The following is a 48,362-nucleotide window of genomic DNA, read 5'->3' as shown; positions in this document are numbered from 1 at the left end:
GCCGACACCCTCGTCATGCTGCATGGCTGGCCGGACACCTGGCGGCTGTGGGACGCGCAGATGCCTGCGCTGCTGCCGCACTACCGCTGCGTGCGGCTCACGCTGCCCGGCTTCGGCGCCGGCGAGCCGGCGCGCGCGGTGCCGCTGGCCCGGCTGATCGATGGCCTGCGTGAGGTTGTCGAGACACTGAGCCCGGGCCGGCCGGTGATCCTGATGCTGCACGACTGGGGCTGCCTGTTCGGCTACCAGTTCGTGATGCAGCACCCGGCGCTGGTGGCCCGGCTGATCGGCGTGGACATCGGCGACGCGGCCTCGCCCCGCTTCGTGAACTTCCTCAGCAACAAGCAGAAGGCGATGATCTTCGCCTACCAGGCCTGGCTGGCCCTGGCCTGGCTGATCGGCGGCGATGCGCAGGGCGGCCTGGGCACGCGCATGACGCGCTGGATGGCGCGCCAGCTGCGCTGCCCCACCGACCCGCAGCAGATCCATGCCGGCATGAACTACCCCTACTTCATCACCTGGACCGGCAGGCATGGCTCCTACCGCGGGCTGCAGCCCTTCGAGCCGCCGTGCGCCACGCTGTATGTCTACGGCCGGCGCAAGCTGGTGCCGTTTCACACCCCCGGCTGGGTCGAACGCCTGGCGGCCCGGCCTGGCAGCCAGGTGCTGAAGATGGACACCGGGCACTGGGTTATGGTGGAGCAGCCGCAGCGCTTCAACGAGGCCGTGCTGGCCTGGCTGGGCATGCCGATTGCCACGAACCCGCAGCCCGTGGGCGCGACCTGAAGCCGGAAACCGGCGTGGAGCAACACATGACGCAAGGATTCCAAAGACCCCGGCCGCTGGCCACCGTGCTGGCCTGCAGCATGCTGATGGCGACATCGCTGTGCCGGGCCGGCCCCACCGAGGCGGCGCACTCGGCCGCCAGTGCGGTGGCACCGGTCGTCAAGAAGACCGAAGACGCCGTCAAGCACGGCGTGAAGAAGGCCGCCAGTGCCGTGGAGCACGGCGCCAAGGTGGCGGCCAGCGCCGTCAACCGCGGGGCCAAGAAGATCGGCCTGCCGACCGGGCCGGCGGCGTCCTCCACGGGCCGGGGTGAAACGATGCCGTGAGGCGCTGACCGCTCGAAGCCTTGATCCGTTGACCCCACAGGCCGGGCTGGGCCGTAGAAACCGACATCCCCTTGTCGGAGTTCGATCATGCCCACCCGCCGCCTTGCCCTGACGCTCAGCGTGTCGCTGCTGGCCGCTGCCAGCCTGCCCGGCTGCGCCGCCACCGCATCCTCGGCTGCCGCTGCGGACAGCGTCCGCACGCTCAGGCCCTACCGCAGTGAAGCCGAGCTGCAGCAGGCACTGGGCCAGTGGCGCAGCCAGGCCGAAAAGCTGCAGCTGCAGCGCCGCCGCGACAGGGCGCCGCTGGCGATGCAGGCCGCGCCGGCAGCGCCGCCGGCGCCCGCGGCGGCGGCGGCGGCCAAGAGCGCCGACAGTGCTGGCGCCGCGGCCGAATCCATCACCAATGTGCAGACGGCTGGTGTCGACGAAGGCGGCATCGTCAAGCGCGCCGGCGACTACCTGGTGATCCTGCGTCGCGGCCGGCTGTTCACCGTGCGGGTGGGCGGCGATGCGCTGCAGCCCGCGGCGACGCTGGACGCCTACGCGCCGAATGCCGACCCCGGCGGCGCCTGGTACGACGAACTGTTGATCTCCGGCAACACCGTGGTCGTGGTGGGCTACAGCTATGCACGCGGCGGCACCGAGATCGGCCTGTTCGAGCTGGGCGACGGCGGTGCGCTGGCCTACCGCGCCACGTACCACCTGCGCAGCTTCGACTACTACTCGGCGCGCAACTACGCCAGCCGGCTGATCGGCCGCAAGCTGGTGTTCTACAGCCCGACGATCCTGCAGCCCTGGGGCCCGCAGCCCGCGCAGCTGATGCCCGGTGTGCGGCGCTGGCAGGGTGCCGCGACGCCGGCCGAATTCGAACGCATCCTGCCGGCCACGCGCATCTACCGCACTGACGACGAGTTCGACGCGACGCAGCCGCTGGCCTTGCACACCGTGACCGCCTGCGACCTGGGCGCGGCCGAGATGCGTTGCGAGTCCACCGCGGTGCTGGGGCCGGCCGGGCGTGTGTTCTACGTGTCGCAAGGCTCGGTGTATGTGTGGACCAGCAGCTGGCCGCGCCGGCGCGTGGTTTTGCAGCCGGCCACGCCGCAGGCCGGCGTGCCGCAACCAGCCCAGCCGCAGCCCGGCACGGTGCCGCCGACCGTGCCACCGACCGGGCCACTGGTTGCGGCCGAGCCGGCGCCCGCGCCGCAGTCGCTGTCCGCGGTATTCCGCATTCCGCTCGATGGCACCACGCCCACGGCCTTGAAGACCGCCGGCGTGCCGATCGACCAGCTGTCCTTCCTCGAAGACGGCCGGGGCTTCCTGCACGTGCTGCTGCGAGATTCAGGCTTTGGTGAAGGCATGTGGGGCAGCGATCGCGGCGGCGGTGGCCAGATGGCCTTGCTGCGCGTGCCGCTCAGCGCCTTCGGCGATGGCCGCGGCGCCGCGCAGCGTGAGCACTACCGCGTGCTGCCCGCCGTGGCGGGCTACGGCTTGCAGAACCGCTTCATCGGCGACTGGCTGCTGTGGGGCGGCGCGAACGCTGCGTGGGCCACGCGCTATGCCGACGCCGGCAGCCCGCAGGCGCTGGCCCCCGGCCACGCGGTCGAGCGCATCGAGGCGATGGGTGCCCATGCGGTGCTCGTCGGCAATGCCGGCAAGGACCTGCTGTTCACCAGCCTGCGCCTGGGCCGCAGCGAGGTCGCGCTGGCCGGCAGCCATGTGCAGGCCGGCGCACGCCAGGGCGAGACCCGCACGCACGGCTTCTTCTTCCGCGCCACCGGGGCCGAAGAAGGCTTGCTGGGCCTGCCGGTGCTCGGTGGCCCGGGCACGCGGCGCGGCGCGGTGCTTGCCGGTGCGCAGGGCTCGGCGGCGGTGCTGTTCCTGCGCCAGCGCAACCTGGACTTCCATGCGCTCGGCGAGCTGGGCGCGCGCGCCGCCACGCAGGACGATGGCTGCAAGGCCTCTTGCGTCGACTGGTACGGCAATGCGCGGCCGATCTTCCTGGGCGAGCGCGTGTTTGCGCTGATGGGCTATGAACTGGTGGAGGGCCGGCTCGAAGGCCAGGGCAGCGCACGCGGCGCCGGCGAGCGTCTCGGCGAGCGCATCGACGAGCGCCGCCGCATCAGCTTTGCGCCTCACCTGGCCGCGCGCAATGGACGTTACTCGCCCTTCAACTGACAGCCGCTCAGGCGGCCGGCTTCGGGTACAGGATCATCTGCGTGCAGCGGAACAGCGCCAGGGTCTTGCCGGTGTCGCGGTGCGTCACCACCGCATCCCAGACCTGCGTCGTCTTGCCCTTGTGCACGGCGGTGGCCACGCACTGCACCGTGCCTTCGCGCGCCGTGCCCAGGTGGTTGGATTTCAGCTCGATGGTGGTGAAGCCGCCGGCACCCGGTGGCAGGTTCGCCGAGCATCCATAACCAGCCGAGGTGTCGGCCAGCGTCACCACGCTGCCGGCATGCAGATAGCCGTTCGGCGCCATCAAGGCCTGGCTGACCCTGAACTCCGCATGCACGGCATGCTCGGTGACAGCGGTGATGACGATGCCCAGGTGGCCGGGCAAGTGCCCTGCGCCGCGCTGGTTGAGTTGTTCCGGCGTGATCATGCTGCGTCCTGATGTCGAGTGTGCACAATGGATTCAAACACGGTGCCGGCCAGCACCCGGCACAGCACACCGATGCAGCCCAAACTCGAACCCACGACAGCCGAGAAAGCCGAGGCCGTGCTGGCCTGGCTGCAGCGTGAAGGCAGCCAGGCCGGGCGCGACAGCATGGCGCGCTTCGCCATCCCCTCGGACCATGCGGTCGGCGTCTCGGTGGGCCGCCTGCGCAAGTACGCCAAGCAGCTGAGGACGGACCATGCGTTGGCCGCCGCGTTGTGGGCCAGCGGCGTCCATGAAGCGCGTTTGCTCGCCACCTTCATCGACGACCCGGCGCAAGTGAGCGTGGCGCAGATGGATCGCTGGGTCAGCGACTTCGACAACTGGGCGATCTGCGACACCGCGTGTTTTGCGCTGTTCGACCACGTGCCGCAGGCCTGGGGCCGGCTGGTGCCATGGGCCCGTCGGCGCGACGAGTTCGGCAAACGCGCGGCCTTTGCGCTGCTGTGGTCGCTGAGCGTGCACGACAAACACGCCGGCGACCCGGCCTTCCTGGACGCGCTGCCGCTGATCGAGGCCGCCGCCACCGACGAGCGCCATTTCGTCAAGAAGGCGGTGAACATGGCGCTGCGGGCCGTGGGCAAGCGCAACGATGTGCTGCACACGGCCTGCGCGGCGCTGGCGCAGCGGCTGGCCGCTGCCGACGACGCCACCGCACGCTGGATCGGCAAGCATGCTTTGCAAGAACTGGGCGGTGCTTCGGTGACCCGGCGGCTGGCGGCCAAGCGGGGGCGCTGAACGATTGAAACCAAGGCGCCGGGCGCTGATGTTCTCCTGAATCAATTGAGCGCCAGCATGCGAAGCCTGCATCACCAGGAGCGCGCATGTTCGAACACCTCCCCGCTCAGCGCTTGGCCAGCACGCCGCGCGTCGATGTCCAGCGCCGCCAGGTGCTGGCCGCAGCGCTGTCGGTCGCCTGCTTGCCGACAGCGGCCCGCGCCGCACCGCCGGCCCAGCCCAGCCAATCTGCCAAGCCCGAGGGGCCGATGATCTCGTTTCGCGGCACCGAGTTCCTGCACCGCTGGTCCAAGGGCGGCCAGCACGAGTTCACGCCGCAGCGGGACGCTGACCTGACACGTTGGCGCGACATGATCACGCTGAACCTGCACGAATCGGCGACGCAGGGTGAGCAACTGGCCGGCATCGCCAACCAGGTGCTGGCCAACTACCAGCAGCACGGCAAGATCCTGCAGACGCGCTCGACGCCGCGCACCGCGCAGCGGCCGGCCGAGCACCTGATCGTGGCCGTGCTGGGCACGCCGCAGTTGCTGGAAGCTGCCTTTGCGCGCTGCCTGCTGCACGAGGGCGTGGGGCTGGTCGCCGTGGTGTCGCACCGGGTGTACGGCCAGGCCGTAGGCCCCGAGATGAGTGCCTGGCTCGGTGCCAACGGGCCGCAGGTGGAACAGGCGCTGATGGCCTGGGCCGCGTTGCCCGGCGTGGCCAGCCTGAAGCGCTTGCGGGGTGGTGCATAGGCGCGTAGGCGCAGCGCGCCCGCGCCGCGGGCCGCTCAGCGCTGCTCGTCGCGGCGCCTGAACCCCGCCGTTCGGTAGCGGCTGGGGTTGGCACCTGCCACTTTGCGCATCAGGCGCCGCAGTGCCGTGGCGTCGCCATAGCCCACCTGCTGGGCCACACGCTCGATGCTCATGCGGCTGGACTCGATCAGCATGCGCGCGCGGTTCAGCCGCACGCTCTGCACCAGCGCCATCGTGCTCCTGCCGGTGGCCTCGCGCACGTGGCGCGACAGCGTTCGGCTGGACATCGCGAATTCGTCCGCCAGCGCCTGCACGCTGGGCGGCTGCGGCAGCGCGGCTTCGATGCGCGCCACCAGCCGGGCGATCAGCGCGTTGCCATTGGACAGCATCGCCGGCACGACGAAGTGCGCCTGGGCCTGCCGCCCGTCGATCAGCAGCACGCGCCCGACCGCGTCGGCCAGCGTCACGCCGAAGCGGTCGCGCAGCAGATGCAGCATCAGGTCGGTCTGCGCGAAGGCGGCGCCGGCCGTGCTGACCGGGCCGTCGGCGCAGACCATGCGGTCGGCATCGACGACGCAGCGCGGCTCCAGCCGCCGCAGCTCCGCCGCCAGCCACCAGGACGTGGTGACGCGCCGTCCGGCCAGCAAGCCCGCGGCCTGCAGCAGGAACACGGCGGAGCACGAGGCCGCGACCCGGCCGCCGGCGGCCGCATGCGCCGCGACAGCCTGGATCGCCCGCTGCGCATCGGCGCTAGCGAATCGAGCGGCGATCGCCTGGCCCTGGTCCAGACCCAGCCCCGGCACGATCCAGGTCGATGCATCGGCACGATGGCGCTTCGGCAAGACGCCGGCGTCAACCCGCAGGCCGCTGCTCAGGGGCACCGAGGTGTCGGCGGCCGACAGCACGCGCCAGCTCGGCCGCGCCAGCTTCAGGCGCGGCGCCAGCACCGACGCGGCCTGCAGCACATCCAGCGTGCTCGCCACGCTGCTCGCGTAGGCCCCGGGCAGCACCAGGATCGAAAAATCCGTCATTGACCGAAAACGCCCTAAAGCTGTCTAAAGCGACACTCGCAGTCTAGCGGCACTGTGCGTCCAATGCAGGCTGTGGCCGACGAGCCTGGACGACACCCGAGGGAACGCGATGACACGACGCAGCATGAGAGAGGACGATGCCCTCGAGGACTTCCACCCGCGCGAGATCACGCTCGACGGCGTGAGCAAGCGCGTGCACGTGGCGGGCAGCGGGCCGGCCGTGATCGTGATGAGCGAGATGCCGGGCATCAGCCCGCAGGTCGCGCGCTTCAGCCGCTGGGTGCGTGATGCCGGCTTCAGCGTCTACATGCCCTCGCTGTTCGGCCGCGATGGTGCGGTGCCGGGCGCGGAGGAGGGCGCCGCGGTGTTCAAGCGCGCCTGTGTCAGTGCCGAGTTTCGTGCTTTCGCGGGCCAGGGGGCTGCGGGCGCTTCGAGCCCGGTGACGGTGTGGCTGCGGGCCTTGGCCCGGCTGGCGCATCAGGAGTGCGGTGGTCCCGGCGTCGGCGCCATCGGCATGTGCTGGACCGGCAACTTCGCGCTGTCGATGATGCTGGAGCCGGCGATGCTGGCGCCGGTGCTGGCCCAGCCTTCGCTGCCGCTGGACGATCCGGGTGGTCTGGAGATCTCGCCCGACGACATCCGGGCCGTGCGCCGGCGGCTGGAGCAGGAGGACCTGACGGTGCTGGCGCTGCGCTTCGAAGGCGACAGGATCTGCCGGGCGCAGCGCTTTGCGGCGTATGCCGAAGCCCTGGGTCCACGCTTCGTCGCGCGGGTGCTGCCGGACACGGCTGCGAATGCCGATGTGCCGCCGTTCTTCGCGCAGCATGTGCCTTACCCGCACAGTGTGGTGACGGCGCACCTGATCGATGAGGCGGGGCAGCCGACGGTCGCGGCACGGGACGAGGTTCTGGCGTTCTTTGGGCGGCGGCTTGCCGGGTAAGGATCCCTTCACGCAGACCCTCAATCCACAACGTAGTGGAACACCTTCGAAATGATCTGCCACCGCCCATCCAACAGCACAAGCGTCAACAGATCCGTGAACCGCTTCGGCGCAATCGAGCATTCAACAACGGCCAGCGCAGTGACAGGGCCGACAAACTCGATGCGCAAGATCCGGTCAGCCCGCGGCTCGCCCTTGCTGGCCGGTGAGGGCCGCTGATCCACCCGCGTGAAGTACGCGTCCATGCCCAGCGACAACAAGCTGCCATCGGAAGCGCAAGCGTACAAAGCCGCCGCGTGAAACACCCGCCGCAAACGCTGCGTGTCGCTGTGATGCAGGCCATCGAAGTACAGCTGCAGCACCTCGGCCACGGCATTGAAAGTCTCGGTCATGCGTGCATCGTATCGGGCGGCCGTCGCTGTTTCGTGCGCCGCCGCCGCATGCCCTTGCGCGGCCGAGTGTTGATTTCCCGGTGCGGCATCTGGCTTAGAGTCCGCGTCTTCGACGCTCACGACAACGGCCCAGACGATGCCTTCCTTCATGTCACGCCTGGCGGCCAGGCTGCTGCTGGCGTTCAGCTGCCTGGCGGCGGCCGGTTGCGCCACCGGCGGCGCCTGCGACCCGCGGCTCTCCGCTTCACCGCAGCTGGGTGCTGATTGCCGTTTTCAGAACCTCCCGAACCCGCAGGCCTTGCCGGCGCAGGGCAGCTGGACGATCTGGAGCCGCTTCCTGTTCGCCGACAAGCAGGGCACCGTGCCGGTCGATGCGATTCCGGTGCGCCGGCTCGACCGCGCGGCGCTCGACGCGCTGGACCCCGCGGCCAACCATGTGGTGCGGCTTGGCCATTCGTCGCACCTGCTGAAGCTGCGCGGCCGCTACTGGCTGATCGATCCGGTGTTCAGCGAGCGCGCGTCGCCGGTGCAATGGGCGGGGCCCAAGCGCTTCCACCCGACGCCGCTGGCGCTGCAGGACCTGCCGGCGATCGACGGCCTGATCCTGTCGCACGACCACTACGACCACCTCGACACCGCCACCATCGAAACCCTGCGTGAACGTGTGCAGCGCTACTTCGTGCCGCTGGGCGTGGCGGCGCGGCTGCGCGAGATGGGCGTGCCGGCCGATCGCATCGAGGAGTTCGACTGGTGGCAGCAGGCGCGCCATGGCGAGATCGAACTCACCGCCACGCCGGCCCAGCATTTCTCCGGTCGCACGCTGTGGGACCGCAACCGCACGCTGTGGGCCTCGTGGGTTATCCGCAGCGGCGGCGAGCGCATCTTCTACAGCGGCGATTCGGGTTACTTCGGCGGCTTTGCGCAGATCGGCGAGCGTTTCGGCGGCTTCGACATCGCGCTGATGGAAAACGGCGCCTACGACAGCTACTGGCCCAGCGTGCACATGTCGCCCGAAGAGACCGTGAAGGCCTTCCGCGACCTGCGCGCGAAGCTGCTGTACCTGGTGCACAACAGCACCTTCGACCTGGCCTTCCACACCTGGCAGGACCCGCTGAACCGCGTGGCCGCGCTGGCCGAGCAGCAGGGCCTGCCGCTGGCCACGCCCGAGATCGGCGAGGTGCTGACGCTGGGCCGACCGCGGCAGAACACGCTGTGGTGGAAGGGCTTGCGTTGAGTGAATTGATCCCGTTCCGTAGTCTTCCGTGATGCAGGAGAACGACCCGGCGCCGCCTGGGATTCCCTTGGCCGGATTCATGACGCTGAATGTGCTCGTGGGCTCGTCGCACGGCATTTCGCGCGTGGCGCTGCCGCTGTTCGCGGCCTCGCTGCACGCGCAGTCGTGGCAGATCGGGCTGGTCGGCGGGCTGCAGTTCGGCGGGCTGCTGCTGCTGTCCATGCCCACCGGCGCGCTGATCGATCGGCACGGCAGCCTGCTGCTGTTCCGCATCGGCGTGCTGGCGGCGGCGCTGATCTTTGCCTTCGGGCTCACCGCGGCCAGCGCGCCGTGGCAGCTGATCCTGTGCGTGACCGGGCTGGCGCTGGTCATCCCGCTGCGGCTGGTGACCACCAACACCGAGTTCCTGCACCTGCTGCCGTCGCTGCATCCAGCCAAGGCCGGCTGGAACCGCGCGGCCAATACGCTGGGCATGTACTTCATCGGGCCCAGCCTGGGCGCGCTGCTGATCGCCGCGCTGGGCTACCCGTCGACCTTCGTGATGCTGGCCGTGGCCTATCTCGGCATGTTCGTGATCGGCAGCCGCGTGCTGGCCAAGGCGCCGCCGGGCCGCGGCAGCGAGGCCACGCCGCTGGTGCAGCGCGTGCGGCGGCAGATGCAGACGGTGATCGCGCGGCCGATGCTGCGCCGCACGATGCTGATCGACATGATCGGCCAGATGGCGCTGGCCTATTTCTCGGTGTTCATCGTGCTGCTGGCCATGCGCCACTTCGGCCTGGGGCTGCAGGTGGCCGCCGGGCTGGTCACGCTGCAGGGCGCGCTGTTCGTCGCCACGCTGTTCATCGGCGGCGCGCTCACAGTGCGCTGGCACGACGATCGGCGCTACCTCGTGGCCATCACGCTGCTGTTGGGCCAGGCGCTGTTGCTGGCCTTTGCACGCTCGCCCGCCTGGTTGTGGGGCGGCGCGGCCTTGCTGGGCGTGGGCCTGGGGCTGCAGCAGCTGAGCAGCGTCACGCGTTACGGTCAGCTGATGAAGGAGCTGGGCCGGGGCCATGGCGGTGGCCTGTCGTCGATGGCCGGGCCGGCCGGCGGCTTGAGTGGTTCGGTGCTCGGCGGGCTGCTGAGCCAGCAATGGGGTCTGCCCGCCGGTTTTCGTGTGCTGGTGGGCTTGTACCTGCTGCTGGGGTGGCTGCAGTGGCGGCAGGTGCGGGCGGTAGCACGGGCCGCGGCGCAGGCCGGCGAGGCGGAGCCGCCGCGGCACGACGGGTAGCCGCACGGCGGCGCTGCGCGCAGCGGCCGCCAGCGCACGGCCCGGTGCGCTACAGCATCTCCTCGGCGATCAGCAGCGACAGCAGGCTCAGTTTCAGCCGCGTGACCCAGCCGCTGCCGGGTTCCTGCGCCAGCACCTGCTGCCGGCCGCCCTCGCTGGCCAGCCATTCGATGCGCTCGCCGCCATCGACCAGCCGCAGCTGGTAGCTGCCGGCGGCCGTGCCGGGATGCATCAGCCGCGCGATGTCGGCGGCCAGTGCGGGGCTGTCGATGACCAGGCCCATCTCGGTGTTCAGCCGTGCCGAGCGGCCGTCCATGTTCACCGAGCCAATGGCCACGAATCGCCGGTCCACCACCGCCACCTTGGCATGCAGCCGCGCTGCCGACGAACCGAAGGGGCCCAGCGAGTTGCTGCGCGCGGCCAACTGCGGGCTCAGCTCGTGGATGTCGACACCGAGCTTGAGCATCGCCGGACGGTAGCGCGCATAACCCCAGTGCACCAGCGGCTCGTCGGTGGCGGCGATCGAGTTCGTCACCAGGCGGACCTGGATGCCATGGTCGGCGGCCTGCTGCAGCAGCGCAATGCCGCGCGCACCGGGCACGAAGTAGGGCGAGGTGATCACCACCTCCGAACGCGCCGAGCGCATCAGCGACAGCAGGCTGTCCATCGCACCGGCACCGGGCCGTGCCTCGGGCGTCACCGGCGCCGGCGGCAAGGCGGGCGCTTGCGCGGCCTTGTCCGGCGCGTCGGCGACGACCCGCACGGCCGCGAAGTGCTGGTCCAGCTGGCCCGCTGCGAGCTGGGTCGACACGCTGCTGCGGCCCAGCACGTCGCGCGGCGACACATGGATGCCGGCGGCTGCCGTGTCGACCTGGCGCTCGAACGCCTCGCGCAGGGCATCCGGATCCTGCGGGCCGTCGGCCAGCGCCTGCACCGGCCAGGCGCGCGGGTGGTTCCAGTAGCGGTCGAAGACAGCGGCCAGCTCGGCCACCACCGGGCCGCTGGCCAGCACGTCCAGGTCGATGAAGTTGGCCGAGGCGCCGCGCATGAAGTATTCGTCGCCGATGTTGCGGCCGCCGGCGAGCGCGAAGGCACCGTCGGCGATCAGCAGCTTGTTGTGCATGCGCTGGTTGATGCGCTCGAATTCATGCAACGACAGCAGCAGCCGCGTGGCGAAGCCGCCGCCGCGCACCGGCAGCGGGTTGTACAGGCGCAGCTCGACATTCGGGTGCGCGGCCAGGCCGGCGAGCAGCGCTTGTTCGCCGGCGGTGTAGAGGTCGTCGACCAGCAGCCGCACGCGCACGCCGCGTGCGGCGGCGTCGCGCAGCGCGCGCAGGAACTGCAGGCCCGAGTCGTCGGCGCTGATCAGGTAGTACTGCGCATCCAGGCTGCGCTCGGCGCGCTGCACCAGCGCCAGCCGGGCGTCCAGCGCGTGGTCGCCGTTGGGCAGCAGGCGAAAGCCCGACAGCGCGGGCTGGCCTGTCGGGTCAGGCCGGGGCGCGGTGTTGTGCCGGGCGATGCGGGCGAGCGTGCTGTCGCCGGCCTCGATGGCCTGCGACAGCGGGCGATGGGCACCGGCCGGCAGGCTGGCGCAGCCGCCGAGCGCCGTCACCAGCCACAGCAGCACGATGACAGCCAAGGCCGGCAAGCGGGAGCGGGAGCGGGGGTGGGGCGTGTGCATGGTGCAGCTCGGGTGGGTGAGCTGCACTGTCGGCCCTGCCGGGGCGTGCCGCAGCCGGGCTGCGACGAAACGCCGCTGGGCGGCGTGAAGCGGCGATGCCGGGGCCTGTGCCGGCCTCGGCTTCAGCGGCGGGGCTGGCGCTCAGCCGCCGGCCTGGTCCCTCGGCCCACAGGCTGGCCCATCCTCAGCCTGCGGGCTTGCCCATCAGCGCCAGCTGCATCGCCGTTTCACGCTGCAGCGCCTGCTCGAACGCGGGCAAGCCGATCTCGTTGAGTACCTGCTTGAAGCGTCCGGCGATGCCGGCCGGCAAGGCGGCCAGGCGGGCGGCCGCCTGCTGCGCCTGCACGTCGAGCTGTTCATCGTCGACGAGCGCCCACACCAGCCCCCAGGCCTGGGCCTGCTCGGCAGTGAACGCATCACCCAGCAGCATCAGTGCCTTGGCCCGTGCCAGGCCGGCCAGCGCCGGCAAGGTGGCAGTGATGCCGCCGGTGACGAACACGCCCAGCGAGGCTTCGGGCAGCTTGAAGCGGGCCCCGCGCGCGGCGATCACGATGTCAGCATCGAGCATCCACTCCAGCCCCGCGCCGACGACCCAACCCTGCACGGCGGCCAGCACCGGCTTGCTGCAGTGCACGATGGCCTGGGCCACGGCCTGCACGCCGGTGAGGTCGTCGTCGGTCGGCGCTTCGCTGACATCGCGGCCGGCGCAGAACGCACGGCCGTTGCCGCGGATCAGCACCGCACGCACGTCGGCCGTCGCGTCGGCGGCCTGCAACTCGGCCAGCAGCGCGCTGGCCAGCGCGCCGTTGATGGCGTTGAGCTTGGCCGGGCGGTTCAGGCTCAGCGTCAGCACACCGGCCTGAAGCTCGCGCAGCAGCACCGGCTCGGTCATCACGTCGGAGCCCGGTATCGGCACAGCGCGCCGGCAGGCTTCATGGGCCGAGCACGACCTTGCGGCCGTTCAGCGGCTGCACCGGCCGCGCATTCATCGCGTAGAGCTTCTTGAAGCTGGCCAGCTGTGCGGCGGAGACTTCCACCGGCGTCTTCAACACTTGCCAGCGCACTTCTTCGCTGCAAGGCGGCGTGGTCAGCGAGCCCATGAAGGCGTAGTAGCTGCGGTCTGCCGGCAGCAGGTCGGCCGCATTGAGGGAGCCATCCAGCTTCAGTGTTTCACCGCTCTTGGCCGGCAGGTGGGCGAACACCGGCTTCAGCGTGGTGTTCTCGTGGCCGAGCTTGAACAGCACCGCCACCACGGCCAGCTGGCCTTGTGCGCTCTTGTGCACCAGGTGCGCCACCAGCGGGTAGGGCTTGCCGTCGAACATCTCTTCGCTCGGCGTGTGGAAGTGGAACTGCAGCAGCTTGTACTCGGTGCCGTCGATGGTGACCGCGCCGCCTGCCGGCAGGTTCACCTGGATGGTGTGGCCGTTGTTGACCACATCGCCGGCACCGCCCGCGTAGGCAAAGCCCAGCGGCTTGGCGTCCGCCGACTTCTCGACCTTCTTGGTCTCGAGGTTGATCGGCGATTGCAGCTTGCCCAGCTTGCAGGTCTTGAAACCGGCGTCCAGCTCGGCCCATTTGGCGGGCTTGCCGTGGCCTTGGTAGCCCCAATGGGCCTGGCCCTCGGCGAAGACCGCGGGCGCGGCGCCCAGCGCGGCAAGGCCGCACGCCGCGGCAACGATCAGGTTCACTCTCATGGAATGGCTTTCTTGACGGGCAGCAAGGCCCGGGTGGTGGGAACCGCATCGTAGTGCCTGCGGCGCGGCGTGGCGCTCCGGGCGGGGTGCTGGTGCAATACTTGCTGCGGATCCGGTGGGCATGCAGCCGAGGCAAGAGGAGGTCCTGAAGTGGCAAAGATTCCGCCGGGCGTCGGCCCGCGCTTTCCGCAGGTGGTGGTGCTGTTCGGCGTCACCGGCGACCTGGCCCGCCGCAAGCTGCTGCCGGGGCTCTACCACCTCAGCAGCACCGGCTTCATCCCGGGCTGCCGCATCATCGGCGTGTCGCTGGACGACATCGATGTCGCCGACTTCCGCCAGATCGCCCGCGCGGCGCTGGACGAGTCGTCGATCCGCAAGCTCACTGAGCCGCACTGGCAGGCCTTTGCGCAAAGCCTGGACTATGTGCCGCTGGCCGCCGGTGCCGCGGCGCTGAAGGCCGCGGTGGACCGGGCCGAGCTGAGCTTGGGCGCCGAGTGCCGCCGGCTGCATTACCTCAGCGTGCCGCCCAGCGCAGCCTTGCCGGCGGTACGCATGTTGGGTGAGGCGCAGCTGGTCGAACGCTCGCGCATCGTGATGGAAAAACCCTTCGGCACCGACCTGGCGAGCGCGGTGCAGCTGAACGGCAAGCTGCACGAGGTGTTTGCCGAAGACCAGATCTTTCGCATCGACCATTTCCTCGGCAAGGAGCCGGCGCAGAACATCCTGGCCTTCCGTTTTGCCAACGGCCTGTTCGAGCCGATCTGGAACCGCAATTTCATCGACCATGTGCAGATCGACGTGCCCGAGACGCTGGGCCTGGGCAAGCGCGCCGGCTTCTACGAGCAGACCGGTGCCTACCGCGACATGGTGGTGACGCATCTGTTCCAGATCCTCGCGTTCATGGCGATGGAACCGCCCACCGCGCTGGAGCCGGCGCCGATCAGCGAAGAGAAGAACAAGGTCTTCCGCAGCATGCTGCCGATTCAACCGGGCGACGTGGTGCGCGGCCAGTACGCCGGCTACCGCAGCGAGGAGGGCGTGGACCCGGAGTCCGACGCCGAGACGCTGATTGCGCTGAAGTGCTTCATCGACAACTGGCGCTGGGCCGGCGTGCCCTTCTTCCTGCGCACCGGCAAGCGCATGGCCGAGGGCCAGCGCATCATCTCGATCGCCTTTCGCGAGCCGCCCAAGAGCATGTTCCCGCCCGGCTCGGGCGTCGGCGCGCAGGGGCCGGACCATTTGACCTTCGACCTGGCCGATGCCTCGAAGATGTCGCTCAGCTTCTACGGCAAGCGCCCCGGCCCCGGCATGCGCCTGGACAAGCTGAGCCTGCAGTTCGCGATGCACGACACCGGCATGGCCGGCGAGGTGCTGGAAGCCTATGAGCGCCTGATCCTCGATGCGATGCGCGGCGACCGCACGCTGTTCACCACCGCCGAGGGCATCGAGCGGCTGTGGCAGGTGTCCACCCACTTGCTCGAAGCACCGCCGCCGGTGCGGCTGTATCCCGTTGGCTCGTGGGGGCCGAAGTCCATCCACCAGCTGATTGCGCCGCACGCCTGGCGGCTGCCGTTCGAACGTGCGTGGCGCGATCCCAATCGCGCGGGGAGTTGAGCGCGCCGACAATGCGGCGATGGACAATCCGCTGCTTGCATTGACCCGTGAATTCCCGCGGCCGGGCCGGCTGGAGACCATCGTGCTGCGGCCGGGTCGGGACATGCCGGCAGCCCATGTTCAAAGCGCACGGGCCATTGCCGGCCGTGGCCTGGAAGGCGATCGCAGCGCGGCCGGCGCGCACGAGGGCAAGCGCCAGGTCACGCTGATCCAGGCCGAGCACCTGCCGCTGATCGCCGCCTGGTCCGGCCGGGCCGACATCGACGCGCTGCTGCTGCGCCGCAACCTGGTGGTCAGCGCGCTGAACCTGGTGGCCGCGCGATCGCCGTTTGCGCAGCAGCCGCTGCGGTTGCGCATTGGCGAAACAGTGGTGCTGGAGCTCACCGGCCCCTGCGACCCCTGCTCGAAGATGGCCGCGGTGCTCGGCGAGGGCGGCTACAACGCGATGCGCGGCCATGGCGGCATGACCGCGCGGGTGCTGCAAGGCGGCCTGCTGCAGCGCGGCGATCCGGTGACCGTGGACAGCAGGCCGGTGGCGGGCGGCGGCCCTGCGGTGCAGACCTGGCAGGTGCGTGCGCAGGGCCGCGTGCAAGGCGTCAGCTACCGCCAGTCCTGCATCATGCAGGCGCAGGCCCTGGGCCTCACCGGCTGGGTGCGCAACCGGCGGGACGGCACGGTCGAGGCCCTGCTGCAAGGTCCCGAGGACCGACTCCAGGCCATGGCCCACTGGCTGCGCCACAGCGTACCCGGCGCGCGCGTCGACCGGCTCGACATCGATGTGCTCACGCAGCCGTCACCGGCCTTCGCGCATTTCGAGCGCCGGCCGACGGCATGAGCATCGACGGGAGGGCTGAGACGCGCCAAGCTCAGTGCAGCTTGATCGCGCCCTCGGCCACATAGCGCCTGAAGTCGGCGATCGGGATCGCTGCGGCGCCGCGCGCAGGACCATCGGCCCAGCTCAGCGTGGCATCGGCCTGCGTGGTGTCCACTTCGACGGGTCCCGGGCGGATGAGGATGTTCGGGCCGTCCCCTTCCCGAAACTCGACCTTGCCGACGATCTGTGCGGATTGAGACATGCTGTTTCCTTGGCGGGCCATGGTGATGCCTTCATCGTCGGCCGGCCTGGCGCAGCGGGGCAGAAGACGAGCACACCTTGTCGTGTAGCCGATGTCCTACAAGCCGGTCTTTCCCGGGTGCTGCGAGACACGGCATTCCCGCACACTCGATCGCATGCGCACATTCATGCTTTGCTCCTTGCTGGCCGCGGTGTTGATCGCACCGGCCCAGGCCCGCGTCACCCGCATCGTGATCGACGAGGTGCAGCCGCTGCCCGCGGCAGCCGGCGCGGGGGCCATCGCCTACGAGCAGATCGCCGGTCGCGCTTTCGGTGAGCTGGACCCCGGCCTGGCCGGCAACGCGATCATCCAGGACATCGCGCTGGCCAAGGACGCCGACGGCAAAGTGCGCTATGTCGCGAGCTTCCTGCTGCTGAAGCCGATGGATGCGGCGCAGGCCAGCGGGCTGCTGTGGCACGACGTGCCGAACCGCGGCCGCAATTTTCCGATGGCCGCTGCCGAACGCCTGGCCGGCGATGTGCTGCTGGCCAGCGCCTGGCAGGGCGACAACAGCGGCGGCACGGCTGTGCGGCCGACGGCTTCGGTGGCCGGCATGCACTTCCTGAAGCTGCCGGTGGCGCGTGGCGAAGGGGGCGCCGCGATCACCGGCGCGGTCTTCGGCCGCATCGTCAACCGCAGCGGCCCGAACTCGCAGCCCTTGCTGGTGCAAAGCAACCCCGTGCCCTATCGCCCAGTGAGCCTGGACACCCAGGCTGCACGCCTGGTCTCGCGCGGCGGCGAAACCCAGGCCGGCGAGGTCCTCGACGAGCAGCAGATCCCCGCCGACCAGTGGGCCTGGGCGCGCTGCGACGCGGCCAACCCGTTCCCCGGCGTGCCGGATGCCACGCAGGTCTGCCTGAAGGCGGGCTTCGATGCGCGGCGCCTCTACCAAGTGGTCTACACGGCAGCCGACCCCTATGTGCTGGGCATCGGCTTCGCGGCCTGGCGCGATGTGGCCAGCTTCTTCAAGACCGCGCGGGCCGATGACGCCGGCACGCCGAACCCGGTGGCCGGCCGCATCACCCACAGCATCGGCCGCGGCATTTCGCAGTCAGGCAACTTCCTGCGCGGCTGGCTGCACCTGGGCTTCAACCGCGGTGAAACCGGCGGACCGGTGCATGACGGCCTGTGGCCCATCATCGCCGGGCGGCGCATTGCGCTGAACTTCCGCTGGGCACAGCCCGACGGCGTGCTGGAGCTGTACCAGGCCGGCAGCGAAGGGCCGCAGTGGTGGTCTCCTGCCTCCGACGCGCTGCGTGGTCTGCCGTCGGCCGGCATCCTGGGCCGCTGCGAGGCCAGCCGAAGCTGCCCGAAGATCATCGAGCACTTCGGTTCGGCCGAGGTCTGGGCGCTGAAGCTGACGCCCGAATGGGTTGGCACCGATGGCAAGTCCGACCTGCCGCTGCCCGACAGTGTGCGGCGCTACTACATCGCCAGCTCCAACCATGGCGGCGGCGTTGGCGGCTTCGACAGCAGCCTGCCCGGCGTCGGCCTGCCGAGCACTGGCCCGGCCTGCCCCGGCAACAACTTCGGCACCGGCGTGCTGCCCGCCAACCCGGTGCCGCACACCGAAACGGTCAATGCGCTGCGCCACCACTTCCGGCAGTGGGTGATGAAGGGCGTGGCGCCACCGCCCAGCGTGTACCCGACGCTGGCCGCGCGGGCGGGCGAGCCCACCGGCAGCCTGGGCCCGGCCCACAAGGCCGGCATCGGTTTCCCGACACTGCCCGGCCTGCGTGCCACGGTGCCCGAGCCCGACTTCATCATGCCGGTCCACGATTACGACTGGGGCCCGCAGTTCAATGCGCTCGACGGCTCGGGCGTGCCGACGCTGGCACCGCCGCGCATCAAGCAGGTACTGCCGATGTTCGCGCCCCGCGTCGATGCCGATGGCAACGAACGGGGTGGCGTGCCGGTGGTGCTGCTGGATGCGCCGCTGGGCACCTACCTCGGCTGGAACATCACCGCCGGCGGCAGCCGGCCCTTCCACCAGGGCCAGATCTGCAACTACGTCGGCGGCATGCTGCCGTTTGCCCGCACCGAAGCCGAACGCGAGGCCAACAAGGACCCGCGCCCGTCGCTGCAGCAGCGCTATGGCGACCACGACGGTTATGTCGACGCGGTGCGGCGCGCGGCTGCGCGGGCGACAGCGGCCGGCTTCCTGCTGCCGGACGACGCGGCCGCGCTGATCGACAAGGCGCGCGCCAGTGCAGTGTTGCGCTAGTGAATGAAGAGAGCGGCCATTCATGAGCACTGACCACCTGACCGAAGCCGCCGACGGTCCTGCCGGCGTCCCTGCCAGCGCGGATGCGCTGGCGGCCGAAGCGCTGGCCGCCGTCGCGCAGCGGCGCCAGATCGCGCCGTTCTCGGCGCGTTATGCCGGCGTCGACCTGGCGCTGGCCTACCGCGCCGCGGCGTCGATCCGAGCCACGCGCATGGCGCGCGGCGAAACCCCGGTCGGCCGCAAGATCGGCTTCACCAACCGCACGATCTGGGCCGAGTACGACGTGTGGGCGCCGATCTGGGGCGATGTCTACGACAGCACCGTGCACGACATCCCGGCCACGGGCGGCAGCTTCTCGCTGGCCGGGCTGGCCGAACCGCGCATCGAGCCCGAAATCGTGTTCGGCCTGGCGCGGGCGCCCGCAGTCGACATGGATGACGCGGCACTGCTGGGCTGCATCGATTGGGTGGCCCATGGCTTCGAGATCGTGCAGTCGATCTTCCCGGGCTGGAAGTTCGCCGCGCCGGATACCGTGGCGGCCTTCGGCCTGCACGGCGCGCTGCTGATCGGCCCGCGGCACTCGGCGGCGGCCGGCGCAGCGGCCTGGCTGGCGAGCCTGGCCTCGTTCGAGATCGATCTGTGCTGCGACGGCGTGGTCGTCGACCGCGGGCATGCCGCGAATGTGCTCGGCGGCCCCTTGTCCGCATTGCGCCATCTGCTGCAGGGCCTGGCGCAGGATGGCGCGCAAGCGCCGCTGGCCGCCGGCGACATCGTCACCACCGGCACCGTGACGCGGGCCATGCCGGTGGCGGCGGGGCAGGTCTGGCAGACGGTGTTGCGCGGGCTGGCCCTGCCGGGGCTGGAACTGCGCCTGAACTCCGGCGTGCTCAGTGCCTGAACCGCAGCGCTGCCCAGGCCACGCCCACCACCGCGAGCATCGGCACGCTCATCGTGCCGGGAATGTAGAACAGCGCTGACAGAACCGGGCTCAGCGACTCCGCCGCCGCCCCCAGTGCGACGAGGCCGGCGCCGAGAACGGCGTAGCGCAGCATGTACAGCGGCAGCCAGCGTGACTGCTCCTGGTTGTGGCGCCTGGCCGCGGCGTGCTCGAACAAGCTGCCGTGCAGACGCATGTCCTGGAACAGCCAGCCGAAGCACAGGTAGCGGTACAGCAGGGTGCGGAAAGGCAGTTGCATGGCGCTGGCTCCGGCAGTTTCACGGCGGGCTCGGGGCCTGCCCGTGTTGCCTCGTGTTAGAGCGGCGCCGGCGCAGCTGCGTTCCGTGTGCTGCCCCGGTTTCGCGCATGGCCTGGCACGATAGCGCCGCCGCGGTGGCTCAAGCAGCGAATACGCCGTCGTCGTAGGCCTGGTTGAAGTCGTGCGCGTCGCGCTGCACCTGGTCGGCGCAGTCCATTGCCGCATCCAGCAGCTTGCCGCGCCATTTCTTTCGCTGCCCGAAGTCGATCAGTTCGTCCGCGCTGGCCGAGCCCTGGCGGCCGGCGCTGCGCAATTGCGCCCAGGCCAGCAGGCGGCCCATCGTGGCCACCAACTGCTCGAAGTCCTTGCCGCCGCGGCCCAGCGTGTCCAGCGCCACGCGGTCTTCCGAGGGCTGCAACTCGCGCAGTACGAAGGGCTGGCCGTCCAGCTTCACCGGGTGCAGCAAGGCCAGCGGCACGGCTTGCAGGCGCTGCTGCAATTCGACGATGCGTGCCGCCTCGCCACCGGGCCAGCGCGGCTGCGCGAGCCGCAAGTGCGGCAGCAGCGACGAGGGCAGCGAGCGCTTCAGGTCCAGCAGGTAGTGGTTGTCGGGCGAACCCTTGCCCTGCACCAGCACCACGTAGCGGTCCAGGCCCAGGCTGCCGGTGCCGGCAATGCGGCGGGCGACATCCAGCACCTTGTAGAAGCGCGGGTCGGGCTGCGTCTTGGCGAAGCGGCCCATCAAGGCTTTGACGGCTTCGCGCTGCGCGCGTGAGGCCTTCAGCGCCTTGTCGTTGTCGACTCGCAGCATGCGGCGCCCGTCCTTCGTTTCCGTTCTCTCGTCGATGAACTTCTGGCGCTTGCGCTGGCGCAGCCCGTCGAGCAGGGCCTTCACCGGCCCTTGGGCCGTATCGCGTTCGATCCAGTAGGCCTTGCTCGCGGCCAGGGTGTCGGCATAGGCGTGCAGCAGGGTCTGCATCAGCGCCCGGGCGTCCTTGGCCTTGGCGGGGCCCAGCGCACCGCTGTCGGCGGCCACCCGCAGGCTGCACAGCACGCGCACCAGGTCCCAGCTCGCGGGGGCCAGCGCCGATTCGTCGAAGTCGTTGGCGTCGAAATAGCTCTGGCGGTTGTCGCCCTTGTAGCTGCCGAAGTTCTCGATGTGCAGATCGCCGCAGCACCAGACCGGCGGCGCCGAGCGGAAAACACTGGTCTTCGGCAATCGGGCGTAGAACAGGTGGCAGCTGCCGCGCAGGAAGACGAAGGCGCTTTCGCGCATCTTCTTGTACTTCAGCTGCAGGCGTTCGGCTTCTCGGCCGGCGTTGTAGTTCTGGATCTGACGCACCGGGTTCATCGCAGGCCGTTTCCGACAGTCATGGATGCTCGGTAGTCTGCACTGCAATCCGGCGGGCCGGCGTCATGTGACCTGGGTAGTTCTGAATGAGCGTGGTCGCGGTGCGCCTGAGCGCACTAAGTCACAGCGCCCTGCGCTGGGCGGGGGATCCTTCAACAATCGCCCCCAAGTCGTCCGGTGATGGCTAGCGCATGAGGTGAGTGACATGGGAAAACGCTGTGCATACCTTCCTTTCCCGGAGAGCGACAGCGCTTCGGAGTATCAGGAACTGCTGGACTGGGCCCTGGAGAGGACCAAGGCGCGCGGGGTGGGTTTCGGCTGGGACAAGATTCTGTTTGCCGATTCAAGTGACTTGGGTGACAACTTTCGCGGGCTCCTGGACGAGGACGATGTCATTTACATCCTGGGGCACTGCGAAGCCGGTGGCAGCAAGCTGAGCTCGAACACCGGCAAGTCCAGTGTCGACGTGGACAGCGTTGTGGAGGACCTGCTGGACAAGATCGACACGGGATTCAGGGGCAAGATCAAGATCTATGCCTGTGATTCGGCCGTCAGCTGCTGGTTTTATCCGGCCTTCACGCAGCAGTTTGCGAACAAGATGTTCGGCAAGGGCTACAGGCGCGCCAGGTTCTTTGGCTACTTGAAGGCCGTCGGCACCCAGTATGTGCCCGTGCCGAATCAGGAGGGGCTGCACCGGGCCGCGTGCAAGGATGACTGGATCGGGCAGATCAAGCGTTTCATGAACGAGGAGGCGGGGTTCGAGACCCTCGGGCGCGCCAAGGACTTCAGGTTGGAAGTTCATCCGCAATGAGCGCCGGGCCCGCGCTGGCCGGACCGTGTGAACGCAGACGGGCCCTCAGGCTCCCTGCGTATTCACGTACAGCGCGTACAAGGAATGGCTGGCGGCCATGAACAGCCGGTTGCGGTGCGCGCCGCCGAAAGTGACATTGGCGCAGCGCTCGGGCAGGTGGATGTGGCCGATGGCCGTGCCGTCGCGGTCGAACACACGCACGCCGTCCAGCGCTTCGGCCTCGGCGCCGCTGCCGCCGTCGCCCCAGCCGCACCACAGCCGGCCTTCGATGTCGCAGGCCATGCCGTCCAGCGCGCCCGGGCCCTGGGCATCGACGTGCAGGCGCTTGTTCTTCAAGGTGGCGCCGGCCACGTCGTAAGCCCAGATCCTGCGATGCGGCAGGCCGCGGCTTTCGATGACGTACAGCAGCGATTCGTCGGGCGAAAACACCAGGCCGTTCGGTGCCGCCAGGTCGTCCAGCAGGCAATCGAGCCGGCCCGTCGCGCCGTCGATGCGGTAGACGCCATGCGGCCGTTCCTGCGCGGCCGGTGCGCCTTCCCACCAGCCGTGGATGCCGAAGCTGGGGTCGGTGAACCAGATGCTGCCGTCGCGCTGGCAGACGATGTCGTTCGGTGAATTCAGCCGTTTGCCGTCGAAGCTGTCGGCCAGCACGGTGAGGGTGCCGTCGTACTCGGTACGGGTGATGCGCCGCGTCAAGTGCTCGCAGGCCAGCAGGCGGCCTGCCATGTCGCGTGTTAGGCCATTGGCGTTGTTCGATGGCTGGCGAAACACGCTGGTGCTGCCCGAACACTCGTCCCAGCGCAGGATGCGGTTGTTCGGGATGTCGCTCCACAGCAGGAAGCGCCCGTCGCCGAACCACACCGGCCCTTCGGCCCAGCGGCAGCCGCTGGCCAGTTGCTCCACCGCAGCACTGAACAGCCGCACGCTGCGGAAGTGCTCTTCCAGCACCTCGATGCGCGGATCGGGGTAGCGCTGGCTGGGCTGGAAGGGGAACTCGGGTCCGGTTGTCATGTTCACGTCTCGCATGGCCGCGTCATTTGCTCATCAGGCCCGGCAACCACAGGGAGAAGGCCGGCACGTAGGTGACCAGCATCAATGTCGCCGTCAGCGCGCCGTAGAACGGCAGGATGGATTTCATCACCTCGCCGACCGAGATCTCGCCGATGGCACAGCCGACGAATTGCGTGGTGCCCACCGGTGGCGTGTTCAGCCCCAGCGCGCAGTTGATCAGCATCATGATGCCGAACTGCGTGGGATCCATGCCGAAGTGCTGGCAGATCGGCAGGAAGATCGGCGTGCAGATCAGGATCGTCGCCGCCATGTCCAGGAAAGTGCCCAGCACGAACAGCAGCACATTGACCATCAGGAAGATCAGCCAGGGCTGGGTGGTGACGGATTGCATCAGCTCGCCGGTTTTCTGCGGCACCTCGTACAGCGCCATGAAATAGCCGAAGGCCGAGGAGATGCCGATCAGCAGCAGCACCACGCCGGTGGTCTTGCAGGCCTTGGCACAGGCCTTCAGGAAGTTCTTCCAGCTCAAGGACCGGTAGACCAGCGCGGTGATCAGCAGCGCCCAGAACACCGCGGTGGCCGCCGATTCGGTGGCGGTGAACACACCGGACAGGATGCCGACGAGGATGATCACGACGATCAGCAAGCCCGGCAAAGCGGCCAGGAAGGCGGCGAACACCACCCCCCAGCCGGGAAAGTTGCCATGCGTGGGATAACCGCGCTTGACCGCCACGCCATAGGCGGCGGCCAGGTTGCTCAGCGTCAGCAGCAGCGCCGGGATGATGGCCGCCAGGATCAGGCTGAACACGCTGACCGAGGCAATGCCGGCAGTGGCCAGCGTGAAGATGATCAGGTTGTGCGAGGTGGGCATCAGCGCGCCGACCAGCGCGGCATGCGTGGTCACGTTCACCGCGTAATCCGCGTGATAGCCCTGCTTCTTCATCAGCGGGATCATCACCGAGCCCATCGCCGACACGTCGGCCAGCGGCGAGCCGGCCACGCCGCCGAACAGCGTGCAGCCGATGACGTTGCTCATGCCCAGCCCGCCGCGCACATGACCGACCAGGCTGTTGGCGAACTTGACGATGCGGTCGGCAATGCCGCCGTACAGCATCAACTCGCCGGCGAAGACGAAGAACGGGATCGCCAGGAAGCTGAACACCTGCATGCCGCCGACCATCTTCTGGAACACGATGGCCACCGGCATGCCCGCCGCGAGGATGGTGGCCACCGAGGCCAGGCCGATCGAAAACGCTACCGGCACGCCCAGCAGCAACAGCAGCGTGAAGCTCACGCAGAGAACGGTCAGTTCCATCGGGGATCAGTTCCAGGCCGGTTCGACCGTGTGGCCGCGCCACAGCGCGATGATGTGTTCGATCGAAAACAGCACGATCAGCCCGCCGGCGATGACCAGCGGAAAGTAGTCCATGCTCTCGGGCACACCCAGCATCGGCTTCTTCTCGTTCCACTTCATCGTGGCCCACAGCCAGCCGGCCTGCGCCATCAGCACGCCGAACAGCGCCACCAGCGCATGGATCACGATCTCGAGCTTCAGCCGCCAGGCCTCGGGCAGCAGGCCGACCAGCGATTCCAGGCCGATGTGGCCGGCATCGCGCACGCCCACCGCCACACCCAGCGCGGTGACGTACAGCACCAGCAGCAGCGCCAGCGCCTCGGCCCAGGTGGGCGTGTCATTGAAGACATAACGCCCGATCACCTGGTACTGCACGCACAGGATCAGGCCGATCAGGCCCACCACCGCCAGCATCAAGGCGGCTTTGGACAGCGCCGCGCAGAACCGCGTGAAGGCGCCCAGCACGGGCGCTGGTGCCTCGCTCACTTGGTGTCTTGAATGGCCTTGACGAGGCGCTTCAGATCCGGCGTGGTCATGAACTTGTCGTAGACCGGGCCCATCACTGCCTGGAACGATTTTTTGTCGACCTCGATGATCTCGGCGCCGCCGGCCTTCACGATGGCCAGCGACTTGGCTTCCTGCTCATCCCACTTCTTGCGCTGGAAGGCCACCGATTCCTTGGCCGCGCTGCGCACCATGTCCTGCTCGTTCTTCGGCAGCTTGTCCCACACCAGCTTGCTCATCAGCAGCATCTCGGGCGCCATCGAATGTTCGGTCTTCGAGTAAAACTTCACCGCCTCGTAGTGCTTGAAGCCGTCGTAGCTGGGGATGTTGTTTTCGGCCGCGTCGATCAGCCCGGTCTTGAGGCCGGTGTAGACCTCGCCGATCGGCATCGGCGTGGCATTTGCACCCATCGCGCTGACCAGCGCCACCCACAGGTCCGACTGCTGCACGCGGATCTTCATGCCCTTGGCATCGGCCACCGTCTTCACCGCCTTGCGGCCGTAGATCGAACGCGCGCCGCTGTCGTAGAAGGCCAGGCCGATGAAGCCCTGGTCTTCGCAGCTCTTCAGGATTTCCTCACCGGCCGGGCCGTCGAGCGCCTTGCGCATGTGCTCCACCGAATGGAACAGGAAGGGCATCGTCGGCACCTGCGTCTTCTGGCAGATGGCGTTCATCGGGCTGATGTTGACGCGCGTGAGTTCCAGCGCACCGATCTTCACCTGGTCGATGGTCTCTTTCTCCGAGCCCAGCGCGCCCTTGTTGAAGACCTTGATCTTGTGCTTGCCGCCGCTGGCCTTGGCCAGCAACTCGCTCATGTGCTTGACGGCGGCGACGGTCGGGTACTCGTCACTGTTGTGCACATCGGCCGAACGGAACTCGGCGGCGCGTGCCGGCCCCATCGCAGCGAAGGCGGCCAGTGTGGCCAGGGCGATCAGTGATTGTTTCAGCGTCTTCATCGGTATTTCCTTCGGGGTGCCCGGGGGCAGGGTGTCAGGCGTCATAGGGGCCGAGGTTCACGAACACGCCGCCCTGGTAGCGGGCGATCGGGTCGCTGGCGTCGGCCAGCGGTTCACGGGCTTCGATCTCGGCGCGGAAGGGCTCGGCGCTGTCCATCGGCCGGTAGCCAATGTGGCTGGCGCTGGTGTTGTCCCACCAGCGCGTGGTGTTGTCGCTCAGGCCGAACATCACCGTGTGGCTGACGTAGTGCGCGGTGAGCGCGGCCACGATCAGCCGTTCCAGATCGTCGTGGCTGAGCCAGGTGGCCAGCATGCGGCGGTTCTCGGGCGCCGGTGTGGCGCTGCCGATGCGGATGCACACGGTCTCGATGCCGTAGCGGTCGTGGTACATGCGCGAGAGGTTCTCGCCGAAGGCCTTGCTGACGCCGTACAGCGTGTCCGGCCGCGGCGGTGCCTGCGGCGTGATGACATCGTCCTGGCGGTAGAAGCCGGTGACGTGGTTAGAGCTGGCGAACACGATGCGCCGCACGCGCTGGTGTCTGGCCGCTTCATACAGGTGATAGAGGCCGATGATGTTGGCCTGCAGGATCGGCTGCCAGGCGGCTTCGACCGAGATGCCGCCGAAGTGCACCACCGCGTCCACATCCTGCAGCAGCGCGTGTACCGCGTCCTTGTCTTCCAGCACGGCAGGGCACAACTCTTCCCCGGCAGCGGCGGTGCCCAGGTCGGCACGGTCGGACAGGCGCAACTGCGCGCAATAGGCCTTCAGCCGCGGCCGCAGCACGCGACCCAGGCCGCCGGCGGCGCCGGTCAGCAGCAAGCGATGGAATGCAGGCACGGTGATGGGTGGGATAGCCCCGGGTTCAGTCTTCGCAACGACTTTTATAGAATATCGAAACACCGTTCCAAATTGCTTAGGGGATTCCATGACAGCTGCGCTGCAAGTGGCGCTGTTCGGCGAGTGCATGCTCGAACTGCAGGGCCAGGCCTTTGGCGCGATGCGCCAGACTTTTGGCGGCGACACGCTGAACACCGCGGTGTACCTGGCGCGGCTGGCCGGTGGCCGCGGCCTCGACGTGATGTATGCCACCGGCCTGGGTGACGACAGCCTCAGCGACGGCCTGCTGCAGCGCTGGCAGGCCGAGGGTGTGAGCACGCGGCTGGTGCGGCGCATCCCCGGCCGCATGCCCGGGCTGTACCTGATCGAGGTGGACGAACGCGGCGAGCGACGCTTCAGCTACTGGCGCGACACCAGCGCAGCCAAGGCCTATTTCGAGACGCCGCCGGGCAATACGTCGCCGGACAATACGCCGCTGGAAGACGCGGCGGGCCGGCTGCACGCGCTGTACTTCAGCGGCATCAGCCTGGCTATCCTGCCGCCCGAGGGCCGCGCGCGCCTGTTCGCGCTGGCGCAGGCGCTGCGCAAACGCGGCGCGCAGGTGGTGTTCGATAACAACTATCGTCCCCGGCTGTGGCCGGACCCCGTCCAGGCGCGCGACAGCTATGCACGCGCCTTCGAGCTGGCCAGCCTGGCGCTGGTGACGGCCGACGACCACCAGGCGCTGCACCAACTGCCATCGTTGGAGGCGGCCATCGTCGCTGCCCAGGCCCTGCCGACGCCGGAGCTGGTGATCAAGCGCGGCGCCGAGCCCACGCTGCTGCGCGGCGGCGCTGGCGAGCCCTGGCAGAGCGTGGCCACCGAGCCCGTGCCGCGCGTGGTGGATACCACCGCGGCCGGCGATTCATTCGCCGCCGGCTACCTGGCCCGGCGGCTGCTGGGCGCCGGCAGCGCCGAGGCCGCGGCCTTCGGCAACCGGCTGGCTGCGCGGGTGATCCAGCATCCGGGGGCGCTGATCGAGCCGCAAGCGATGCAGGACCTGCTGGCCGACGAACCGGGCTGACTTCCCCGTCAAGCTGCGACTTCGGCACCGGCCAGGCGCAGCGCCGCATCGCGGATCGCGTCGGCCTGCGGCACGCTGGCTTGTTCCAGCACCCAGGACGCCGCTGCCGGTGCATCCTGCCCGGTCAAGCGCAGCACCGGTGCGCTCAGCGCGTCGAATGCCTTCTCACTGACGATGGCGGCGATTTCCGCGCCGACGCCGCACAGGCGATTGGCTTCGTGCACGACGATCAGGCGGCCGGTCTTGCGCACCGAAGCCAGCACCGTCGCTTCGTCGATCGGCTTGAGCGTGCGCAGGTCGATCACCTCGGCGCTCACGCCCTGCTCAGCCAGCGACTGCGCGGCCTGCAGGCAGTGGCCCACCGTCTTCGCATAGGAGACCAGCGTCACGTCGCTGCCTTCGCGCAGCACGGCCGCCTTGCCGATCGGCACCAGATGCTCGCCGTCGGGCACCGGCCCGGGCGCATGGGCGAGCGCGAGGTCCATGAAGAACAGCACCGGGTTGTCGTCGCGGATCGCCGCCTTCATCAAACCCTTGAAGTCAGCGGCGCTCGACGGCATCACGACCTTCAGGCCCGGCGCGTGCACGAACATCGCCTCCAGGTTGTGGTTGTGCTGGCCGCCGACACCCCAGCCCGCGCCGGTCATCGTCAGCACGACCATCGGAAACTGGAACTGGCCGCCCGACAGGTAGCGCAGCTTGCCGGCGCTGTTGATGATGGCGTCCATCGACAAGGTGAGGAAGGGCGCGAACAGCAAGTCGACGACCGGGCGCAGCCCCATGGCGGCGGCGCCGACGGCCGTGCCGGCGATGATGCCCTCGGCGAGCGGCGTATTGCGCACGCGCTCGACGCCGAATTCAGTGACGAGCTCGCGGCGCTTCGTCGCCACGCCCTCGCCGAACATCAGGACGCGCGAGTCGCGGCGCATTTCTTCGGCCAAGGCCTGGCCGACGGCATCGGCAACGGTGATCGTTTGCATGGTGTGAGCTCCGGGTTCAGGCGTAGACATCGGTGGTCAGTTCGCGCAGGTCGGGCCAGGGCGAGTGCTGGGCGAAGTCGAGTGCCGCGGCGATGGCGGCGTCGACCCGCTGCTGCAAGTGGCTGAGCTCGCCGGACGCGACGACACTTTCCTTCAGCAGCCGCCCGCGCAGCAGCGCGATCGGATCGCGTGCCTTCCATGACGCGAGCTCGACCGCGTCGACATAGGCCTGGTCGTCGGGCTCGAAGTGGCCGCGCTGGCGATAGGTCGTGAGCTCCAGAAAATAGGGCTTGCCGGTGGCGCGAACGGCGGCCGCTGCTTGCTTCGCTGCGGCGTGTACCAGCTCGACATCGTTGCCATCCACGGTGCGCGTTTCGATGCCGTGGCCGCGCGCCCAGTCGGCGATGTGCTCGATCGGCATCGTCTCGTCGCGCCGAACGAAGGCCTGCCACTGGTTGTTCTCGCAGATGTAGAGCAGCGGAAGTTGCCAGGTGACCGCGAGGTTGATCGATTCGTGGAAGATGCCCTCGCAGGCCGCGCCGTCACCGAAGAACACGGCCGTGATGCCGCCCGGCTGCTGTTGCCCCATCTTCTGCGCCAACGCGACGCCGGGCGCGAGCGACAGCTCGCCGCCGACGATGGTCGACGTCAACACGACGCCAAGCTCCTGTGCCGAGACGTGCAGCGAGCCGCTCTTGCCCTTGCAGTAGCCGTCGACGCGTCCCATCACCTCGGCCATCAGGCGGCCGGGATCGGCGCCGCGCGCGAGCAGGTGGCCGGCGCTGCGGTGGTTGGTGAGGATGCGGTCGCGCAGCTCCAGGGCACGGATGACGCCGACGGCAGCCGCCTCCTGTCCGACTGCCGTGCAAGTGCCGGGCGAGGTCGGGGTGGCCAATGACGCCAGCCGCTCCTCGTGGGCCCGGATCAGCATCATCGTTTCCAGCATCGAGATGCGGAACGTGGGGTCCGGGGGAAGGTCAGGGATGGGGTGCATGGTGTGCTCGCTCCAGAGGGATGGCTTGCAGGGCCGTTGATCGGTGTGAGCAATGTAGGAACCGGGCGGTCGTCACACATCGGCCGAAGGAGCCATCGACGCCAGGTCGATGGGCCATGCGCGAACCTGCGCCGCGGTGCGCGTTCACCGTGACCCTGCCGAAACGCCGTCGGTCAAGGGCCGCGGGGCGCTCCGCTCGCGTCAAGGGCCGGTGGCCGGGAGGTCTTGCAGCCAGTCTTTCACCGGCAGGCCTTGCTGCCGCATCGCTTCGGCCGCCAGCCGCGCCATCGCTTGCGCGCCGCGCTCGGTGAAGTGCGTGTTGTCCTTCTTGCCTTCGGGCAGCGTGTCGAACCGGCCGGGCGGGATCCACATGAACAGCGCCTTCGACGGTTCGTCACCCAGGCCTTGCAACAACGCGGCGCTGGCGCGGTGCAGGTCCAGCATTGGCACCTGCAGCTCGGCCGCCACCGCACGCATCGCGGCGGGGTAGTCGCCGTGGCTGTCCACCAGGCGGCCGCTGGCGTCGAACTGGCGGCGCATCAGCGGCGTGGCGAGCCAGGGCGTGGCGCCGCGCGCGCGCACTTCGCGCACGAAGCGGCGCAGGTTGTCCTGGTAGGCGCCGCGGGCCGGGGCGTAGCGGGCCGGGTCGTCGATGCGTGCGTCGTTGTGGCCGAACTGCAGCAGCACGAAGTCGCCCGGCGCCAGTTGCGACAGCAGGTGATCCCAGCGTCCTTCATCGATGAAGCGCTTGGTGCTGCGGCCGTTGGCGGCGTGGTTCAGCAGGCGCTGCGGCTCTTTCAGCAGCGGGCGGAACAGCTGGCCCCAGCCGCGCTCGGGCTGCGGCGGGGTCAGCGGCTTGTCGGCCATCGTCGAATCGCCGGCCAGGTGCAGCGCCGGGTGCACGGTGGCAAAGGCGCCCAGTGTCTGCGGTGCCGGGGCCGCCGTGTCGGCTTGCGCAGCTGCATCGGCGCCCGGGCCCACGCCGGCGACCAGGCTCGCGAGGTAGTCCTCCAGGTGCGTGGTGCCGGTCTTCGGGTTGGCGCGGGCGCCATCGGCCGGGTCCTGCGGGTTCAGGCCGTGCCGGCGTTCCCAGTCGTCGGGCAGGCCGTCGCCATCGCTGTCCGCGGGCGCCGGCCGCGTGGCCAGCGCGGGCCAACCGCCCACCTCGGCCTGGCTGTCGATGATGCGGCCGGTGCGAAAGCGCACGTCGTCGACGAGGCGCTGGTCCACCGCATCGCGCTTCAGCGCCGCGCCGGCCCAGGCGATGACCTGGCTGTAGGCCACCGCGGCGGTGCTGGTGCGCACCGGGCCGATCTGCAATGGCTGCGCCAATCGGTAGTTAGCAGGCAGGCCTTGCGGCAAGTGCTCCTTGTGCGCCACCACCAGGCTGTAGGGGTCGGCGGGCTGGCGGCCGTCCATCAGGTTGCCTTCGAACCAGGCGCGCGCTTGCGCACTGCTTTCCTCGAAGGCCAGGCGCTGCTTGGACATCGGCCCCGGCACGTAGGCGTTGTGGATGAAGTTGTAGCTCGAGCGGGTGGCCTGCGAATCCATGTTGTAGCCCGAGCGCCCGCGGCCCCAGTCGTAGAACACGTTGTTGCGGAAGTCGTACAGCGCGCCCACCGGGTCGACCTCCGGTTTCAGCCAGTTGCCCGGCCGCGGCATGCGGTCGGCATGGTGGGCCCACAGGTTGTGGTGCATGCTGACCTTGGCGCCGCGGCCGGCGCGCAGCAGCGTGCCGAAGCCATGCTCGGTGCCTGGCGGCTTGGCGGCATTGCGGTTCAGCGATTCGCCGATGAGGGACCACTGCACGGTGACCTCGTCGAACGAGCGTTCGGGCGTGTCGAAGCGCGCGCTGACCGACAGCGTTTCGTCGGTGGACCAGCTGGCCGACACATGGTCCAGGATGATGCGGCGGCCGGCGACGATGCCGATGGCGTCTTCGTCGACCTTCAGCGCATCCCCCAGCCGCGATCGGATGTAGCGCACCACCACGTCGCTGGCGGCGATGGTGAGCGTGTGGTCGCGCAGCGTGATGCCGTCGCCCGGCGCGGTCTGGCCTGCGATGGTCAGGCGGCCGTGCGTGACGCGCAGCTCGCGCTGGAGCGCGATGGTGCCGGAGACGGCAAACACCACCGTGCGCGGGCCGGGGGTTTCAACGGCCGCGCGCAGCGAGCCGGGGCCGCTGTCGTTCAGGTTGTGCACGGTCAGCACCGCGCCGCCGCGGCCCCCCAGCGCAAAGCGGCCGGCGCCCTCGGCGCCCGGGAAGGCCAGCACCGGGGCGGCCGCCGTGGCGCGATCGGTGGCCACGGGCGCGGCACAGCCCGCGGCGAGCAGCGCCGCGGCCAGCGTGAGGCGGCGGGCCGTGCTCAAGGCGCGGGCACCCAGCCGCCCGGCGCGCCGGTGGCGGCCGTGCTCTTGTAGAACACCTCGGCCCGCGTGGCCAGGCCGGTGGTGCTGTCCAGCGGCTTGGCCAGCTGCACGGTGGCGGACGCGCCGTTCACCGTCACGTTGGTCCAGCCCAGGCGGCCGCTCACATCGAGCGGCAGGCCGGCCAGGTCCATGCTGTTCCATTCGCGCCAGCCGGCCGCATCGGTGGCGCCGCCGTTGCCGCTGCCGGACCAGGGCGGCGGGTTGCTGCTGCAACTGCCCTGGCCGGTGCCCGTGCGGCTGGTGCCGGTGCCCACGCACCAGCCCAGCGGCAGGATGTGCGGGCCGATGCGGGTGTTGATGAAGGCGATGTTGTCCACGTAGGTACTGCTGGTGGTGCTGCCGCTGCGCGCCAGCCAGGCCTGGGTGACGCCGGCGCCGGCAGTGAGGCTGCTGTCCAGGAACACGAAGCCGGCATCGCCCGCGGTGGCGCGGGCCTGCAGGATATAACCGGCCGAGCTGCTGGCGGGGTCGAACACGGAGCGGATCTCGCTCTGTTCGAACAGCGCGGCCATCACGCTGCCCCAGATGAAGTCGACGTTGCCTGCCACCAGCGAGCGCCAGACCCAGACATAACCCTTGAGCTGCAGGGTGTCCTGCTCGCTGAGGAAGTTCATCTCCTTGGCCACCAGGCGCGCCGCGGCCGGCGTGGTGCTGGTGTTGAAGTAGATCGCTTCGGCCTGGTTGTCGTACAGCGTGCTGCGGCTGTGCGGGTTCTCCAGTGTGAAGTTGGCCAGTGTCAGCAGATCGGCGTTCTCCACCAGCAGGGCCGAGCGGCCGCCGCCCAGCACGCGGTGGCCGGGCACGCGGCCCGAGGTGGTGAGCGTGGTGCCGGCGCTGGTGGCGCTGGCGCCGCTGCCCGAGTTGAGGGATTCGAAGTTGGCCGCGCCCACGCGCACGCCGTCGCGGCTTTCGCCGACGATCGTCAGGTTGTGCACGTTGCGCAGCGTGGCCAGTTCCGGGTAGAGGCCGTTCTTCAGCGTGATGGTCTTGGGCGTGGCCACGGTGTTGCAGCCCCCGCTGGCCGAGCTACCGGTGGAGCAGGCGGCCATCACCCAGTTCAGCGCGCCTTGCAGCGTGCGGAAGTCGGCCGTTGTGCCGTCGTCGTCGACCACCACGCTGGTCCGGCTGGCCGGCGCGCTGCGCGTGGTGAAGCTCCAGCCCGCGCCGCTGCCGATGCCGCTGAACGGCACGCCGCCCACGTTGCCGGTGAACACCGACGCATCCACGCTCACCGTGTAGGTGGTGTCGAAGGCCAGTCTGTTGCTGTGCAGGCGGATCGTCGCGGCATTGCCCTGCATCGTCACCGGTCGGTACCAGACGAAGCGGGCGCGGGCCGCGTTCTCGGGCATCGCGCCCAGGCCCAGCGCGTCGATCTCGAGGTTGCTGCGGGGGATGGCGGTCTGCGTGTCGGTGGCCGAGGGCGTGGTCGAGATGTCGATGCGGTCGACGACCACGTTGTCGCTGGCCCGCCGCACGGTGATGGTGCCGCTGCTGCCGAGCACAGGCGCGCTGTCGAAGGCCAGCGTCAGCAGCGTGTCGGTGGGCACGCCGGTGCCGCCCTTGACCGGCAGCAGCGTGCCGGGCGGCAGGCCGACATGGCCGCCGCCGCTGATGCTGGTGCTGAGCTTGCCGGCGCCGGCCTTGGCCAGTGCATTGGCCTTGACCAGCGCGGCCGGCCGCGGCGTGAACGCATAGGGCACGCTCCAGCCCACCGCTGACGACACCGGGCAGGCGCCCAGCGCCGCGCCATTGAGCAGCGAACCGGTGTCGGCGAAGGCGCTGTTGGCGTCGGGGTTCAGCGTCTGCAGCACACTGGCGCAGCCGGGCGCCGCGCCGCTGATGGCATGCACGTTGGCGTGCGAGATCACCTGCGCGCCGGTGCCGATGCCCACGCTGTACGAATGGGCATACACCGGCGCGGTCTTGGCGCCGGCGTGGTAGTTGTTGAACAAGTGCACCTGGCCGTAGCGCACGCGCGGTGCGCGCTGGCCGATGGCGTTGAACACGTTGTTGGCGATCGTCACTTTCAGCCGGCCGATGTCGGCGCTGAAGCTGTCCGAATGGCCGATCAACATGGTCTTGTCGTGGCGGTCGAGCATGTTGTAGGACACCGTCACGTAGTTGCCGCCACGCGTGATGTCGATCGCGCCGTCGTGGCACTGCTTGGTCTTGCCGTTCTCGATCGGCAGCGTGTCGTCGGTGACCGGCACGTCGGTGATGGTGTTGCGGTCGATCCAGACATGGTCGGCGCCCAGGATCGTGATCGCGTCGTAGGCCGCGTTCCAGCTGCCGGTGGCGCCGTCGCTCGGATCCCATACCGGCGCCACGTCGCAGGGCGCGACGATGTGCAGGTTGCGCACGATCACGTTGGAGACGCCGATGATCTCGATGCGGCCGTTGGCCAGCCCTGCGCCGGGGCCGGCGCCGATCAGCGTGGTGTTGGAGGGCAGGCGCACCATCGCGCGCAGGTCCTGATCGGCATGGCTGGTGTAGGGCTGGCCCTCGCTCATGTCGATGCTGCCGACCAGCTTGATGATCTTGGGCCGCGTGCCGCCGTTGGCGATGGCCGCCAGCAGCTGGGCTCGGTTGCCGACCGTGTAGATCTGCTCGGCCGTGGCGGCGGCGCCGCCGCTGGTGCCGCCGGCCATCGCGGCCCAGCCGTCGGCCGGAGCCACCTCGCGAGCGGGGTCGGTCTGGGCCGCGGCGGGCAGGGCCAGCGCGGTCAGCAGCGTGCAGGCCAGGGCAGCGCCCAGGCGCTGGGAAGAAGTGCGCATCATCAGCGTGTCTCCGAAGTCGTGACGACATCGGCCAGCGCCAGCCAAGCAGTGAGGGGCTGGCGGTGGCCGCGTCTTTCGTGTGTCAGCGGATCAGGTCGGCGGATCAGTGGCCACGTCGGCCGGCACGGCGCTGCAGCGCCGCACCGAGCGCCGCCGCGGCCAGCAGGGCCAGCGGCGCGGGTTCGGGCACCGTCTGCAACTGCAGGCCCAGCGGGCCGAAGCTGTCGGCCAGTTGCACATCGCTCAGCGTGAGCTGCAGCGTGTGATCGTTCAACAGCGTGGCCGTCACGCTGCCGGACAGCAGCGCCGACAGATCGACGCTGACACTGCCCAGCGGCGCCGCGAGCCCGCTGAAGTCGAAGGCCAGCACCGTGCTGCCGGCCAGGCCGCTGCCGCCGTTGTCGTACAGCTGCAGCAGGCCACTGCTGAAGAAGTCGATGCCGATCGCAAAATCGGCCGTCAGGAACTCCAGGTCGCTGTCGCTCAGCGCCGTGACATTCGAGCCCGGCCCGGCCGCGTAGCCGCTGTCGGCCCCCAGCAGGCTGGGGCTGCCGTCCTGCAGCGCGGTGATGCTGGCGCCTGGCGTCAGCGCCGCGCTGGCGCCGACGGCCGCAAGCGCCAAGGCCGCAGCGGCCAGCAGGCGCGCGAAGAGCAGGCGTGATGTCATGTCTTACGCTCCGTGTCAGTCAAGGGGTCAAAGCCTGCGGTGAATGCCGGCCAGAACACGCATGCGGCGATCAGAACGTGTACTCGGCCGACAGGCGATAGGCGCGGCCCAGCACATCCACCGAGCTCGTCAGGTAGCCGTTGTAGCCGGTGTGGTTGGTCAGCGGCGGCTGGCGATCGAACAGGTTGTTCACCGCCAGGCCGAGCTTGAGGTTCTTGATGCCGCTGTACTCGATGCCCAGGTTGTACTGCTCATAGGCCGCCACGTTGCGCGGCCCCTCGGTGCCGGTACCGGTGCGCGCAGCGGCGTTCTGGTCGCGGAACTTGCTCTGGTAGCGCTGCGAGAGCTGCGCCTTCCACGATCCGAGGGCCCAGCCCACCGAAGCAGTGTGGCGCCAGCGGTTGTTGAAGCCGCGCGTGGCGTTGCTCAGGCCGGCGTTCGGGTTCACCGGCACGACGTCGTTGTAGTAGCCCAGCGCCGTCATCCAGTTGTCGCCGTTGACGCCTTCGGAGCGGGCATCCCATCGGGTGAGGTAGGCGATGTCGATGCCGGCGCTGAAGATGCCCGCCGAACTGGGCTGGCTGACGAACTTCACACTCACGTCCAGGCCCGCAGCACGCACCGAGCCGACATTGGACGGTGCGTTGAACACCGCGTTGAGGGCCAAGGTGCCATCGGCGTTGCGGCGGATGATGCCGCTGTAGATGTCCGGATTGGCCAGGATGAAGTCGATCGGGCGGGTGCCGATCACGTCGTCCATCTGCGTCTTCCAGTAGTCCACCGTCATCGTCAGACCCTTGACGGGCTCGAGCCCGAAGCCGAGCGTGAAGCTCTTCGAGGTCTCAGGCTTCACGCCGGTGGTGCTGGGGTCCTTGGTGATCTGGAAGCGGTTGGTCAGGCTGCAGACCTCGGCAAAGGTGTAGCCCGCCCGGGGTGTCTTGACGCCGTTGATCGTGGGGCACAGCGTCGGGTCGTCGAAGGTCGGGATGGACGTGAGCTCGGTTTCCTTGGTGTAAATCTCCGGGATGCTGGGCGCGCGGTAGCCGGTGTTGGCCGACGCACGCAGCACCAGTTGCCGCATCGGCTGCCAGCGTGCGCTGAGCTTGGGGTTGACCGTGGTCTCGTGCAGGTCGTCGTACTTGTCGGCGCGCACCGAGGCATTGAGCGTCAGCGTCTTGAGCACCGGCACATCCAGTTCGGCAAAGGCCGAGGTGATGTTGCGGTTGATCTTGTTCTCGGTCTTGGCACTGGCGCCCACGGCCTGCGCATCCTGGCCCAGCAGGTCGACCAGGCCGTTGAGCGAAGGTGCCGGGTCATTGATGGCCAGGCCCACGGCGTGCCAGCTGTCGCGGCGGAATTCGCCGCCGACGGCCAGCGTCAACGGGCCGCCGGCCATGTCCATCAGGTCACGGGTGAGCGTGAAGTCCAGGCTGGTGTTGCCGGCCTTGTGCAGCCGGAAGCTGCGGCCCTCCACCGAGTTGGCGTTCAGCAGGTCCAGCCCCTGCTGGGTCTGCAGGCCGAAGGGGTTGAGCCGGGGGTCGAGGTACAGCGTCCTGGCCGTGCCTTGCGTGCTTGCGATGCCGGTGACGGTGGTCCAGCCGGAGCCCGCGCCGGTGTCGCGCTCGGAGGTGCCGAAGTTCAGGCCGCTGCGGTAGTCCCACTGGCCGAAACGGCCTTCGGCGGCCAGCACGATGCGCTGGTTGGTGTGCTTGTCTTCGCGCACCCGGTGGCCCAGGTCGTCGACGGACCACAGCACGTCGATCGGCCGGTCGCCGGTATCGACGCCGGGCACGGCGGGCACCAGGCCCTTGCCGGGGTAGTAGGGATGCGTGCTCTCCAGCCGCACGGTGACCGGCACCGGCGCGTTGTACTGCTTCACCGTGAACTTGGCGAGGTTGTACTCCAGGCTCAGGCGGTGGTCGGCGCCGAGCGCCAGTGTGCCCTTGGCGAACAGCGTGAGGTTGTCGTTGCCGTTGCTGAAGGCGGTGTAGGTGTCCGGATCCTGGAAGCAGGTCTGCCGCCCGCCTGCGGTGCTGGGCACCGAATGCCCGTCCAGACAGGCGGCGCCATAGTAGGGGTTGTAGCGCAGCGTGCGCTGCGACGAGGTGGGATGCGTCGGATCGGTGAAGTTGCCGGGCGTGGCATTGGCGCCGAGCGCCGGCGCGGTGGAGATGCCCAGCGAATTGAGCGCCGAGCCGTCGATCAGCTCCGGGCGCTCTTCGCGCTTGAGCACCTTGCGCTTCTGCACCTCGAGCGCGGCATAGGCGTTCCAGCCGTCCTTGGCCAGGTTGCCGCGGCCGAAGGCCAGGCCCAGCGTCTGCTCGTCGCCCCCGCCCGAACGCTCGGGTTCCAGCAACTCCGCGCGGACCTTCAGGCCCTCGAAGGCGCGCATGGTGTAGAAGGCCTGCACGCCGCCGATGGCGTCGGAGCCATAGGCGGATGACGCGCCGTCACGCAGGATGTCGACGCGCTCGAGCGCCATGCGCGGAATCACCGAGAGGCTGACGTACTGGTTGGTTAGTGGCTCCTTGGCCAGGCGCCGGCCGTCCAGCAGCGTCAAGGTGCGCATCGGACCCAGGCCGCGCAGGCTGGTGATCGGCCCGGCGGTGCCGGCGAAGCTGCCGAGCGAGTTGGCCTGTGGCAGCTCGAGCATGAAGTCCTTCAGCTCGGTATGGCCCCGGAGCGTGAGATCTTCGGCCTTCAGCGAGGTGACCGGCAGTGCCGTCTCGTCGGACACGCTGCGGCGGATGATCGAGCCGGTGACTTCGACCCGCAGGGTCTCGGTCTGGGCCAGTGCCGGGCCCGCCAGGGTGGTCACGGCCAGCATCACGGCGGTGGGGGCTATGCGCAGGGGGCGCTGGCCCGGCAGGGTCGAGGTGGGCAGCGGATGGGGGTGGCGCCTTGTCATGGCTTGTCTCCTGATAACGTTCGAATGGTGCGTCAGCTGGGCAACGCTGCGTGCGCAGGACTCTTCCGGCGCCGCGGCATGCGGCGCCGTGCCCGAGTCACGGGGATCACGGTCTTGGGCGCGCGCAGGGCGCCCTTCGGAACTCAAGGCGCGGGCCGCTGCAGTGCGGCACGCGCCGGGGCAGGGCCAGGCCTAGAGGTAGTCCTCTCGGCGGGGCGAAAACTGATCCAGCAGCGTGCTGCCGGCTTCGAGGGCGATCACGCCGTGTTCGTGCAGGCGCGGCGCCACGAAGGCATCACCGACGTGCAGCACGCGCTTCACACCGGCGACCGTGGCCTCGAACGAGCCGGCCACGACATAGGCAATTTGGTCATGCGCATCGTGTGCATGCGGCGTGCCGATGGCGCCCTTGTCGAACTGCACCAGCACCGACATCAGCTCCGGCGTGTGGCCGACGATCTTGCGGCGAATGCCATCGCCCAGTTCGGTCCACGGAACTTCGGCATGCAGGAAGAACGGTGACATCTCTGCTCCATTTGCTTTGGAAGCGTCCCCGTGTTTCCCTGGGGATCTCCCGTGGCCCGCAGGCCTTGTGAAACGCTGATTTGCGTGTACTATAGCCCCACGAATTCAATTTGAAACGTCGGTTCATTAAATAAGAACAGCGTTTCCGGGAAAGTCCCAACCCACCCGTTCACGGCGCGCCACACTGGGCGCCGCGGTGCCCGCGGAGTTGGCACCCGTCACAGCCCTAGGAGCCCTCATGCAGATTCGGCAACCCGTTCACAGCGAACATGCCCGCACGCTCGACACCACTGGCCTGCGCAAGCACTTCCTGGTCGAAGACCTGTTCCAGCCCAACCAGGCCACGCTGACTTACAGCCAGATCGACCGCATCATCGTCGGCGGCATCCACCCGGTGGACCAGGCCGTGCGTTTCGCGCCCGAGCTCGGCAAGCACACCGGTACCGACTTCTTCCTGCAACGCCGCGAGCTGGGGCTGATCAACATCGGCGGCGCCGCGGTGGTCGAAGCCGACGGCAAGCGCTACGAGGTCGGCCCGCGCGAGGCGCTGTACATCGGCCAGGGCGCGAAGGAGCTGAGCTTCACCAGCGTCGATGCAGGCCACCCGGCCAAGCTGTACTTCAATTGCGCGCCGGCGCACACGCATTACCCGAACAAGAAGATCACGCTGAGCGAGGCTTCGCCCGAGACGCTGGGCGATCCGAAGACCAGCAACCGCCGCACGATCCACAAGTTCATCGTGCCGGACGTACTGCCCACCTGCCAGTTGCTGATGGGCATGACCCAGCTGGAGCCCGGCAGCCTGTGGAACACCATGCCCTGCCACCAGCACGACCGGCGCATGGAGGTGTACTTCTACTTCGACATGCCGGCCGACGGCGTGGTCTTCCACATGATGGGCGAACCGGCGGAGACGCGGCACCTCGTGGTGCGCAACGAACAGGCGGTGATCAGCCCGAGCTGGTCGATCCACAGCGGCGTCGGCACGCAGGCCTACACCTTCATCTGGGGCATGGTCGGCGAGAACCAAGTGTTCAAGGACATGGACCACGTGCCGATGACGGCCTTGCGCTAACCCACAAAAGGCATGTCGTCCATGGTACTGGAGCAATTCAGCCTGCAAGGCCGGGTGGCCATCGTCACCGGCTGCAATACCGGCCTCGGCCAGGGCATGGCCCGTGCGCTGGCGCAGGCGGGGGCCGACATCGTCGGCGTCAACCAGTCGCAGCCGCAGGACACCATCAGCCAGGTCCAGGGCCTGGGTCGCCAGTTCCTGGACCTGCGCGCGAACCTGGCCGACTCAGGCTGCATCGCCGCGCTGATGCGCGACGCGGTGCACTGGCGCGGGCGGGTCGACATCCTGGTCAACAACGCCGGCATCATCCGCCGCGAAGACGCGATCAAGTTCAGCGAGAAGGACTGGGACGATGTGATGAACATCAACCTGAAGTCGGTGTTCTTCTTCTCGCAGGCCGTGGCGCGGCAATACATGGCGCAAAAGAGCGGCGGCAAGATCATCAACGTCGCGTCGATGCTGTCGTTCCAGGGCGGCGTGCGCGTGCCTTCGTACACGGCGTCAAAGAGCGCGGTGATGGGCATTACCCGATCGATGGCCAATGAATGGGCCGGGCATCGCATCAATGTCAATGCGATTGCGCCGGGCTACATGGCGACCAACAACACCGCCGCCTTGCGCGCCGATGAAACACGCAATGCGTCGATCCTGGAGCGCATTCCGGCAGGTCGCTGGGGCGTGCCGGACGATCTGGCGGGGCCGGTGGTGTTCCTCGCTTCACAAGCGTCGGATTACGTCAACGGCTACACGGTGGCCGTTGATGGCGGCTGGCTGGCGCGCTAGCCAAACAATTCAGACCTGCCCACGACAAGGCAGGCACCGGAGACACGATGTACGAGAACAAGCGGATCGGCTTCTTGTTCGTGCTGCCCTTCGTGCTGGGCGTGCTCGGCTTCAAGCTGTTCCCGTTCATCATGAGCCTGGCGCTCAGCTTCACCGAATACGACGTGTTCAGCCCGCCGGTGTTCATCGGTGCGGCGAACTACGTGGAGCTGGCCAGCAAGGACCAGGTGTTCCGCCAGTCGCTCGGCGTCACGCTGCTGTTCGTGGTGCTCGCCGTGCCGCTGCGGGTGGGCTTTGCGCTGTTCATCGCGCACGTGCTGAACTTCAAGCTGCGCGGCATCAACTTCTTCCGCTCGGCCTTCTACCTGCCGTCGATCCTGGGCGGCTCGATCGCGGTGGCGGTGCTGTGGCGCTTCATCTTCTCGCAGCGTGGGCTGGTCAACATCCTGCTGGCCAAGCTCGGCATCGAGCCCATTCTTTGGCTGGCCGATGAGCACTACGCCATCTGGACCATCGTGACGCTGTTCACCTGGCAGTTCGGCTCGTCGATGGTGATCTTCCTGGCGGCGCTGCAGAACGTGCCGCAATCGCTGTACGAAGCGGCGGAGATCGACGGCGCCAGCAAGTGGCAGCAGTTCACCCGCATCACCGTGCCGCTGATCACGCCGGTGATCTTCTTCAACATGATCATGCAGCTGGTGCACGGCTTCCAGGAGTTCAACGGCCCGTACATGGTGACCGAAGGCGGGCCGCTGCATTCGACCTACGTGCTCAGCCTCTACATCTACGAGGAGTGCTTCAAGTACTTCAACCTCGGCTATGGCGCGGCGCTGTCGTGGGTGCTGTTCGCGTTGATCGGTGCGTTGAGCGCGGTGTCGTTCTGGAGCTCGAAGTACTGGGTGTTCTATGCGGGCGAAAAAGAGGTGCGCAAGTGAGTGCCACTGAAGCCCTGAGCCTGAACACCGAACGCCGTGAGCGCCTGGCGGCGTGGCTGCGCTACGGCGCGCTCACCGCTGTCGGGCTGGTGATGCTGTACCCGATCCTGTGGCTGGTTGCGGCGTCGTTCAAGAGCAATGCCGAGATCTTCAGCGAGATCGGCCTGCTGCCCAGCCGGCTGGACTTCAGCGCTTACGTCAAGGGCTGGAAGACCAGTTCCGAATACACCTTCGCCACCTACTTCCTGAATTCGTTCCTGATCGTCATTCCGCGCATCATCGTCACGGTGATCTCCTGCGTGCTGGTGGCTTACGCTTTCGCGCGCTTCGATTTCTGGGGCAAGAAGATCCTGTTCTCGGTGATGGTCACGACCATCATGCTGCCGCACATCATCCTGCGCATTCCGCAGTACCTGATGTTCAAGGAATTCGGCTGGCTGGACAGCTACTGGCCGATCATCGTGCCCTCGGCCTTTGCCACCGACACCTTTTTCGTGTTCATGCTGGTGCAGTTCCTGCGCGGCATTCCGCGCGACATGGAAGAGGCCGCGATGATCGACGGCTGCAACCCGCTGCAGCTGCTGCTGTACGTGATCGTGCCGCTGCTCAAGCCCGCCATCGTCTCGGTCATCGTGTTCCAGTTCATCTGGACGATGAACGACTTCATGGGGCCGCTGATCTACCTGTCGTCGGTGGAAAAGTACCCGGTCTCGCTGGCGCTGAAGATGACCATCGGCGCGACCGAAGAAGTGGAATGGGCCAGCGCGATCGCGATCTCGGTGGTGGCGCTGCTGCCCTCGGTTCTGGTGTTCTTTGCAGCACAGAAGCACTTCATCGAAGGTGCCGCCTCCAGCGGCATTAAAGGCTAGGAATTCCTGTGGCGCAGTTGAGCCTGAAGAAGATTGCCAAGGTCTACCCGAACGGCTTCAAGGCCGTGCATGGCGTGGACCTGGAGGTGAGGGACGGCGAGTTCATGGTCTTTGTCGGCCCCTCGGGCTGCGCGAAGAGCACGCTGTTGCGCATGATCGCCGGGCTGGAAAGCATCAGCGGCGGTGAGCTGGTGATCGGCAACACCGTCGTGAATGAACTGCCGGCCAAGCAACGCGGCATTGCGATGGTGTTCCAGAACTACGCGCTGTATCCGCACATGAAGGTCTGGGACAACCTGGCCTTCGGGCTGAAGCTGGCCGGCACGCCCAAGGCCGAGATCGACAGCCGCGTGCGTGAAGCGGCCAAGCTGCTGGAGATGGACCACCTGCTGGACCGCTACCCGAAGCAGCTGTCCGGCGGCCAGGCGCAGCGCGTGGCGGTGGGCCGCGCCATCGTCAAGCGACCGGAGGTGTTCCTGTTCGACGAGCCGCTGTCGAACCTGGACGCCAAGCTGCGCGCGTCGATGCGCGTGCGCCTGACGGAGTTGCACCAGACGCTGCGCGACAAGGGCATGCCGGCGACCGTGGTCTACGTGACCCACGACCAGGTCGAAGCGATGACCATGGGCGAGCGCATCTGCGTGCTGAAGGAAGGCACGATCCAGCAGGTCGATACTCCGGCGGCGCTGTACGAGCGGCCGGCGAACGCGTTCGTTGCCGGCTTCATCGGCTCGCCGGAGATGAATCAGCACGATGTCGAGTTGAGTGTCACGTCGGACGATGTGGCGTTCAGCTTTGGCGGTGTGCGTCTGCCGCTGCCGGTGGTGAAAGCCGATCGTTTGCGTTCGCGCGGCAATGGCGCGGTGAAGCTGGGTCTGCGGCCGGAACACATCACCGCGATCGCCAGCCACGCCGGTGCGGTTCGGGTGCCGGGCACGCTGCGCTTCATGGAGAACATGGGCAGTGAGGTCTTCGTGCATGCCGAGCTCGGCGGCCTGCCGTTCACCAGCCGGGTGGCCTCGGATGCCCTGGGTGATTTGGTGGGCAAAGCGCGCGGCGACAGCCACGTCTTCCACGTGCAGATGGCGGCGTGTCATGCTTTCGACAGCGCCAACGGCGTCAATCTGCTGATCTGACGTGATGCATCGCCGATCCTTTATCGCTGCCCCACTGGTGTTTGCCGGCAGCACCGCCCGCGCCGAAACCGCCACGCTGCGCTTCCTGTGGTGGGGCGGCGGTGAGCGCCACAAGCGCACGCTGCAGGCCATCGCGGCATTCGAAGCACAGAACCCGGGCGTGAAGATCAAGCCCGAGTACATGGGCACGACCGGCTACCTGGAAAAGCTGACGATGCAGATGGCCGGCGGCACCGAGCCGGACATCATGCAGATCAACTGGGCCTGGCTGGCGATGTTCAGCCGCCATGGCGACGGTTTCTACGACCTGAACCAGCAGAAGAGCCAGTTGGCGATGGATCAGTTCCCTGATGAAGAACTGCGCATGGGCAGCGTGCAGGGCAAGCTCAATGGCCTGTCGCCTTCGTACACCGCGCGCCTGTTCGTCTGGAACCAGGCCAGCTTCGCGCGCGCCGGGCTCTCGCTGCCGCGCACATGGGACGACCTGTTCGCCGCCGGCCCGGTGTTCCAGAAGAAGCTCGGCGAGCAGGCCTATCCGATCGACGGCGAGCCCTACGACATGCTGCTGCTGGCGCAGGCCTACATCTTCCAGAAGCATGGCACGCCCTACGTGCATGCGTCCGGCAAGCAGGTGGCGATGAGCCCGTCCGCGCTGCTGGAATGGGTGCAGCTCTACAAGCGACTGGTCGATGCGCATGTGGCCACGCCCTTGCGCCACCGCGCCAGCCTCGGCGGGGCCGAGAAGCCGCTGGAGCAGCAGCCCGACTGGGTGGTCGGCAACTGGGCCGGCAACTACGCCTGGGACACCACGCTGCGCCTGCGCCAGAGCACGCTGGACAAGCAGCAGAAGCTGGACATCGGTGAGTTTCTGACGCTGCCGAATGCCAGGAACAGCGGCATGTTCGGCCGGCCGGCCATGCTGTTCTCGGTCAGCAAGCGCTGCAAACATCCGGCGATTGCGGCGCGCTTCCTGAACTTTCTGCTCACCGACCCCGAGGCGGCCCGCATCCTGGCCTTGTCGCGCGGCGTGCCGTCGACGGCGCGCGCGTTCAACACACTGCAACAGGCCGGCCTGTTGCCGCCACTGGAACTGAAGGCCTACCTGCAGATCAAGGCGCAGCGCGATGCTGGCCGCATCGAGCTGCCTTCACCGAAGTTCGAAGACGCGCGCTTTCGCAAGTTCATGCGTGAGGTCTTCGAGCGCGTGTCCTACGACAAGATCACCGAACAGGAGGCCGCAACGCGCTTGCTCATCGATGGCAATGCGCTCTTGGCACGCATCAAATGAAAACATCAGGCAAACACACCGTCCACACGCTCACATTCGATGTCAGCGAGGATCCCGACACCGGCGCCCGGATGACCCGGCTGACGCCGATCGACGTCACCTGCCATCGCAATTACTTCTACCAGAAGTGTTTCACCAACGACGGCGGCAAGCTGGTCTTCGGCGGAGAGTTCGGGCCTGGGGACGATTGGCACTACCACCTGCTGGACCTGGCCAGCGGCGAGGCACTGCAACTCACCGACCAGCCGGAGGAAAACACCTTCGGCGGTTTCCTGAGCCCCGATGACAAGCATCTGTACTTCGTGCGCGCCAAGCGCCAGCTGATCCGGCTGGAACTGGCGACGCTGCGGGAGGAGGTGGCCTACACCGTACCCGAAGCCTGGGTAGGCTACGGCACCTGGGTGGCCAACAGCGCCTGCACCAAGATGGTCGGCATCGAGATCCTGGCGACTGACTGGTTCCCGTTGTCGGACTGGCAGAAGTTCCGCGACATGTTCTACGCCAGGCCGCGCTGCCGGCTGATCCGCATCGACCTGGCGACGGGTCAGCGCGAGACCATCCACGAAGAGAAGTTGTGGCTCGGCCACCCGCAGTACCGGCCCTTCGACGACAACACGGTCGCCTTCTGCCACGAGGGCAACCACGACCTGGTGGATGCGCGCATGTGGTTCATCAACGAGGACGGCACCAACCTGCGCTGCGGCAAGCAACATGCCGAGGGCGAGAGCTGCACGCACGAGTTCTGGGTGCCGGATGGCTCGGCGATGGTCTACGTGTCCTATCAGAAGGGCCGGCCAGAGCGCTGGATCCGCTCGCTGGACCCGGTCACGCTGCAGGACACCGCGCTGGTGAACATGCCGCCATGCTCGCACCTGATGAGCAATGCCGATGGCACGCTGATCGTCGGCGACGGCTGCGGCAGCCCCGTCGACGTGAATGACAGCGCGGGCTACGCGATCCAGACCGACCCGTACCTGCACCTGTTCGACCTGAAGGCCGGCACCGAGCGGCGCATCGCGCGGCACGACAGTTCGTGGGGCGTCTACAAGGGCGACCGGCAAGTGACCCACCCGCACCCCTCTTTCACGCCGGATCAGAAGCAGGTGCTGTTCAGCTGCGACAAGGCCGGCGAACCCGGGTTGTTCCTGGCCGATCTGTGATGCCTGCCGGCCTGCGCCACGGGATCACCGGAGCAGCCTGCGCTGCGCTGGTGGCCTGCGCAGGCGATGGCTCGACAGTGATAGCGCGGGAAGTGCGCGGCAGCGTCCTGCGGCCTCAACTCAGCGATGCGCAGGCCCTGGCCTACACCCGCCAGCGCGTGCTGGCCGCCGCCGGCCACGCCGGCGCGCTGGTGGCCGACGGCTGGGAGCCGTTGGCGGACCTGGTCATCACCGGTCGCGCGCCGCCTGCCTTCCACTACCGCGTCGACCCCGCGGCGGCCGACGGCCGCACGGTCTTCGCCACCGTGCAGGCCGCGGTCAATCGTGCGCATGGCGATGCCGCGTTGGGCGCGCTGGCGGTGTCGCGGGTCTACATCGGCATCGCTCCCGGCAGCTACCACGAAGTGGTCTATGTGCCCGCCGGCCCGATACCCATCACGCTGTGGGGGCAGGGCGCCGACCCGGCGGCCGTGCGCATCCACCACGCCCTCGATGCCGGGCTGCCCGTGGCCGCGTACATCGCGCAGCATGCGGTGGTGTACGAAGCGGCGGGCCTGCATGCCGACATCGCCGCCTTCTTTCGCGCCTGCAGCAGGCAGCTCACGCTGAATACCGGATGCACGCCGGTGATGTGGGTCAAGCGTGACGGCTTCCAGGCACGCAACCTGACGGTGGACAACGGCCACGACCCCGACCGGGGTGACTCACCGCTGCAGCCCCAGGCACGACACCAGGCCGTGGCCTTCAAGTCCGAAGGTGCCGACCGAGTGCACCTGGAGCAGGTGCGGCTGCTCGGCCACCAGGACACGCTGTACCTCACCACCACGGCTGCAGACCGCACCGTACGCAGCTTCATCCACCGCAGCCTGGTGGCCGGCGATGTGGACTTCATCTTCGGTCCGACCACCGCGTACTTCCAGTCCAGCGAGATCCGCTGGGTCGGCGGCCGGCGTCAGCTGGCTTCGGGCTACATCGCAGCGCCGAGCACGAACCTCGGCATTCCGTACGGCTTCGTCTTCGAGGAGTGCGATTTCACGCACGAGGGCGGTAGCCTGGCCCAGGCTGGCGGTGTGCACCTGGCCCGCCAGTGGTTCACCGGCGCCACGTGCAGCCCGTATGGCGACAAGGCAGCACAGTGCGCCATCGTGCCCGGCGGCGCTGCCAACACGGGTGATGCGATCAGCACGCTGACGCTGGAGACGGTGGGCAAGATGGCGGTGCTGAACTCGCGGCTCGGCAGCCACTTGAAAACCGCCTCGCCCTGGGCGCCTTGGCAGGCAGAGCGTAGCGCCCGCAATCACCGACCCGTGCAGACCAGCAGCGACGACTTCTGGCACCTGCTTCAGGCCACCGGCAAGAACCCGGCAGCGCTGGGCTACCGCCGGCCCGACCCGGCGGAACCCTACCTGGCCGAATACCGCAACAGCGGGCCGGGCAAGGGCGCATCCGCGCCGTGAGCTGCCGGTTTGCAGGCAAAATCCACTTTTGAAACGCCATATCAGAGCAGCCGAAACGATGGACGACGATTCACTCGACCCCAAACAGCCCGAATCGGTGGCCGCGGTGCTGAAGGTGTTTGCCATCCTGCAGGCGCTGGGCGAACGCGATGAAACCGGCATTTCCGAGCTGTCGATGCGGCTGGCCATGCCCAAGGCCACGATCTACCGCTTCCTGCAGACGATGAAGAGCCTGGGCTACGTGCGACAGGAGGCCGATAGCGAGCGCTACGGCCTGACCATGCGCATGTTCGAACTCGGCACCAAGGCGCTGCAGTTCCCCGACCTGACCGAGCTGGCCCGCACACACATGCAGATGGTGTCCGACCAGACCGGCGAGACGGTGCACCTGGGCACGCTGATCGACAGCGAGATCATCTACGTGCACAAGGTGGATTCGCGGCACATGCTGGGCATGTATTCGCGCGTCGGCCGGCGCGCGCCGCTGCACTGCACCGCCATTGGCAAGGTGCTGTTGGCCTGGGAAGATCCGCAGCGCCGCGAACGCATCCTCGAAGGTTGCGACTTCAAGCGCTACCGCGAGAAGACCATCACCGACCGCGACGCCTTTGCCGCCGAACTGCAGCGCACGCGCGAGCAGGGCTTCGGCCAGGATCGCGAGGAGTTCGACGACCACATCCGCTGCGTCGGCGTGCCGGTGTTCGACCGGCTCAATCAGCCGGTGGCGGGGCTGTCGGTCAGCTTCCCCTCGTTCCGCTACAGCGAAGAGAAGGAGCCGGCCCTGGTGGCCATGCTGCAGCAGGCCAGCCGCGTGATCTCCGGCCAGCTGGGCTGCACGCAGTTTCCGCTGGATCCGCCG

44 protein-coding genes are annotated in these 48,362 nt (G+C 68.4%); 23 read left to right on the top strand and 21 right to left on the bottom strand.

The window, feature by feature from the left end; genetic code table 11:
- From VLK61_RS23085 to VLK61_RS23075, 3 genes are all read left to right on the top strand, one after another.
- On the top strand, positions 1-786 hold a 786-nt coding region (locus tag VLK61_RS23085), incomplete at its 5' end, for an alpha/beta fold hydrolase (RefSeq protein ID WP_325424371.1).
- A 26-nt stretch (positions 787-812) separates the two neighbouring features.
- Positions 813-1,112: a hypothetical protein gene (locus VLK61_RS23080; RefSeq protein ID WP_325424369.1), complete on the top strand. Its 300-nt coding sequence runs from the start codon at positions 813-815 to the stop codon at positions 1,110-1,112.
- Positions 1,113-1,199: 87 nt separating this feature from the next.
- Positions 1,200-3,287, top strand: coding sequence for a beta-propeller domain-containing protein (locus tag VLK61_RS23075; protein WP_325424367.1), 2,088 nt, complete (start codon positions 1,200-1,202; stop codon positions 3,285-3,287).
- A 7-nt stretch (positions 3,288-3,294) separates the two neighbouring features.
- Here the strand turns inward: VLK61_RS23075 and VLK61_RS23070 are convergent, their stop codons facing one another.
- Positions 3,295-3,714 (bottom strand): PaaI family thioesterase, encoded by a 420-nt coding sequence (locus VLK61_RS23070; RefSeq protein WP_325424365.1) that lies wholly within the window; start codon positions 3,712-3,714, stop codon positions 3,295-3,297.
- Positions 3,715-3,786: 72 nt separating this feature from the next.
- On the opposite strand from VLK61_RS23070, the gene VLK61_RS23065 reads away from it, so the two are divergent.
- Together VLK61_RS23065 and VLK61_RS23060 are read left to right on the top strand one after the other, a co-directional pair.
- The gene (locus VLK61_RS23065) at positions 3,787-4,506 is read left to right on the top strand and encodes a DNA alkylation repair protein (protein WP_325424363.1); all 720 of its coding nucleotides are present in this window, start codon (positions 3,787-3,789) and stop codon (positions 4,504-4,506) included.
- An 86-nt stretch (positions 4,507-4,592) separates the two neighbouring features.
- Positions 4,593-5,240 carry a hypothetical protein gene (locus VLK61_RS23060; protein WP_325424361.1) on the top strand — a complete coding sequence of 216 codons (648 nt, stop codon included), beginning with the start codon at positions 4,593-4,595 and terminating at the stop codon, positions 5,238-5,240.
- Between the two features lie 35 nt (positions 5,241-5,275).
- Here the strand turns inward: VLK61_RS23060 and VLK61_RS23055 are convergent, their stop codons facing one another.
- On the bottom strand, positions 5,276-6,271 hold the full coding sequence (locus VLK61_RS23055) for a GlxA family transcriptional regulator (RefSeq protein WP_325424359.1): 996 nt from the start codon (positions 6,269-6,271) through the stop codon (positions 5,276-5,278).
- 109 nt (positions 6,272-6,380) lie between these two features.
- Between VLK61_RS23055 and VLK61_RS23050 the strand changes: the two genes are divergently transcribed.
- Positions 6,381-7,211 carry a dienelactone hydrolase family protein gene (locus tag VLK61_RS23050; RefSeq protein ID WP_325424357.1) on the top strand — a complete coding sequence of 277 codons (831 nt, stop codon included), beginning with the start codon at positions 6,381-6,383 and terminating at the stop codon, positions 7,209-7,211.
- A 20-nt stretch (positions 7,212-7,231) separates the two neighbouring features.
- Here VLK61_RS23050 and VLK61_RS23045 read toward each other — a convergent pair whose 3' ends face one another.
- Positions 7,232-7,753, bottom strand: a complete 522-nt coding sequence (locus VLK61_RS23045; protein ID WP_325424355.1) for a nuclear transport factor 2 family protein — start codon at positions 7,751-7,753, stop codon at positions 7,232-7,234.
- On the opposite strand from VLK61_RS23045, the gene VLK61_RS23040 reads away from it, so the two are divergent.
- Entirely contained in the window at positions 7,740-8,837 is a 1,098-nt protein-coding gene (locus VLK61_RS23040; RefSeq protein WP_325424353.1) for an MBL fold metallo-hydrolase, read from the top strand. The two genes, VLK61_RS23045 and VLK61_RS23040, sit on opposite strands and share 14 nt — an antisense overlap.
- Positions 8,838-8,868: 31 nt before the next feature.
- Positions 8,869-10,107 carry an MFS transporter gene (locus VLK61_RS23035; RefSeq protein ID WP_325424351.1) on the top strand — a complete coding sequence of 413 codons (1,239 nt, stop codon included), beginning with the start codon at positions 8,869-8,871 and terminating at the stop codon, positions 10,105-10,107.
- A gap of 49 nt (positions 10,108-10,156) precedes the next feature.
- On the opposite strand, the gene VLK61_RS23030 is transcribed toward VLK61_RS23035, so the two are convergent.
- From VLK61_RS23030 to VLK61_RS23020, 3 genes are all read right to left on the bottom strand, one after another.
- A complete protein-coding gene (locus VLK61_RS23030) occupies positions 10,157-11,788 on the bottom strand; it encodes a phospholipase D-like domain-containing protein (RefSeq protein WP_325424349.1) in 1,632 nt (543 codons plus the stop codon).
- A gap of 184 nt (positions 11,789-11,972) precedes the next feature.
- A complete protein-coding gene (locus tag VLK61_RS23025) occupies positions 11,973-12,680 on the bottom strand; it encodes an enoyl-CoA hydratase/isomerase family protein (protein ID WP_325424347.1) in 708 nt (235 codons plus the stop codon).
- 40 nt (positions 12,681-12,720) lie between these two features.
- Positions 12,721-13,482 (bottom strand): carbonic anhydrase, encoded by a 762-nt coding sequence (locus tag VLK61_RS23020; protein ID WP_325424345.1) that lies wholly within the window; start codon positions 13,480-13,482, stop codon positions 12,721-12,723.
- 150 nt (positions 13,483-13,632) lie between these two features.
- On the opposite strand from VLK61_RS23020, the gene zwf reads away from it, so the two are divergent.
- A complete protein-coding gene (gene zwf / locus VLK61_RS23015; RefSeq protein WP_325424343.1) occupies positions 13,633-15,096 on the top strand; it encodes a glucose-6-phosphate dehydrogenase in 1,464 nt (487 codons plus the stop codon).
- A 19-nt stretch (positions 15,097-15,115) separates the two neighbouring features.
- Positions 15,116-15,931, top strand: a complete 816-nt coding sequence (locus tag VLK61_RS23010; RefSeq protein ID WP_325424341.1) for an acylphosphatase — start codon at positions 15,116-15,118, stop codon at positions 15,929-15,931.
- Positions 15,932-15,962: 31 nt separating this feature from the next.
- On the opposite strand, the gene VLK61_RS23005 is transcribed toward VLK61_RS23010, so the two are convergent.
- Complete coding sequence (locus tag VLK61_RS23005; protein ID WP_325424339.1) at positions 15,963-16,172, bottom strand: hypothetical protein; 210 nt, start codon at positions 16,170-16,172, stop codon at positions 15,963-15,965.
- Positions 16,173-16,326: 154 nt separating this feature from the next.
- Between VLK61_RS23005 and VLK61_RS23000 the strand changes: the two genes are divergently transcribed.
- Positions 16,327-18,435 (top strand): alpha/beta hydrolase domain-containing protein, encoded by a 2,109-nt coding sequence (locus tag VLK61_RS23000; RefSeq protein ID WP_325424337.1) that lies wholly within the window; start codon positions 16,327-16,329, stop codon positions 18,433-18,435.
- A gap of 22 nt (positions 18,436-18,457) precedes the next feature.
- The gene (locus VLK61_RS22995; protein ID WP_325424335.1) at positions 18,458-19,333 is read left to right on the top strand and encodes a 2-keto-4-pentenoate hydratase; all 876 of its coding nucleotides are present in this window, start codon (positions 18,458-18,460) and stop codon (positions 19,331-19,333) included.
- On the opposite strand, the gene VLK61_RS22990 is transcribed toward VLK61_RS22995, so the two are convergent.
- Both VLK61_RS22990 and VLK61_RS22985 read right to left on the bottom strand, forming a co-directional pair.
- Positions 19,323-19,631 (bottom strand): hypothetical protein, encoded by a 309-nt coding sequence (locus VLK61_RS22990; RefSeq protein WP_325424332.1) that lies wholly within the window; start codon positions 19,629-19,631, stop codon positions 19,323-19,325. The two genes, VLK61_RS22995 and VLK61_RS22990, sit on opposite strands and share 11 nt — an antisense overlap.
- A 139-nt stretch (positions 19,632-19,770) precedes the next feature.
- Positions 19,771-20,982: a DUF2252 domain-containing protein gene (locus VLK61_RS22985; protein ID WP_325424330.1), complete on the bottom strand. Its 1,212-nt coding sequence runs from the start codon at positions 20,980-20,982 to the stop codon at positions 19,771-19,773.
- A 205-nt stretch (positions 20,983-21,187) separates the two neighbouring features.
- Between VLK61_RS22985 and VLK61_RS22980 the strand changes: the two genes are divergently transcribed.
- Complete coding sequence (locus tag VLK61_RS22980; protein WP_325424328.1) at positions 21,188-21,793, top strand: hypothetical protein; 606 nt, start codon at positions 21,188-21,190, stop codon at positions 21,791-21,793.
- 45 nt (positions 21,794-21,838) lie between these two features.
- Here VLK61_RS22980 and VLK61_RS22975 read toward each other — a convergent pair whose 3' ends face one another.
- From VLK61_RS22975 to VLK61_RS22955, 5 genes are all read right to left on the bottom strand, one after another.
- Entirely contained in the window at positions 21,839-22,804 is a 966-nt protein-coding gene (locus tag VLK61_RS22975) for an SMP-30/gluconolactonase/LRE family protein (protein WP_325424327.1), read from the bottom strand.
- Positions 22,805-22,826: 22 nt separating this feature from the next.
- The gene (locus VLK61_RS22970; protein WP_325424326.1) at positions 22,827-24,119 is read right to left on the bottom strand and encodes a TRAP transporter large permease; all 1,293 of its coding nucleotides are present in this window, start codon (positions 24,117-24,119) and stop codon (positions 22,827-22,829) included.
- A gap of 6 nt (positions 24,120-24,125) precedes the next feature.
- Complete coding sequence (locus tag VLK61_RS22965) at positions 24,126-24,572, bottom strand: TRAP transporter small permease (protein WP_325424373.1); 447 nt, start codon at positions 24,570-24,572, stop codon at positions 24,126-24,128.
- A 68-nt stretch (positions 24,573-24,640) separates the two neighbouring features.
- A complete protein-coding gene (locus tag VLK61_RS22960; protein WP_325424325.1) occupies positions 24,641-25,618 on the bottom strand; it encodes a TRAP transporter substrate-binding protein in 978 nt (325 codons plus the stop codon).
- 34 nt (positions 25,619-25,652) lie between these two features.
- On the bottom strand, positions 25,653-26,462 hold the full coding sequence (locus VLK61_RS22955; protein ID WP_414636847.1) for an NAD-dependent epimerase/dehydratase family protein: 810 nt from the start codon (positions 26,460-26,462) through the stop codon (positions 25,653-25,655).
- A gap of 82 nt (positions 26,463-26,544) precedes the next feature.
- Here VLK61_RS22955 and VLK61_RS22950 point away from each other — a divergent pair, with 82 nt between their 5' ends.
- Positions 26,545-27,519: a sugar kinase gene (locus VLK61_RS22950; RefSeq protein WP_325424323.1), complete on the top strand. Its 975-nt coding sequence runs from the start codon at positions 26,545-26,547 to the stop codon at positions 27,517-27,519.
- An 8-nt stretch (positions 27,520-27,527) separates the two neighbouring features.
- Here the strand turns inward: VLK61_RS22950 and VLK61_RS22945 are convergent, their stop codons facing one another.
- The 7 genes from VLK61_RS22945 to VLK61_RS22915 form a co-directional block, all read right to left on the bottom strand.
- Positions 27,528-28,499 carry an alpha-ketoacid dehydrogenase subunit beta gene (locus VLK61_RS22945; RefSeq protein WP_325424322.1) on the bottom strand — a complete coding sequence of 324 codons (972 nt, stop codon included), beginning with the start codon at positions 28,497-28,499 and terminating at the stop codon, positions 27,528-27,530.
- Between the two features lie 16 nt (positions 28,500-28,515).
- Entirely contained in the window at positions 28,516-29,430 is a 915-nt protein-coding gene (locus VLK61_RS22940) for a thiamine pyrophosphate-dependent dehydrogenase E1 component subunit alpha (RefSeq protein WP_325424321.1), read from the bottom strand.
- A gap of 264 nt (positions 29,431-29,694) precedes the next feature.
- Positions 29,695-31,863 carry a GDSL-type esterase/lipase family protein gene (locus tag VLK61_RS22935; protein WP_325424320.1) on the bottom strand — a complete coding sequence of 723 codons (2,169 nt, stop codon included), beginning with the start codon at positions 31,861-31,863 and terminating at the stop codon, positions 29,695-29,697.
- Positions 31,860-34,700, bottom strand: coding sequence for a hypothetical protein (locus tag VLK61_RS22930; RefSeq protein WP_325424319.1), 2,841 nt, complete (start codon positions 34,698-34,700; stop codon positions 31,860-31,862). Before VLK61_RS22930 ends, VLK61_RS22935 begins: the two co-directional genes overlap by 4 nt.
- A 103-nt stretch (positions 34,701-34,803) precedes the next feature.
- Positions 34,804-35,367: a hypothetical protein gene (locus VLK61_RS22925; RefSeq protein WP_325424318.1), complete on the bottom strand. Its 564-nt coding sequence runs from the start codon at positions 35,365-35,367 to the stop codon at positions 34,804-34,806.
- A 70-nt stretch (positions 35,368-35,437) separates the two neighbouring features.
- Entirely contained in the window at positions 35,438-38,275 is a 2,838-nt protein-coding gene (locus tag VLK61_RS22920) for a TonB-dependent receptor domain-containing protein (RefSeq protein ID WP_325424317.1), read from the bottom strand.
- 192 nt (positions 38,276-38,467) lie between these two features.
- The gene (locus tag VLK61_RS22915; RefSeq protein WP_325424316.1) at positions 38,468-38,800 is read right to left on the bottom strand and encodes a cupin domain-containing protein; all 333 of its coding nucleotides are present in this window, start codon (positions 38,798-38,800) and stop codon (positions 38,468-38,470) included.
- Between the two features lie 238 nt (positions 38,801-39,038).
- Here VLK61_RS22915 and kduI point away from each other — a divergent pair, with 238 nt between their 5' ends.
- From kduI to kdgR, 9 genes are all read left to right on the top strand, one after another.
- A complete protein-coding gene (gene kduI / locus VLK61_RS22910; protein ID WP_325424315.1) occupies positions 39,039-39,875 on the top strand; it encodes a 5-dehydro-4-deoxy-D-glucuronate isomerase in 837 nt (278 codons plus the stop codon).
- 12 nt (positions 39,876-39,887) lie between these two features.
- Positions 39,888-40,658 carry a 2-dehydro-3-deoxy-D-gluconate 5-dehydrogenase KduD gene (gene kduD, locus VLK61_RS22905; protein WP_325424313.1) on the top strand — a complete coding sequence of 257 codons (771 nt, stop codon included), beginning with the start codon at positions 39,888-39,890 and terminating at the stop codon, positions 40,656-40,658.
- A gap of 47 nt (positions 40,659-40,705) precedes the next feature.
- Complete coding sequence (locus VLK61_RS22900) at positions 40,706-41,593, top strand: carbohydrate ABC transporter permease (RefSeq protein ID WP_325424311.1); 888 nt, start codon at positions 40,706-40,708, stop codon at positions 41,591-41,593.
- Positions 41,590-42,462: a carbohydrate ABC transporter permease gene (locus VLK61_RS22895; protein ID WP_325424309.1), complete on the top strand. Its 873-nt coding sequence runs from the start codon at positions 41,590-41,592 to the stop codon at positions 42,460-42,462. Before VLK61_RS22900 ends, VLK61_RS22895 begins: the two co-directional genes overlap by 4 nt.
- An 8-nt stretch (positions 42,463-42,470) precedes the next feature.
- Positions 42,471-43,598, top strand: a complete 1,128-nt coding sequence (locus VLK61_RS22890; RefSeq protein ID WP_325424307.1) for an ABC transporter ATP-binding protein — start codon at positions 42,471-42,473, stop codon at positions 43,596-43,598.
- Between the two features lie 4 nt (positions 43,599-43,602).
- Positions 43,603-44,886, top strand: coding sequence for an ABC transporter substrate-binding protein (locus tag VLK61_RS22885; RefSeq protein WP_325424305.1), 1,284 nt, complete (start codon positions 43,603-43,605; stop codon positions 44,884-44,886).
- Positions 44,883-46,046: an oligogalacturonate lyase family protein gene (locus VLK61_RS22880; protein WP_325424303.1), complete on the top strand. Its 1,164-nt coding sequence runs from the start codon at positions 44,883-44,885 to the stop codon at positions 46,044-46,046. Before VLK61_RS22885 ends, VLK61_RS22880 begins: the two co-directional genes overlap by 4 nt.
- Positions 46,046-47,503 (top strand): pectinesterase family protein, encoded by a 1,458-nt coding sequence (locus tag VLK61_RS22875; protein ID WP_325424300.1) that lies wholly within the window; start codon positions 46,046-46,048, stop codon positions 47,501-47,503. Before VLK61_RS22880 ends, VLK61_RS22875 begins: the two co-directional genes overlap by 1 nt.
- Positions 47,504-47,561: 58 nt before the next feature.
- Positions 47,562-48,362: DNA-binding transcriptional regulator KdgR (gene kdgR, locus VLK61_RS22870; protein ID WP_325424298.1), on the top strand; the 801-nt coding region annotated here is incomplete at its 3' end.

Origin of the sequence: Aquabacterium sp., assembly GCF_035476535.1 — a bacterium.
Classification (GTDB): Bacteria; Pseudomonadota; Gammaproteobacteria; order Burkholderiales; family Burkholderiaceae_C; genus Pseudaquabacterium.
This window is presented reverse-complemented; position numbering and strand designations above follow the sequence as displayed.

What these genes read in the sequence shown, in the direction of transcription:
- VLK61_RS23065 (WP_325424363.1), top strand. Translation starts at nt 3,787, where the DNA reads ATGCAGCCCAAACTCGAACCCACGACAGCCGAGAAAGCCGAGGCCGTG.
- VLK61_RS22960 (WP_325424325.1), bottom strand. Translation starts at nt 25,618, where the DNA reads ATGAAGACGCTGAAACAATCACTGATCGCCCTGGCCACACTGGCCGCC.
- VLK61_RS22990 (WP_325424332.1), bottom strand. Translation starts at nt 19,631, where the DNA reads ATGCAACTGCCTTTCCGCACCCTGCTGTACCGCTACCTGTGCTTCGGC.
- VLK61_RS22985 (WP_325424330.1), bottom strand. Translation starts at nt 20,982, where the DNA reads ATGAACCCGGTGCGTCAGATCCAGAACTACAACGCCGGCCGAGAAGCC.
- VLK61_RS23040 (WP_325424353.1), top strand. Translation starts at nt 7,740, where the DNA reads ATGCCTTCCTTCATGTCACGCCTGGCGGCCAGGCTGCTGCTGGCGTTC.
- kduI (WP_325424315.1), top strand. Translation starts at nt 39,039, where the DNA reads ATGCAGATTCGGCAACCCGTTCACAGCGAACATGCCCGCACGCTCGAC.
- VLK61_RS23070 (WP_325424365.1), bottom strand. Translation starts at nt 3,714, where the DNA reads ATGATCACGCCGGAACAACTCAACCAGCGCGGCGCAGGGCACTTGCCC.
- VLK61_RS23030 (WP_325424349.1), bottom strand. Translation starts at nt 11,788, where the DNA reads ATGCACACGCCCCACCCCCGCTCCCGCTCCCGCTTGCCGGCCTTGGCT.
- VLK61_RS22965 (WP_325424373.1), bottom strand. Translation starts at nt 24,572, where the DNA reads ATGCTGGCGGTGGTGGGCCTGATCGGCCTGATCCTGTGCGTGCAGTAC.
- VLK61_RS22880 (WP_325424303.1), top strand. Translation starts at nt 44,883, where the DNA reads ATGAAAACATCAGGCAAACACACCGTCCACACGCTCACATTCGATGTC.
- VLK61_RS23055 (WP_325424359.1), bottom strand. Translation starts at nt 6,271, where the DNA reads ATGACGGATTTTTCGATCCTGGTGCTGCCCGGGGCCTACGCGAGCAGC.
- VLK61_RS23000 (WP_325424337.1), top strand. Translation starts at nt 16,327, where the DNA reads ATGCGCACATTCATGCTTTGCTCCTTGCTGGCCGCGGTGTTGATCGCA.
- VLK61_RS23005 (WP_325424339.1), bottom strand. Translation starts at nt 16,172, where the DNA reads ATGTCTCAATCCGCACAGATCGTCGGCAAGGTCGAGTTTCGGGAAGGG.
- VLK61_RS22995 (WP_325424335.1), top strand. Translation starts at nt 18,458, where the DNA reads ATGAGCACTGACCACCTGACCGAAGCCGCCGACGGTCCTGCCGGCGTC.
- VLK61_RS23020 (WP_325424345.1), bottom strand. Translation starts at nt 13,482, where the DNA reads ATGAGAGTGAACCTGATCGTTGCCGCGGCGTGCGGCCTTGCCGCGCTG.
- VLK61_RS23060 (WP_325424361.1), top strand. Translation starts at nt 4,593, where the DNA reads ATGTTCGAACACCTCCCCGCTCAGCGCTTGGCCAGCACGCCGCGCGTC.
- VLK61_RS22945 (WP_325424322.1), bottom strand. Translation starts at nt 28,499, where the DNA reads ATGCAAACGATCACCGTTGCCGATGCCGTCGGCCAGGCCTTGGCCGAA.
- VLK61_RS22975 (WP_325424327.1), bottom strand. Translation starts at nt 22,804, where the DNA reads ATGACAACCGGACCCGAGTTCCCCTTCCAGCCCAGCCAGCGCTACCCC.
- VLK61_RS23075 (WP_325424367.1), top strand. Translation starts at nt 1,200, where the DNA reads ATGCCCACCCGCCGCCTTGCCCTGACGCTCAGCGTGTCGCTGCTGGCC.
- VLK61_RS23080 (WP_325424369.1), top strand. Translation starts at nt 813, where the DNA reads ATGACGCAAGGATTCCAAAGACCCCGGCCGCTGGCCACCGTGCTGGCC.
- kduD (WP_325424313.1), top strand. Translation starts at nt 39,888, where the DNA reads ATGTCGTCCATGGTACTGGAGCAATTCAGCCTGCAAGGCCGGGTGGCC.
- VLK61_RS22920 (WP_325424317.1), bottom strand. Translation starts at nt 38,275, where the DNA reads ATGACAAGGCGCCACCCCCATCCGCTGCCCACCTCGACCCTGCCGGGC.
- VLK61_RS22950 (WP_325424323.1), top strand. Translation starts at nt 26,545, where the DNA reads ATGACAGCTGCGCTGCAAGTGGCGCTGTTCGGCGAGTGCATGCTCGAA.
- VLK61_RS22980 (WP_325424328.1), top strand. Translation starts at nt 21,188, where the DNA reads ATGGGAAAACGCTGTGCATACCTTCCTTTCCCGGAGAGCGACAGCGCT.
- VLK61_RS23035 (WP_325424351.1), top strand. Translation starts at nt 8,869, where the DNA reads ATGCAGGAGAACGACCCGGCGCCGCCTGGGATTCCCTTGGCCGGATTC.
- VLK61_RS23050 (WP_325424357.1), top strand. Translation starts at nt 6,381, where the DNA reads ATGACACGACGCAGCATGAGAGAGGACGATGCCCTCGAGGACTTCCAC.
- VLK61_RS22930 (WP_325424319.1), bottom strand. Translation starts at nt 34,700, where the DNA reads ATGATGCGCACTTCTTCCCAGCGCCTGGGCGCTGCCCTGGCCTGCACG.
- VLK61_RS22940 (WP_325424321.1), bottom strand. Translation starts at nt 29,430, where the DNA reads ATGCTGATCCGGGCCCACGAGGAGCGGCTGGCGTCATTGGCCACCCCG.
- VLK61_RS22915 (WP_325424316.1), bottom strand. Translation starts at nt 38,800, where the DNA reads ATGTCACCGTTCTTCCTGCATGCCGAAGTTCCGTGGACCGAACTGGGC.
- VLK61_RS22900 (WP_325424311.1), top strand. Translation starts at nt 40,706, where the DNA reads ATGTACGAGAACAAGCGGATCGGCTTCTTGTTCGTGCTGCCCTTCGTG.
- VLK61_RS22925 (WP_325424318.1), bottom strand. Translation starts at nt 35,367, where the DNA reads ATGACATCACGCCTGCTCTTCGCGCGCCTGCTGGCCGCTGCGGCCTTG.
- VLK61_RS22885 (WP_325424305.1), top strand. Translation starts at nt 43,603, where the DNA reads ATGCATCGCCGATCCTTTATCGCTGCCCCACTGGTGTTTGCCGGCAGC.
- VLK61_RS23025 (WP_325424347.1), bottom strand. Translation starts at nt 12,680, where the DNA reads ATGACCGAGCCGGTGCTGCTGCGCGAGCTTCAGGCCGGTGTGCTGACG.
- VLK61_RS22875 (WP_325424300.1), top strand. Translation starts at nt 46,046, where the DNA reads ATGCCTGCCGGCCTGCGCCACGGGATCACCGGAGCAGCCTGCGCTGCG.
- VLK61_RS23010 (WP_325424341.1), top strand. Translation starts at nt 15,116, where the DNA reads ATGGACAATCCGCTGCTTGCATTGACCCGTGAATTCCCGCGGCCGGGC.
- VLK61_RS22970 (WP_325424326.1), bottom strand. Translation starts at nt 24,119, where the DNA reads ATGGAACTGACCGTTCTCTGCGTGAGCTTCACGCTGCTGTTGCTGCTG.
- VLK61_RS23045 (WP_325424355.1), bottom strand. Translation starts at nt 7,753, where the DNA reads ATGAAGGAAGGCATCGTCTGGGCCGTTGTCGTGAGCGTCGAAGACGCG.